The organism is Arthrobacter sp. 01T414 (assembly GCF_056398965.1).
In genome coordinates this window covers 115,344-171,810 of sequence record NZ_JBFTQK010000002.1, presented here as the reverse complement: position 1 = coordinate 171,810, position 56,467 = coordinate 115,344, and the positions used below count along the sequence as shown (strand labels likewise).

At 67.6% G+C, this 56,467-nt stretch carries 54 protein-coding genes and 1 pseudogene (2 of these 55 only partly in view); 15 read left to right on the top strand and 40 right to left on the bottom strand.

What is annotated here, in order from left to right:
• Nucleotides 1-171 carry the start of an aspartate carbamoyltransferase catalytic subunit gene (locus AC1DK9_RS06285; RefSeq protein WP_476915344.1) on the bottom strand. The gene continues 837 nt to the left of window position 1, outside the view, so only the first 171 of its 1,008 coding nucleotides appear in the window; it begins with the start codon at nt 169-171; its stop codon lies beyond the left edge, outside the window.
• On the bottom strand, nt 168-782 hold the full coding sequence (pyrR, locus tag AC1DK9_RS06280; RefSeq protein WP_476915343.1) for a bifunctional pyr operon transcriptional regulator/uracil phosphoribosyltransferase PyrR: 615 nt from the start codon (nt 780-782) through the stop codon (nt 168-170). The genes AC1DK9_RS06285 and pyrR overlap by 4 nt, the downstream gene beginning before the upstream one ends.
• Before the next feature lie 199 nt (nt 783-981).
• Here pyrR and AC1DK9_RS06275 point away from each other — a divergent pair, with 199 nt between their 5' ends.
• On the top strand, nt 982-2,277 hold the full coding sequence (locus tag AC1DK9_RS06275) for a PrsW family intramembrane metalloprotease (RefSeq protein ID WP_476915342.1): 1,296 nt from the start codon (nt 982-984) through the stop codon (nt 2,275-2,277).
• Between the two features lie 101 nt (nt 2,278-2,378).
• Here AC1DK9_RS06275 and nusB read toward each other — a convergent pair whose 3' ends face one another.
• From nusB to AC1DK9_RS06205, 14 genes are all read right to left on the bottom strand, one after another.
• Nucleotides 2,379-2,789 (bottom strand): transcription antitermination factor NusB, encoded by a 411-nt coding sequence (gene nusB, locus AC1DK9_RS06270; protein WP_175321028.1) that lies wholly within the window; start codon nt 2,787-2,789, stop codon nt 2,379-2,381.
• The gene (gene efp / locus AC1DK9_RS06265) at nt 2,789-3,352 is read right to left on the bottom strand and encodes an elongation factor P (protein WP_018773146.1); all 564 of its coding nucleotides are present in this window, start codon (nt 3,350-3,352) and stop codon (nt 2,789-2,791) included. The genes nusB and efp overlap by 1 nt, the downstream gene beginning before the upstream one ends.
• A gap of 205 nt (nt 3,353-3,557) precedes the next feature.
• The gene (locus AC1DK9_RS06260; RefSeq protein ID WP_476915341.1) at nt 3,558-4,076 is read right to left on the bottom strand and encodes a tetratricopeptide repeat protein; all 519 of its coding nucleotides are present in this window, start codon (nt 4,074-4,076) and stop codon (nt 3,558-3,560) included.
• The gene (gene aroB / locus AC1DK9_RS06255) at nt 4,076-5,167 is read right to left on the bottom strand and encodes a 3-dehydroquinate synthase (RefSeq protein WP_476860588.1); all 1,092 of its coding nucleotides are present in this window, start codon (nt 5,165-5,167) and stop codon (nt 4,076-4,078) included. Before aroB ends, AC1DK9_RS06260 begins: the two co-directional genes overlap by 1 nt.
• Nucleotides 5,164-5,718, bottom strand: coding sequence for a shikimate kinase (locus tag AC1DK9_RS06250; protein WP_476860947.1), 555 nt, complete (start codon nt 5,716-5,718; stop codon nt 5,164-5,166). The genes aroB and AC1DK9_RS06250 overlap by 4 nt, the downstream gene beginning before the upstream one ends.
• Before the next feature lie 59 nt (nt 5,719-5,777).
• Nucleotides 5,778-6,977 (bottom strand): chorismate synthase, encoded by a 1,200-nt coding sequence (gene aroC, locus AC1DK9_RS06245; RefSeq protein ID WP_476915340.1) that lies wholly within the window; start codon nt 6,975-6,977, stop codon nt 5,778-5,780.
• Between the two features lie 26 nt (nt 6,978-7,003).
• Nucleotides 7,004-7,882, bottom strand: coding sequence for a shikimate dehydrogenase (locus AC1DK9_RS06240; RefSeq protein WP_476915339.1), 879 nt, complete (start codon nt 7,880-7,882; stop codon nt 7,004-7,006).
• The gene (gene mltG, locus AC1DK9_RS06235; RefSeq protein WP_476915338.1) at nt 7,879-9,585 is read right to left on the bottom strand and encodes an endolytic transglycosylase MltG; all 1,707 of its coding nucleotides are present in this window, start codon (nt 9,583-9,585) and stop codon (nt 7,879-7,881) included. Before mltG ends, AC1DK9_RS06240 begins: the two co-directional genes overlap by 4 nt.
• A complete protein-coding gene (gene ruvX / locus AC1DK9_RS06230) occupies nt 9,566-10,183 on the bottom strand; it encodes a Holliday junction resolvase RuvX (protein ID WP_476860584.1) in 618 nt (205 codons plus the stop codon). Before ruvX ends, mltG begins: the two co-directional genes overlap by 20 nt.
• 15 nt (nt 10,184-10,198) lie before the next feature.
• Entirely contained in the window at nt 10,199-12,877 is a 2,679-nt protein-coding gene (gene alaS, locus AC1DK9_RS06225) for an alanine--tRNA ligase (protein ID WP_476915337.1), read from the bottom strand.
• Between the two features lie 182 nt (nt 12,878-13,059).
• A complete protein-coding gene (locus AC1DK9_RS06220; RefSeq protein WP_476860582.1) occupies nt 13,060-13,314 on the bottom strand; it encodes a hypothetical protein in 255 nt (84 codons plus the stop codon).
• A 22-nt stretch (nt 13,315-13,336) separates the two neighbouring features.
• The gene (locus tag AC1DK9_RS06215) at nt 13,337-13,711 is read right to left on the bottom strand and encodes a DUF948 domain-containing protein (RefSeq protein ID WP_476860581.1); all 375 of its coding nucleotides are present in this window, start codon (nt 13,709-13,711) and stop codon (nt 13,337-13,339) included.
• Nucleotides 13,712-13,857: 146 nt separating this feature from the next.
• The gene (gene rpsD / locus AC1DK9_RS06210; RefSeq protein ID WP_476860580.1) at nt 13,858-14,484 is read right to left on the bottom strand and encodes a 30S ribosomal protein S4; all 627 of its coding nucleotides are present in this window, start codon (nt 14,482-14,484) and stop codon (nt 13,858-13,860) included.
• 229 nt (nt 14,485-14,713) lie between these two features.
• Nucleotides 14,714-16,147 carry a replication-associated recombination protein A gene (locus AC1DK9_RS06205; RefSeq protein WP_476915336.1) on the bottom strand — a complete coding sequence of 478 codons (1,434 nt, stop codon included), beginning with the start codon at nt 16,145-16,147 and terminating at the stop codon, nt 14,714-14,716.
• A 77-nt stretch (nt 16,148-16,224) separates the two neighbouring features.
• Here AC1DK9_RS06205 and AC1DK9_RS06200 point away from each other — a divergent pair, with 77 nt between their 5' ends.
• Nucleotides 16,225-16,875 (top strand): acVLRF1 family peptidyl-tRNA hydrolase, encoded by a 651-nt coding sequence (locus AC1DK9_RS06200; protein WP_476860578.1) that lies wholly within the window; start codon nt 16,225-16,227, stop codon nt 16,873-16,875.
• Between the two features lie 154 nt (nt 16,876-17,029).
• On the opposite strand, the gene AC1DK9_RS06195 is transcribed toward AC1DK9_RS06200, so the two are convergent.
• Nucleotides 17,030-17,818, bottom strand: a complete 789-nt coding sequence (locus AC1DK9_RS06195; protein WP_476915335.1) for a GNAT family N-acetyltransferase — start codon at nt 17,816-17,818, stop codon at nt 17,030-17,032.
• An 87-nt stretch (nt 17,819-17,905) separates the two neighbouring features.
• Entirely contained in the window at nt 17,906-19,687 is a 1,782-nt protein-coding gene (gene aspS / locus AC1DK9_RS06190) for an aspartate--tRNA ligase (RefSeq protein WP_476915334.1), read from the bottom strand.
• 96 nt (nt 19,688-19,783) lie between these two features.
• Here aspS and AC1DK9_RS06185 point away from each other — a divergent pair, with 96 nt between their 5' ends.
• Complete coding sequence (locus AC1DK9_RS06185) at nt 19,784-21,073, top strand: APC family permease (RefSeq protein ID WP_476915333.1); 1,290 nt, start codon at nt 19,784-19,786, stop codon at nt 21,071-21,073.
• A gap of 10 nt (nt 21,074-21,083) precedes the next feature.
• Here AC1DK9_RS06185 and hisS read toward each other — a convergent pair whose 3' ends face one another.
• Nucleotides 21,084-22,442, bottom strand: coding sequence for a histidine--tRNA ligase (hisS, locus tag AC1DK9_RS06180; protein WP_476915332.1), 1,359 nt, complete (start codon nt 22,440-22,442; stop codon nt 21,084-21,086).
• A 222-nt stretch (nt 22,443-22,664) separates the two neighbouring features.
• Here hisS and AC1DK9_RS06175 point away from each other — a divergent pair, with 222 nt between their 5' ends.
• From AC1DK9_RS06175 to AC1DK9_RS06165, 3 genes are all read left to right on the top strand, one after another.
• On the top strand, nt 22,665-23,471 hold the full coding sequence (locus tag AC1DK9_RS06175) for a peptidylprolyl isomerase (RefSeq protein ID WP_476860568.1): 807 nt from the start codon (nt 22,665-22,667) through the stop codon (nt 23,469-23,471).
• A 61-nt stretch (nt 23,472-23,532) separates the two neighbouring features.
• Nucleotides 23,533-25,065 carry a DUF349 domain-containing protein gene (locus tag AC1DK9_RS06170; protein ID WP_476915331.1) on the top strand — a complete coding sequence of 511 codons (1,533 nt, stop codon included), beginning with the start codon at nt 23,533-23,535 and terminating at the stop codon, nt 25,063-25,065.
• 92 nt (nt 25,066-25,157) lie between these two features.
• On the top strand, nt 25,158-25,868 hold the full coding sequence (locus tag AC1DK9_RS06165) for a hypothetical protein (protein WP_476915330.1): 711 nt from the start codon (nt 25,158-25,160) through the stop codon (nt 25,866-25,868).
• 29 nt (nt 25,869-25,897) lie between these two features.
• Here AC1DK9_RS06165 and AC1DK9_RS06160 read toward each other — a convergent pair whose 3' ends face one another.
• The 9 genes from AC1DK9_RS06160 to pdxT all read right to left on the bottom strand — a co-directional run bounded on the left by AC1DK9_RS06160 (nt 25,898) and on the right by pdxT (nt 35,834).
• Nucleotides 25,898-28,291 (bottom strand): RelA/SpoT family protein, encoded by a 2,394-nt coding sequence (locus tag AC1DK9_RS06160; RefSeq protein WP_476860565.1) that lies wholly within the window; start codon nt 28,289-28,291, stop codon nt 25,898-25,900.
• A gap of 143 nt (nt 28,292-28,434) precedes the next feature.
• Entirely contained in the window at nt 28,435-29,442 is a 1,008-nt protein-coding gene (gene secF, locus AC1DK9_RS06155; RefSeq protein WP_476915329.1) for a protein translocase subunit SecF, read from the bottom strand.
• Complete coding sequence (secD, locus tag AC1DK9_RS06150; RefSeq protein WP_476915328.1) at nt 29,443-31,203, bottom strand: protein translocase subunit SecD; 1,761 nt, start codon at nt 31,201-31,203, stop codon at nt 29,443-29,445. It lies immediately after the preceding gene.
• A 106-nt stretch (nt 31,204-31,309) separates the two neighbouring features.
• On the bottom strand, nt 31,310-31,738 hold the full coding sequence (yajC, locus tag AC1DK9_RS06145) for a preprotein translocase subunit YajC (protein WP_476915327.1): 429 nt from the start codon (nt 31,736-31,738) through the stop codon (nt 31,310-31,312).
• A gap of 211 nt (nt 31,739-31,949) precedes the next feature.
• Nucleotides 31,950-33,071, bottom strand: a complete 1,122-nt coding sequence (ruvB, locus tag AC1DK9_RS06140; RefSeq protein ID WP_476915326.1) for a Holliday junction branch migration DNA helicase RuvB — start codon at nt 33,069-33,071, stop codon at nt 31,950-31,952.
• Entirely contained in the window at nt 33,064-33,708 is a 645-nt protein-coding gene (ruvA, locus tag AC1DK9_RS06135) for a Holliday junction branch migration protein RuvA (protein WP_476915325.1), read from the bottom strand. The genes ruvB and ruvA overlap by 8 nt, the downstream gene beginning before the upstream one ends.
• An 81-nt stretch (nt 33,709-33,789) precedes the next feature.
• Complete coding sequence (gene ruvC / locus AC1DK9_RS06130; protein ID WP_476915324.1) at nt 33,790-34,377, bottom strand: crossover junction endodeoxyribonuclease RuvC; 588 nt, start codon at nt 34,375-34,377, stop codon at nt 33,790-33,792.
• Nucleotides 34,374-35,129 carry a YebC/PmpR family DNA-binding transcriptional regulator gene (locus AC1DK9_RS06125; protein ID WP_476860558.1) on the bottom strand — a complete coding sequence of 252 codons (756 nt, stop codon included), beginning with the start codon at nt 35,127-35,129 and terminating at the stop codon, nt 34,374-34,376. The genes ruvC and AC1DK9_RS06125 overlap by 4 nt, the downstream gene beginning before the upstream one ends.
• A gap of 3 nt (nt 35,130-35,132) precedes the next feature.
• On the bottom strand, nt 35,133-35,834 hold the full coding sequence (pdxT, locus tag AC1DK9_RS06120; RefSeq protein WP_476915323.1) for a pyridoxal 5'-phosphate synthase glutaminase subunit PdxT: 702 nt from the start codon (nt 35,832-35,834) through the stop codon (nt 35,133-35,135).
• Between the two features lie 103 nt (nt 35,835-35,937).
• Here pdxT and AC1DK9_RS06115 point away from each other — a divergent pair, with 103 nt between their 5' ends.
• From AC1DK9_RS06115 to AC1DK9_RS06105, 3 genes are read left to right on the top strand one after another with little or no spacing between them, the layout of a single operon-like run.
• Nucleotides 35,938-37,227 carry a MurT ligase domain-containing protein gene (locus AC1DK9_RS06115; protein ID WP_476915322.1) on the top strand — a complete coding sequence of 430 codons (1,290 nt, stop codon included), beginning with the start codon at nt 35,938-35,940 and terminating at the stop codon, nt 37,225-37,227.
• Complete coding sequence (locus AC1DK9_RS06110; protein WP_476915321.1) at nt 37,224-38,039, top strand: type 1 glutamine amidotransferase; 816 nt, start codon at nt 37,224-37,226, stop codon at nt 38,037-38,039. The genes AC1DK9_RS06115 and AC1DK9_RS06110 overlap by 4 nt, the downstream gene beginning before the upstream one ends.
• A gap of 28 nt (nt 38,040-38,067) precedes the next feature.
• Nucleotides 38,068-38,556, top strand: coding sequence for a GNAT family N-acetyltransferase (locus AC1DK9_RS06105; protein ID WP_476915320.1), 489 nt, complete (start codon nt 38,068-38,070; stop codon nt 38,554-38,556).
• On the opposite strand, the gene AC1DK9_RS06100 is transcribed toward AC1DK9_RS06105, so the two are convergent.
• The 3 genes from AC1DK9_RS06100 to AC1DK9_RS06090 are packed head-to-tail and all read right to left on the bottom strand — an operon-like array spanning nt 38,537 to nt 41,183.
• Complete coding sequence (locus tag AC1DK9_RS06100; RefSeq protein WP_476915319.1) at nt 38,537-39,034, bottom strand: P-loop nucleotide/nucleoside kinase family protein; 498 nt, start codon at nt 39,032-39,034, stop codon at nt 38,537-38,539. The genes AC1DK9_RS06105 and AC1DK9_RS06100 overlap by 20 nt on opposite strands.
• The gene (locus AC1DK9_RS06095; protein WP_476915318.1) at nt 39,031-39,882 is read right to left on the bottom strand and encodes an alpha/beta fold hydrolase; all 852 of its coding nucleotides are present in this window, start codon (nt 39,880-39,882) and stop codon (nt 39,031-39,033) included. The genes AC1DK9_RS06100 and AC1DK9_RS06095 overlap by 4 nt, the downstream gene beginning before the upstream one ends.
• A 2-nt stretch (nt 39,883-39,884) precedes the next feature.
• Nucleotides 39,885-41,183 carry a CapA family protein gene (locus AC1DK9_RS06090; RefSeq protein WP_476915317.1) on the bottom strand — a complete coding sequence of 433 codons (1,299 nt, stop codon included), beginning with the start codon at nt 41,181-41,183 and terminating at the stop codon, nt 39,885-39,887.
• Between the two features lie 81 nt (nt 41,184-41,264).
• Between AC1DK9_RS06090 and AC1DK9_RS06085 the strand changes: the two genes are divergently transcribed.
• Nucleotides 41,265-43,277 carry a M3 family metallopeptidase gene (locus AC1DK9_RS06085; RefSeq protein WP_476860550.1) on the top strand — a complete coding sequence of 671 codons (2,013 nt, stop codon included), beginning with the start codon at nt 41,265-41,267 and terminating at the stop codon, nt 43,275-43,277.
• Between the two features lie 72 nt (nt 43,278-43,349).
• On the opposite strand, the pseudogene pdxS reads toward AC1DK9_RS06085, so the two are convergent.
• The 6 genes and pseudogenes from pdxS to AC1DK9_RS06055 form a co-directional block, all read right to left on the bottom strand.
• Nucleotides 43,350-44,150: pseudogene (gene pdxS / locus AC1DK9_RS06080) on the bottom strand (pyridoxal 5'-phosphate synthase lyase subunit PdxS); the annotation flags it as partial.
• Between the two features lie 212 nt (nt 44,151-44,362).
• A complete protein-coding gene (gene pgsA, locus AC1DK9_RS06075) occupies nt 44,363-45,001 on the bottom strand; it encodes a phosphatidylinositol phosphate synthase (protein ID WP_476860549.1) in 639 nt (212 codons plus the stop codon).
• Nucleotides 44,991-45,698 carry an HIT family protein gene (locus AC1DK9_RS06070; RefSeq protein WP_476915316.1) on the bottom strand — a complete coding sequence of 236 codons (708 nt, stop codon included), beginning with the start codon at nt 45,696-45,698 and terminating at the stop codon, nt 44,991-44,993. The genes pgsA and AC1DK9_RS06070 overlap by 11 nt, the downstream gene beginning before the upstream one ends.
• Before the next feature lie 11 nt (nt 45,699-45,709).
• Nucleotides 45,710-47,719 carry a threonine--tRNA ligase gene (gene thrS / locus AC1DK9_RS06065; RefSeq protein ID WP_476915315.1) on the bottom strand — a complete coding sequence of 670 codons (2,010 nt, stop codon included), beginning with the start codon at nt 47,717-47,719 and terminating at the stop codon, nt 45,710-45,712.
• A 136-nt stretch (nt 47,720-47,855) separates the two neighbouring features.
• The gene (locus AC1DK9_RS06060) at nt 47,856-51,443 is read right to left on the bottom strand and encodes a DNA polymerase III subunit alpha (RefSeq protein WP_476915314.1); all 3,588 of its coding nucleotides are present in this window, start codon (nt 51,441-51,443) and stop codon (nt 47,856-47,858) included.
• Nucleotides 51,440-51,769, bottom strand: a complete 330-nt coding sequence (locus AC1DK9_RS06055) for a DUF6504 family protein (protein WP_476915313.1) — start codon at nt 51,767-51,769, stop codon at nt 51,440-51,442. The genes AC1DK9_RS06060 and AC1DK9_RS06055 overlap by 4 nt, the downstream gene beginning before the upstream one ends.
• Nucleotides 51,770-51,914: 145 nt before the next feature.
• On the opposite strand from AC1DK9_RS06055, the gene AC1DK9_RS06050 reads away from it, so the two are divergent.
• Nucleotides 51,915-52,301 carry a hypothetical protein gene (locus tag AC1DK9_RS06050; RefSeq protein ID WP_441417674.1) on the top strand — a complete coding sequence of 129 codons (387 nt, stop codon included), beginning with the start codon at nt 51,915-51,917 and terminating at the stop codon, nt 52,299-52,301.
• A gap of 15 nt (nt 52,302-52,316) precedes the next feature.
• On the opposite strand, the gene AC1DK9_RS06045 is transcribed toward AC1DK9_RS06050, so the two are convergent.
• Nucleotides 52,317-52,643 (bottom strand): chorismate mutase, encoded by a 327-nt coding sequence (locus AC1DK9_RS06045; RefSeq protein ID WP_476860544.1) that lies wholly within the window; start codon nt 52,641-52,643, stop codon nt 52,317-52,319.
• Nucleotides 52,644-52,657: 14 nt separating this feature from the next.
• On the opposite strand from AC1DK9_RS06045, the gene AC1DK9_RS06040 reads away from it, so the two are divergent.
• Complete coding sequence (locus tag AC1DK9_RS06040) at nt 52,658-53,080, top strand: VOC family protein (RefSeq protein ID WP_476915618.1); 423 nt, start codon at nt 52,658-52,660, stop codon at nt 53,078-53,080.
• A 6-nt stretch (nt 53,081-53,086) separates the two neighbouring features.
• Here AC1DK9_RS06040 and AC1DK9_RS06035 read toward each other — a convergent pair whose 3' ends face one another.
• Nucleotides 53,087-53,845, bottom strand: coding sequence for an SOS response-associated peptidase (locus AC1DK9_RS06035; protein ID WP_476915312.1), 759 nt, complete (start codon nt 53,843-53,845; stop codon nt 53,087-53,089).
• A gap of 162 nt (nt 53,846-54,007) precedes the next feature.
• On the opposite strand from AC1DK9_RS06035, the gene AC1DK9_RS06030 reads away from it, so the two are divergent.
• The 3 genes from AC1DK9_RS06030 (at nt 54,008) to AC1DK9_RS06020 (ending at nt 56,131) form a co-directional block, all read left to right on the top strand.
• Complete coding sequence (locus tag AC1DK9_RS06030; RefSeq protein ID WP_476915311.1) at nt 54,008-54,265, top strand: mycoredoxin; 258 nt, start codon at nt 54,008-54,010, stop codon at nt 54,263-54,265.
• 136 nt (nt 54,266-54,401) lie between these two features.
• On the top strand, nt 54,402-55,487 hold the full coding sequence (locus AC1DK9_RS06025; RefSeq protein ID WP_476915310.1) for an S-(hydroxymethyl)mycothiol dehydrogenase: 1,086 nt from the start codon (nt 54,402-54,404) through the stop codon (nt 55,485-55,487).
• Nucleotides 55,484-56,131: an MBL fold metallo-hydrolase gene (locus tag AC1DK9_RS06020; RefSeq protein ID WP_476915309.1), complete on the top strand. Its 648-nt coding sequence runs from the start codon at nt 55,484-55,486 to the stop codon at nt 56,129-56,131. The genes AC1DK9_RS06025 and AC1DK9_RS06020 overlap by 4 nt, the downstream gene beginning before the upstream one ends.
• A gap of 115 nt (nt 56,132-56,246) precedes the next feature.
• Here the strand turns inward: AC1DK9_RS06020 and AC1DK9_RS06015 are convergent, their stop codons facing one another.
• Nucleotides 56,247-56,467: the end of a methylenetetrahydrofolate reductase gene (locus AC1DK9_RS06015; RefSeq protein WP_476915308.1), read on the bottom strand. The gene runs 634 nt beyond the window's last position; the window shows 221 of its 855 coding nt (coding positions 635-855); the start codon falls outside the window, past its right edge — the gene reads right to left on this strand; its stop codon occupies nt 56,247-56,249.

The following is a 56,467-nucleotide window of genomic DNA, read 5'->3' as shown; positions in this document are numbered from 1 at the left end:
GATGCGGGTGCGGGTGGAGTCCTCAAAGAAGAGGTTGACCACGGTGCGGCCGCGCAGTGCCGGGAGCTTCTTGACCTCGCGCTCCCCCACCGCGGACATTTCCTCGGCGGTGTCGAGGATGCGGATCGCGTTGGCGTAGCTGAGGTCTTCGGTCGAGAGCAGGTGCTTCATGCCGTCACCTCGATAACGACTTCGTTCACGGCGCCGCCGCTGTTTTCCCCGCCGCTGGCGGAGTCGGTTTCTTCGAGCCGGACCCTAACCTTCTCCGCGGAAGAGGTGGGGAGGTTCTTGCCGACGTGGTCGGCGCGGATTGGGAGCTCACGGTGGCCCCGGTCGATCAGGACGGCCAAGCGGACGATCCGGGGCCGGCCCAGGTCGATGATCGCGTCCAGGGCGGCGCGGATGGTGCGGCCCGAGTACAGGACGTCGTCGATCAGCACCACTACCTTGTTGTCGATCCCGGTGCGGGGCAACTGGGTAGGGTACGGGGGCCTGGTGGGCTGGTGCGAGAGGTCGTCGCGGAACATGGTCACGTCCAGCTGGCCGACGATTGCGGCGGGATCCACCGCGGGATCGGCGGCGGCAATTTTGGCGGCGAGCCGGACGGCGAGCGGATAGCCGCGCCGCGGGATGCCCAGCAGGACCAGGTCCTGGGAGCCCTTATTGGACTCGAGAATCTCATGGGCGATACGAGTGAGTGCACGGTCGATGTCAGCCTGGTTGAGGACAACCCTGCTGAGCTGGACCTTGGCCGGAACCGGTGCTTCTGGAACAGAAGTCAACGCTCGTCTCCCCTTTCCCCGCCTCACGGGACGGAATTAAAAAAGGATCATTTGCTCTTTCAAATTACCACACGGGCTGCCGCCACCCGGCCCCGGCGGACGCGGCGTCCGTCACACCGGCGCGAGGTCTGCGCGGGTGCGCGCGGGTATGCGCGGGGCGTAATAGGCGGCCGGGCCGCGCGCACCTTAGGCTCGTGGCATGACGAGCTTCGATCCTCCGCCCGCCCGGCAGGCGCCCGGCGGCCCCCGGCAGCCGCAGCAGGCGAACCCCAGTTGGATGGGACACGTCCAGCCGGACAACTACCGTCCGGCGCCGGGCTACCGGCCGACGCCGGGCTCCGGCCAGTTGCGGGGCCAACTGCAGGGCCGGTTGCAGGGTCCTCCGCCGCTTCCGGCAGCGTACGCCGCGCCAACCCGCGCCCGGACCTCGGCCGGCATGGCCGCGCTGGTGCTCGGCGGCGGGGTACTCGCTTTCGTCAGTCTGTTCCTGGTGCTCCCCTTCGTGCTGGAAAACACCGGCGCGGGCGGCTTCGTCGTGGGTTTCATCGCCTCGCTGCTGCCACTCAGTGCCGTCCTGCTGGCCGTCCGCTTCATTGACCGCTGGGAGCCCGAACCGAAGCGGCTGCTGTTCTTCGCTTTCGCGTGGGGCGCACTCGTTTCGATTTCCGTGACGATGCTGATCCAGCCGTTCTTCGCGCTCGCCGCAGGCCCGGCGTCCGGGCTGGACTACCGGACGTTCGCCGTCACGGTGCAGGCACCGGTGGTGGAGGAATTCGCCAAGTCGCTCGGCCTGTTGCTGCTCCTAATTTTTGCCCGCAAGCAGTTCGACGGCCCGGTCGACGGCGTCGTATTCGCGTTCACGATTGCCGGCGGTTTCGCCTTCACCGAGAACATCCTGTACTTCGGCCGGGCAATCGCCGAGTCCAGCACCCCGGGCACGGACCTGGCCATCGTGTTCTTCCTGCGCGGCGTGATGTCCCCGTTCGCTCACGCCATTTTCACCGGGACAACCGGGCTCGTCCTGGGCTTCGCGGCGCGGCGCTGGCATTCCGGCCTGACGTTCCTGGCCTTCCCGGTGGGCCTGGTTCCGGCGATGTTGCTGCACAGCGGCTGGAACTCCATGGGCCAGAATTTCCTGGCCCAGTACATCCTGGTCCAGGTGCCGATCTTCCTCCTGGCGGTCCTGGTCGTGGTGCTGCTGCGCGTTGCCGAACGCCGGCTGACGCGCCAACGGCTCCAGGAGTACGCAGCGGCCGGTTGGTTCAACAGCCATGAGGTGGCGATGCTGGCGACCCCCGGCGGGCGCCGCGCTGCCCTCCGCTGGGCCAGGTCGATTGGGCGGGCCCCGGAGATGAAGGCGTTCCTGCAGGCCGCCACCCGCCTGGCCTTCACCCGTCAGCGGATCCTCAGCGGCCGGGACGTGCCGGCACACCAGCTCGATGAACAGCATCAGCTCGGCGAGGTCGTGGCCGCGCGGGACGCGCTGCTGCGCTAAGCGGCGGGAACCCCTACAGCAAAGGACCGGCCGGCATACGCGAAGGGCMGGTGTCCGCCGTGAGGCGGGCACCGGCCCTTCGAGGAGCGGTCAACGGGCCGTCAGGCCAGCAGGGACGGCTTCAGCTGCTGCAGGCGGCCGAGCAGGCCGTTGATGAACGACGGCGACTCGTCCGTCGACAGCGTCTTGGCCAGCGCCACGGCTTCACTCACGGCGACGCCGTCGGGGACGTCGTCGTTGTAGAGCAGTTCCCAGGTGCCGATCCGCAGGATGATGCGGTCCACCGAGGGCATCCGCTCCAGCGACCAGCCCTGCGAGTAGGTTTCGAGGAATTCGTCGATCGCGGCTTGGTGGGACACGACCCCCTCGACGATTTCCAGGGTGTAGGGGTTGATGATCTGATCCGTCTGTTCACGACGGGAACGCAGCACATCGAATGCGGAGGTGGAGCGCTGCTCCGCCTCGAAGAGAACATCCAGGGCCCGGTTACGGGCCTTACCGCGTGCACTCACTAGTCGTTGACCCGGCCAAGGTAGCTGCCGTCGCGGGTGTCGACCTTGACCTTGGTGTTGTTCTCGACGAACAGCGGCACCTGGATCTCGTAGCCGGTCTCGAGGGTCGCGGGCTTGGTGCCGGCCGAGGAGCGGTCGCCCTGCAGGCCCGGCTCCGTGTAGGTGATTTCCAGCACGACGCTCGGCGGCAGTTCGATGTACAGCGGGTTGCCCTCGTGGATGGCGATGTTCACCATCTGGTTCTCGAGCATGAAGTTGGTCGCGTCGCCGACGGTGGCGGCGGACACGGTGAGCTGGTCGAAGTCCGAGGTGTCCATGAACACGAAGTCGGCGCCGTCCTGGTACAGGTACTGGTAATCGCGGCGGTCAACCGTTGCGGTCTCGATCTTGAGGCCGGCGTTGAAGGTCTTGTCGACGACCTTGCCGGACATCACGTTGCGCATCTTGGTGCGGACGAAGGCGCCGCCCTTGCCGGGCTTGACGTGCTGGAATTCGATGATGTTCCAGAGCTGGCCCTCAAGCTTCAGCACGGTTCCGTTCTTGATGTCGTTAGTGGTTGCCACAGTATCCTCAGGTTTCCTTGTTGACTGGTTCTAGCCGCCAGCCGCTTATGCCAGGCAGGCATGCCGATTCGGCCCGCCAGCGCGTGTTTATCAAAAATCCAAGAACCATTCTACCGGTTTTGCCGGATCGCTGCCGGACGGCCCGTGCAGGCCGCCAGCAGGCGCTGTTGGCGGGCGTCTTTGGCAGGCGCCATAGCCGGCGTCTTTAGCAGGCCAAATCCAGCACGTCCCGGGCGCGCTGCAGCGCCACGGTGGACGAGTAGATCAGCGCAGCGTCCGCGGAGCCTGCCACCCGCAGGTCCAGCGCCTTGGCGAAGGACTCGACGGCGGCGGCGATGTTGCCGGCGGCGAAGTAGGACCGGCCCAAGTGCTGGCGGACCACGGCCTCGTCGGGGGTGCCCTGCGCTTCGGGGAGCAGTTGGCGGTAAAGCTCAACCGCGCGGTCAGAGCGGTGTGATACCCGCAGGACCTCAGCCTCGAACATCCGCAGCCGGAACGAATCGGGATCCTTGTACCGGGCCTCGGCGAGCAACTCGGCGGCCTCGCCCGGGTGGCCCTCCACGAGGCGCACGAAGATCAGGTCCGTGGGGTCGGTCGAGGCCGCCAGCGCTTCGGCGCAGGCTTCCTCGTTAACCACCTGCGGCATGAGGGTTAGCGGGTTGATCCGGATGCCGGGAAACCCGCCGTCCGGCCACTCACTGGTGCCGCCATTGTCGCTGATCATCAGGAAGCGATTTCCTGGTATGCCGCGAAGAGCAGCGAGGTGTCCGGCACGTCCAGGATGCCCGGGCGTCCGACGCCGTCGAGCACCACGAAGCGCAGCAGGTCACCGCGCGCCTTCTTGTCCCGCCGCATGCCGTCCAGCAATGCCTGCCAACGGTCACGGCGGTAGGTGATGGGCAGCCCGAGGCTCTCCAGGATGTCCCGGTGGCGGTCGGCGTCGGCGTCGCTGAGCCGGCCGACGCTGCGCGCCAGTTCGGCAGCGAACATCATGCCCACCGAGACGGCGGCGCCGTGCCGCCATGAGTAACGTTCGGCGAGTTCAATCGCGTGGCCCAGGGTGTGCCCGTAGTTGAGGATTTCCCGCTGCCCGGTTTCCTTCAGGTCCTCGGAGACGACCCGTGCCTTGACGGCGATGGCGCGTTCGATCAGCTCACGCAAGGTTTCGGAGCGGGGATCGGACACCGCGGCGGGGTCCTTTTCAATCAGTTCGAGGATGGCCGGGTCGGCGATGAAACCGCATTTGATGACCTCGGCCATGCCGGAGATGATCTCGTTTTTGGGCAGCGTGTCCAGGGTGTCCAGGTCGGCGAGGACTCCGGCCGGCGGGTGGAAGACGCCCACCAGGTTCTTGCCTTCGGCGGTGTTGATGCCGGTCTTGCCGCCGACGGCCGCGTCCACCATGCCGAGCAGGCTCGTGGGCATGTGGATGACCTTGACGCCGCGCAGCCAGGTCGCGGCGACGAATCCGGCGAGGTCGGTCACCGCTCCCCCGCCGACGGCGACGATCGCGTCCGAGCGGGTGAAGTCGTTCTGGCCCAGCACCTGCCAGCAGAAGGAGGCCACCTCGATGTGCTTGCCTTCTTCGGCGTCCGGGATCTCGGCCGTCAGCGCGGTGAAGCCGGCGCTGGCCAGCTCCTCGCGGACAGCGTCGCCGGTAAGCCGCAGGGCGCGCGGGTGGACGACGAGGACGCGCTTGACGCGCTCCCCCAGCAGCTCAGGCAGCTTTGCCAGCAGCCCGCGGCCGACGACGACGTCGTAGTTGTCCCCCGGAGCCTTGCCGGTGACTTTGATGACGGTTGATTCGGTGCTCACTTTTCAACTTTCCTTGTCGCTGCTGGGGTGCGCGTTGCCTCGTTGTCGAGGGCGGCGTGCTGCTCCAGGGCTTCTTCGAGCCCGCGCGCGAGCTCTTGGACAGAGCCGCTCCGGACGTCGAGCGTCAGGTCGGCGAGCCGTTCGTAGACCGGCTGCCGGGTGGCGAACAGTGTCCGCCAACGTTCCATCGCGTCGCCGGCCAGGAGCGGCCGCCCCGAGTTGCGCGCGATCCGTTCGGACACCGTGGCGGCATCGCATTCCAGGTACACCACGATGCAGTTGGCGAGCAATTGCTGCGTTCCCGAGTCCAGGACAGCCCCGCCGCCGAGCGAGATTACGGTGCTAGAGCCCTTGGCGCTGCTGGCCGCCGCCTCTTCGATGGCCTGCGCCACCGCCCGGGCCTCCAGTTCGCGGAATGCGCATTCGCCCCTTCCCGCGAAAATATCAGCGATGGTGCCGTGCTGGGCAACCACCTCGACGTCGGTGTCGACGAAGCGGGCGCCGAGCTGCAGTGCGAGCTGCTGCCCGATCGCGGACTTGCCGACGGCCATGGGGCCGATCAGGGCGACCGGCCGGTTCAGGGCCTTTTGCGGCGCGTGACGGGCCGCCACTAGTGCCCGATCGAGTCCAGGGACGCCGGAATGTTGTCCAGGTAACCCTTGATGTTGCGGGCGGTCTCCTGCACGGAGTCGCCGCCGAACTTTTCCGTGACTGCTTCGGCGAGGACCAGCGCCACCATGGCCTCGGCCACCACGCCGGCGGCCGGGACGGCACAGACGTCCGAGCGCTGGTGGTGTGCCTTCGCCGCTTCGCCGGTGCTGATGTCGACCGTCTTGAGGGCGCGCGGTACCGTGGCGATCGGCTTCATCGCGGCCCGGACCCGGAGCACGTCACCGATGCTCATGCCGCCTTCGATGCCGCCGGCCCGGTTGGACGTGCGGATGATCCTGCCGTCCTGGTCCTTGACGATTTCGTCGTGGGCTGCGGAGCCGCGGCGCGCGGCGGTGAGGAAACCATCGCCGACTTCCACGCCCTTGATGGCCTGGATGCCCATCAGGGCAGCGGCCAGGCGCGAGTCAAGACGCCGGTCCCAGTGCACGTAGCTGCCCAGCCCCGGGGGAAGTCCGTAGGCTAGGACTTCGACAACGCCGCCGAGGGTTTCGCCTTCCTTGTGCGCCATGTCCACCTCCGCGACCATGGCGTCCGAGGTTTCGCGGTCGAAACAACGCAGCGGGTCGGCGTCGAGGGCCAGCACGTTGTCCGGCACCGGCAGCGGCCGGCCTTCCGGGACGGAAACGCTGGCAATGGACACCGTGTGGGAGACCAGTTCAATGCCGAGCTGCTTGAGGAATGCGGCGGCGACGGCGCCCAAGGCCACGCGGGTGGCGGTTTCCCGGGCGCTGGCGCGCTCCAGGACCGGACGGGCCTCGTCAAAGCCGTACTTCTGCATGCCGGTGAAATCGGCGTGACCCGGCCGGGGCCGGGTAAGCGGCGCGTTACGGGCCTGGTCGGCGAGGGCTTCGGGATCCACCGGATCGGCGGACATGATCTGCTCCCACTTGGGCCACTCGGTGTTGCCGACCTGGATAGCGACCGGACCGCCCTGGGTCAGCCCGTGCCGGACGCCGCCCAGGACCGTCACAGCGTCCTGTTCGAACTTCATCCGGGCACCGCGGCCGTACCCGAGGCGCCGTCGGGCCAGCGCCGCGACGATCTGGTCCCGGGTGAGTTCAACACCTGCGGGGACGCCTTCGATAATTCCGACCAGGGCCGGACCATGGGATTCTCCGGCAGTCAACCAACGCAACATAAAATCCATCCTGCCATGCGAGGCACTTAGAACACCCGTCGGGGTGCCCCGACTGCGTCACACATCACATCTATGACTTCCGCGGGCACGGCGCGCTCCAGGCCGGTGAAATGGCGAACCTGCTCGACCGCCTGGTACAGCAGCATTTCGAGGCCGGGGACCACGCGTCCGCCCGCGTCCGTCCAGGCCGAGGCGAGACGGCTGGGCCAGGGGTCGTAAGCGACGTCAAGCAGCACACCGCCGGCTTGAGCGCCGTGCCGGGCCAGGCCTGCCGCCAGTTCCTCCGCCAAGCCGTCCGCGGCCCGCGGCGGCAAGGTGGAGATCACGACGTCGGCTGCTGCCATCGCAGGCGCCGCTGCGTTCAGCGGCAGCACCTCAAGCGGGAGCCCTACGGCTGCGGCCGCGGCCCGGGCCTCGACGGCACGGCCGATGTCCCGTACGTAGACGGCCGCGGACGGCGCTCCGAGTTCCTTGAGCGCGGCGATGGCGGCTGCTGCTGTCCCGCCGCCACCGAGGACGACGGCGGAGGGTTCTCCGGCCGCGCCGGCGTACCGGAGGGCGTTGACGATCCCGGCGACGTCGGTGTTGTAGCCCACCAGGCGGGTGCCGCCCGCTGCGTCCCCGGGTTCGAATGCCACGGTGTTGATGACGCCCAACTGCTGAGCGATGCCACGGATCTCGTCCACCTCTGCAGCCATGGCGGCCTTGAGCGGCATCGTCACGGACAGCCCGCGCCACCGTTCGTCACCGCGGACGCCGGCCATGAAGGCCGCAAGGGCATCCTCGGTGACGTCGACGGCGTCGTAATCCATGTCGACGCCGAGCTTCGCATAGGCGGCGCGATGCAAGGCCGGTGATTTCGAATGGCTGATGGGATGCCCGAGGACGGCGGCCCGCAGTGTCACACGCAACGTCCGGGGTTGGCCTCGCACCAGGCGTTGTACTTGGCCACGTAGCCGTTGTGCTCGGCCAGGGTCTTGGAGAACTTGGTTTCCTTGGTGTCCAGGTTGATCGTGACCCAGTAGAGGTAGTCGTTCTTCTTCGGCTTGGCGGCCGCGTCGATCGCCCGCTTGCCCGGCGAACCGATCGGGCCGGCCGGCAGGCCTGTATTGGCGTAGGTGTTGTACTTGTTCGACTTATCGGCCTTCTGGGCCTCGTCGATGTGGAAGCTCCGGATTCCCAGCCCGTAGGTCACCGTGGCGTCGGACTGGATCAGCCCGTTCGTCTCGGTGTTGTTGGGCTTGAGCCGGTTGTAGATGGCGCCGGCGACGTCTCCGTATTCGGCCTGGCCGCCTTCGGCCTGCACGATGCTTGCGACCGTCAGCACGTCGTACTGCTTGGCCGGATCCGTCACGCCCTGGGCCTTCAGTTCCTCGAGGGTGCTGCCGACCAGTTTCTGCAGCACGTCCTTGCCGGAGGTGCCGAGCGGGAACCGGTATTCACCCGGGAAGAGGAATCCTTCAAGGTTCTTGGCCTTGGACGGCACGCCGAACTGCTTCGGGGAGTCGCTGAGGGCCTTGAGTTCGCTGACCGGGATCCCGGTGCCTTCGGAGATGGACTGCAGCGATTCGTTGATCCTCATGCCGGCGCTCAGCGCGAAGTACATGACCTTTTCCTGGCCCTTGTTCAACAGCACGTTCACGGCGTCCGCGTTGTTCATTTCGTTGCGCATCGTGAAGGTTCCGGGGCTCAGGGCGCCGCCCGCGGCGACGAACTGCTTGACGAAAGTGTCGGCGTTCGCAATCACCTTCTTGGATTCCATCTCGGCTGCAACGGACCGGGGTCCGGCGCCAGGCGGAACAGTGATGGTCACCGAGCCGGTTCCCGGACCCGGGTAGTCAGCGAGCTTGTCGCCACCAAGCAATGGCTTGATGAACTGAGCTCCCACGACGATCGCGACCACGAAGACGGCAAGCGTCAGGACCAGTGCCAGGAAGCGGCGGCGCCGTCGGACCTTCTTCGAGGGACCCTTGGTGGTGGGAATACGGGGGGCGCCAGCCATCAGGTCGTGGCCGGGCTCGTCGTCGTAGACGTGGTGGGCCTCATCATCGGGGTGGTCCGAGTAGGCCGGGTGGACTTCCGCCTCGTGATGAAGGCTGTGGCCATACTGCAAGGCGTCAGCGCGGCGGAGAGTCTCCTCGCGGGACATCCCGCCAGCGTATTCGTGCACCGGCTCGTCGTGGAGGGGTGCGTCATGGAGGGGAGCTTCGTCGATGGGCTCGTCGTGAACGGGCTCGTCCGGCTGGAACGCCGCATGCTCTGGCTGCTGGTACCCCTCCGCTGCGGGGACGGGCTCCTCGTGCTCGGGTTCCTGGTGCACGGGTTCAGCTGCCGGGACCTCGTCCAGCGGCTCGTGAACGGTCGGCGCGGCGTCCGGGAGCTCCGGGGCGCCGGCGGAGGACTGCCGGGGTGCTTCAGCCGGGGCCGAGGCGTCGGCTTGCGGCGCAGCCGGAGCCTCCCGTCCGGTCTCGAAGGCCTGGGGCGGGATGACGTCGTGACCCTGAGTGGCCAGGAACTTCTCCTGTGCCCTGATTTCTTTGCGCGTCAGCGGACGGCCGGCGCCGCCGTCGGCAACACCAGAGGAGTCGTCATTGTTGACCGGGCTCACTGTAGCCTTCCATTTTGGGCAGAATGCGTTGTGCAGAATGCGTGTGTACTTCCGGGACGGGCAGAGCGCCGTCGCCGGGTGGCCCCGGTTGGAGGTCGTCCGCGCTAACGCGGCTTCCTACATCCGTTCCCCTGGCCTTTTGCATATCGATCGCATGTTGCAGGATACCTGCGGCCGCGACCTGATCAACTACTTTACGATGGTCCCTGCTGCTCATGCCAGCTTGGTGCAGCTCGCGGTGGGCTGTCACCGTGCTCAGTCGCTCGTCGATCAGCCTCACCGGCAGGCAGGATCCGGCCTCCGATAGTTTACTGACCAGTAGCTTCGCATATTCGGTGGCCATTCGGGCGGAAGCGTGCTCCTCGCCCTTCATGGTCCGTGGCAGGCCCACAAAAATTTCGACAGCACCGAGCTCCACGGCAAGGTTGGCGAGGATCCGGACGTCGGTGTTCTTCTTCACGTTCCGGGTCAGCGTCCGCAGCGGCGTGGCCAGGATGCCGTCGCGGTCGCATACCGCGACGCCCACCCGAACGGTGCCGACGTCTACCCCGAGTTTCACGCCCTGGGGGTAGACGCCGGGCACGGCTGCTTCAGTCATTCAGGGTCCCGGGGGTCAGCGCTTGGTGATGGCGTCCACGACCGCGGTCAGGGCAGCGCCGACCTTGGCAGCGTCGGTGCCGCCGCCCTGGGCAACGTCGTCCTTGCCGCCACCGCCGCCGCCGAGGATACCCGCGGCGAGACGCACCAGCGCACCGGCCTTGACGCCGGCGGACCGGGCTGCCTCGTTGGTGGCGATCAGGATGACCGGGCGGTCATTGCTGACGCCGGCGACCGCGACGGCGGCCGGCTCGGAGCCGAGGCGGGTGCGAAGGTCCAGGGCGAGGCCGCGAAGGTCGTCGGCTCCGCTGACCTGGCCGGCGTCGTGCGCGATGACCTTGACCCCGGCAGCGTCCCTGGCAGTGCCCACCAACTGGGCGGCGGCGGCCGTGAGCTGTTCCTTGCGCAGCCGCTCAAGTTCCTTCTCGGCCGTCTTCAGCTTGCTCAGCGTGCTGGCGATGCGTTCGGTGAGCAGGCCGGAGGGAACCTTCAGCATTTCGGTGAGTTCGGTCACCAGGGCGCGTTCAGCGGCGAGGTGCCGGAACGCGTCCATGCCGACGAAGGCCTCCACGCGGCGGTTTCCCGAACCGACGGACTGTTCGCCCAGCAGCGACAGGCTGCCGATCAGCGAAGTGTTCGAAACGTGCGTGCCGCCGCAGAGCTCACGGGACCAGGCGCCGTCGATCTCGACGACGCGGACCTCGTTGCCGTAGTTCTCGCCGAACAGCGCCATGGCGCCGAGGGCCTTCGCCTCGGCAAGGCCCATGACCTTGGTCTGCACCTGGAAGTTGTTCCGGATGGCGATGTTGGAGACTTCCTCGATTTCGGAGCGCGTGGCGGCGCTCAGGCCTTCACCCCAGGCGAAGTCGAAGCGGAGGTAGCCGGCCTTGTTGAAGGAGCCGCGCTGCAGCGCCTCCGGCCCAAGGATCTGGTGCAGCGCCGCGTGCACAATGTGCGTGCCGGTGTGCGCCTGCTCGGCGGCGTGCCGGCGTTCCCGGTCGACGGCGGCGAGGACCTGTGAGTCGGCACCGATTTCGCCTTCGCGGACGATTGCCTTGTGCACGCTCAGGCCCTTGATCGGCCGCTGCACGTCCAGGACCTCGACGACGAAGCCGTCGCCGGTGATGAGGCCGGTATCGGCGGCCTGGCCGCCGGCTTCGGCGTAGAACGGGGTCTCGGCGAGGACGAGTTCGATTTCCTCGCCGGTGGACGCCTGCGAGACCTTGCGGCCGCCGGCAAGGATGCCGCGGACTTTGGACTCGCCGGCGAGTTCGGTGTAGCCGGTGAAGACGGTCTCACCGCCGGCCAGCAGTTCCTGGAAAGCGGACAGGTCGGCGTGGGCGCCCTTCTTGCCCTTGGCATCCGCCTGGGCGCGCTGGCGCTGTTCGAGCATGAGCTTGCGGAACTCGGGCTCGTCGACCTTGAGCCCGGCTTCCTCGGCCATTTCCAGGGTGAGGTCGATCGGGAAGCCGTAGGTGTCGTGCAGGGCGAAGGCGTCGGCGCCGGAGAGCGGCTGTCCGGCGGCCTTGGATTCCTTCACGGCGTCCTCAAGGCGGGCGGTGCCGGAAGCGATGGTGCGCAGGAACGCCTTCTCCTCGGCGTAAGCAATCCGGCTGATCCGGTCGAAGTCGGTCTCCACGATCGGGTAGACACCCTTCATGGCGTCCCGGGACGCGGGCAGCAGCTCGGGCAGGCAGGCCTTTTCGACGCCGAGAAGCCGCATTGAACGCACGGCGCGGCGGATCAGGCGGCGCAGCACGTAGCCCCGGCCTTCGTTTGAGGGGGTGACGCCGTCGGCGATCAGCATCAGGGCCGAACGGATGTGGTCGGCGACGACGCGCATCCGGACGTCGTCCGTGTGGTGCGGGTCTTCCGGGGTCTCGGCGGAGGTGTATTCCTTGCCGGAGAGCGCGGCGGCCTTATCGATCACCGGGCGGACCTGGTCCGTCTCGTACATGTTCTCGACGCCCTGCAGGATCATCGCAAGGCGCTCCATGCCGAGGCCGGTATCGATGTTCTTCTTCGGCAGTTCGCCGGTGATGTCAAAGTCCACCTTGGAGCGCACGTTGTCGATCTGGTACTGCATGAACACGAGGTTCCAGATCTCGATGTAACGGGTCTCGTCGGCCAGCGGGCCGCCCTCGATGCCGTAGGCGGGGCCGCGGTCGTAGTAGATCTCGGAGCACGGGCCTGCGGGGCCGGGCTGGCCGGTGGACCAGTAGTTGTCCGCCTTGCCCATCCGCTGGATCCGCTCGGCCGGAACGCCGGTGTTCTTCAGCCAAAGCTCTTTGGCCTCGTCATCTTCTTCGTAGACGGTGACCCAGAGGCGCTCAGGCGGCAGGCCATAGCCGCCGTCGTCGACGCTCGTGGTAAGCAGTTCCCAGGCAAACTTGATGGCGTCTTCCTTGAAGTAATCGCCAAAGGAGAAGTTGCCGCACATCTGGAAGAAGGTGCCGTGCCGGGCAGTCTTGCCGACTTCCTCGATGTCGCCGGTGCGGATGCACTTCTGCACGCTGGTGGCACGGGAGTAAGGGGCTTCCTCGCGCGCGGTCAGGTACGGGATGAACGGCACCATGCCGGCAACCGTGAACAGCAGGGACGGGTCGCTGGAGACCAAGGAGGCGGAAGGCACCGCCGTGTGGCCCTTGCTGACAAAAAAGTCGATCCAGCGCTTGGTGATCTCCTGCGACTTCATAACCTGGTTACTTACCCTTCAATATGCACTACGTCGTTGGTTCCGGCCGGATTCTTGCCAGCGGTACTCACGGCGGAGTAGACGGCAGACACCTTGCTGCCGGTCTTTCGGAACACTCTGATGTGCCGGCGTGGTTCCGGCAGGCGCCCCGCGGGGCACCCTTGTTTCTAATTCTCTCCCGGCTAACGCCGGACCGCATCCCGACCGGCGATGGCGCCGTCAGCGGCTCCATCGACCCCAAGCGCGGTGCGGAGTTCGGTTTCCCGCTCCCGCATGCCTACTCGGACGGCGTCGGCGAAATCGTAGACGCCGTCGGCGAGCCGGCCGACGGCCCGGTTGAGGCCTTCCGGTCCGAGGGTGGACTGCGCCTCGGTGAGCTTACGGAAGGCGATGACGCCAATCGCGACGCCGATACCCATCCAGATGATTCTGTTCATGTCAGGTCCTCTCAGGGTTGGGTCAGCGGCTGCGGCGGCCGGAAGTGGGCTTCTTGCGCGCCGAGAACGCGGACCGCACGCCGTAGCTGAAGGCGGCAACCTTGATCAACGGCGAACCGACCGTCGCGGCGACCAGCGAGGACAAGGCCGAGATGTTGGCGGAGGCGTCGGAGACGTTGGAGGCGATCCCGTCGACCTTCTTCAGCTGCTGGTTGGTGGTGGAGACGGTGGCGGTGACCTCGTCCATGAGCGGGGTGGCGCCGTCGCTGATCGACCGGATGCTGCTGCGCACCTCGTCGAAGACTCCCCCGAGCTTGAGGATCGGCACGGCGAGCAGCAGGACCAGCAGTGCAAACACACCGGCCGCGATCAGGCCGGCAATATCGCCACCAGACATAGATGTTCATCTCCTTGAAACTACGTGGATTCCTGCGTCGACCTCCGCTGCCGGACACGGCAGGCGGAGAACTCCCCCAAGTACCTTACATACAAAGAAGCCCGTGGCGCTTGCCACGGGCTTCTTCGTAAGGTGTCGCGTTGGATCTAGCGTGCGTAGAATTCCACGACGAGCTGCTCTTCGCAGGTCACGGGGATCTCGGAGCGCTTCGGGCGACGGACCAGGCGGGCCTGCAGGGCGTCAAGCTTGACGTCCAGGTAGGCCGGAACCATCGGCAGGACATCGCGGTGCGCGCCGGCTGCTGCCACCTGGAAGGGAGGCATGGTCTCGCTGCGGCTGTGGACGTGGACCAGCTGGCCCTCACCGACGCGGAAAGACGGGCGGTCAACGCGGATGCCGTCGACGAGGATGTGGCGGTGCACAACCATCTGGCGGGCCTGGGCGATGGTGCGGGCGAAGCCTGCACGCAGCACGAGGGCGTCGAGACGCATTTCGAGCAGTTCGATCAGGTTTTCACCGGTCAGGCCCTTGGTGCGGCGCGCTTCTTCGAAGGCACGGGTCATCTGGGCTTCGCGGATGCCGTACTGGGCGCGCAGACGCTGCTTTTCGCGCAGACGTACGGCGTAGTCGGAGTCCTGCTTCTTGCGGGCACGGCCATGCTCACCGGGACCGTACGGGCGGCGCTCCATGTACTTGGCGGCCTTGGGGGTCAGAGCGATGCCGAGTGCACGCGAGAGGCGTGCGGTACGGCGAGCACGAGTGTTGTTAGCCACTTGTGTCCTTCCAATATCTGCGGTGTGTCAGTGTTACTGGCCTCCACGATGGAGAGCATCGGCCAACCGCTGCCTTTTGCTACTGGGCACAGGGCAAACCCATCAAATCAGCATGAACTGCCGAAAACTGGTGGATTGTGCGTCCGTGCCTTGCCAGACAACGAACCATCCTACCATGGCGATCCCTGGCGCCTGCTTGCCGCTGCTACCCCCCTACTTGCCCCGGGCCCTACTTGCCCCGGATGATCTTCCGCAGCCGCTCCAGCCGGGTGGAGATGTCCCGTTCTGCGCCGTTGGCCGTGGGTTCGTAGTAGTTCCGGCCCACGAGGTCGTCCGGCGGATACTGCTGCTTGGCCACCGCATGCGGCGCGTCGTGGGCATACTTGTAGCCCTTGCCGTGGCCGAGCTGCTTGGATCCCGGGTAGTGCGCGTCCCGCAGGTGGGCCGGGATGCCGTTCCCGAGGCCGGCACGGACGTCGGCGATCGCCTGGTTGATGCCCATGTAGGCGGCGTTGGACTTCGGGGCGGTGGCGAGGTGGACGACTGCCTCGGCCAGGATGATGCGCCCCTCGGGCATGCCGATAAGCTGCACCGCCTGGGCTGCGGCCACCGCTGTCTGCAAGGCGGTGGGGTCGGCCATGCCAACGTCTTCGGCCGCGGAGATTACGATCCGGCGGGCCACAAAGCGGGGGTCCTCGCCCGCCTCCAGCATCCTGGCCAGATAGTGCAGCGCGGCGTCGACGTCGGATCCCCGGATGGACTTGATGAACGCGCTGGCGACGTCGTAGTGCTGGTCGCCGGCACGGTCGTAGCGCACCGAGGCGACGTCGAGCGCCCGTTCGGTGTGTTTGAGTTCGATTTTGACGGGAGCCTCACCGGCGCCGTCGGCGTCGTCTGCGTCTCCGAAGGCGACGCCGGCCGCCGCCTCCAGCGCTGTCAGCGCCCGGCGCGCGTCCCCGCCGGATAGCCGGACCAGGTGGGCGAGGGCTTCCCCGTCGAGCTCCACCTTGCCGTTCAGGCCCCGTGGATCCTCGGCGGCCCGCCGCAGCAGCCCTTCGACGTCGGCGTCGGTAAGCGGCTTGAGCGTCAGCAGCAGCGACCGGGACAGCAGCGGCGACACCACGGAGAAGGACGGGTTCTCGGTGGTGGCCGCGACCAGGACCACCCAGCGGTTCTCGACCCCGGGCAGCAGGGCGTCCTGCTGGGCCTTGTTGAAGCGGTGGATCTCGTCCAGGAAAAGCACAGTCGTCGTTTTGTAAAGGTCCCGCGCGGTGAGGGCCTCGTCCATGACGCGCCGGACGTCTTTCACGCCGGCGGTGATAGCGGAGAGCTCAACGAACTTCCGGCCCGGGCCCTTTGCGATAACGTGCGCCAGGGTGGTCTTGCCGGTGCCCGGGGGTCCCCAGAGAATGAGAGAGCTCGGCCCGGCCGGCCCGGTGGCGTCGCTGCCGGCCGCGAGCTGCCGGAGCGGTGAGCCCTGGCCCAGGAGGTGCTGTTGGCCCACGACATCGTCCAGGCTGCGCGGCCGCATCCGGACTGCCAACGGGCTTCGCGGTGCGGAGCGGGTCGGAGCGGCGCTAAGGGAGCTGCCGCCGGCCTCTTCGACGTCAACGTCGTCGTTAGCGGACGCGTTGTCCTGCCCTGAGCCAAAGAGATCATCCACATAGATAGGCTACTTCTAGTTCCCGGGCCGCCCTGACACGGCAGCCGCCCCTGCTACCCCCGACGGAGATCCCCGCCATGGCCAGCCCCGACACCCGTGTGGCGTTCGTCTCCGGTGACCGGCTGCCCGGCTGGGTGGAGCGCTTCAAGGCGAGCCATGGAGAGTCGCGGGAAGAACCGGAGGAGTCCGGGCTGCGGCTGTTGGCGGCCGACGGCGCCACGGCCCTGCTGCTGCCACCCTGGCCGGACGGCGGGCGCCCGGGGCGCGGCGGCGATTCCGTCGCCCGGCTGGCGTCCCTGGCATCGCAGCCGCGTCGGCTCGGCCTGGTCCTGGTGCGGCGCGGCGGCTATTCGGTAGCGGTGGTGTCCGAGGGGCAGATCCTTGCATCCAAGACCGGGACCCGGCATGTGCAGTCCCGCACGGCGGCCGGAGGCTGGTCCCAGCAGCGCTTTGCCCGGCGCCGCGCCAACCAGGCGGACGCCCTGGTGGAGGCCGTCGCCGAGCACGCCGCAAGGATTTTCGCGGACCAAAGCGTCGAATACCTCGCCCCGGGCGGGGACCGTTCCCTGGCAGAGCAAGTACTCGCCGAACCCGTGCTCAAGGGTTACGCGGCGCATCTCCGGCTCCCGTTCCTGGACGTTCCGGATCCGCGGGCGGCAGTGCTAAAGAAAGCCGCGGCCGACGCGTGTGCAGTGCGGATACTGGTCACGGACCCGCCTGCGTCGTAAGCACGCGCTGCCCCGGCGGGTTGGTCTCCGGCACGCCCCCGGCCGTTTCGACGGTTCCGTGCCCATTCGATGCTGCGCTACGTCTAGCGCGCAGGGAACCGTCTAAACGGCGGGACGGGCGGGGCAGGCAGGCGGGGTCGCGGGCGGGAACGGGTCAGCAGCCGGTCAGGTGCCGCTTCTGCCGTTCCTGCCGGTAAAGGTAGCGGCCCGATTCCTCGAAGCCTGCCCTGGCGTAGAGTTCCTGCGCCCCGATGTTGGCCATCGTAACGAGCAGCCAGTACCCGTCAAGGCCCAGGCGCATTCCCTCACCAAGCAACGCCTGCAACACCCGTCCGGCGTGGCCGCGCCTGCGCGCATCGGGGCGGGTCGCCATGCAGTACAGCCCGCCCCGCCGCGGACCACCGGGTTCCGCGTCGGGCAGCGCAAGGCGCCCGACGGCGGCGGGGGCGCCGTCGTCGTCGCGGACGAGGGCGTACAGCGAGGGGCAGCCGGTCAGGATCCCGCGGGCGACGTCGAGTTCGGCCGGCCCACCGCGGCCGTCGACGCTCCACCACAGTTGCAGCCACTCTGCCGAGGGCTCCGTGGCGATCTCGACGCCACGGCCGGAGCCGGGAACGGAGCTGCGGGCGTCCCGGACCAGGATGAGGGTTTCCGATTGCCGGGTGAAGCCCTCCGCGTCGAGCAGGGTGTTGAGCGGCGCGGACCGCGGGTCGTCGAAGACCTGGAAGATCAGCGGCTGGCGCCGGACGCGGTACCAGAGCCGGGCGTCCCGGAGCGCGGCGGACAGTGCGGGACCGTCCACTCCCGGCTCGCGGGGCCAGACCGAGTTGGCCCGCTGCGTCACTCCCGAGGCAGCCCGGAGGACCCAGCCACCGGACTCCTCGCGTTCGGGGGCAGCCCAGGCGGCGTCCATCAACGTTTCCACTCCGGGTGCTGCTGCCATGTCTGTGACCTCCGCAAGGTGATTGTCCGTCGGCACAGCAACGGCCCCCCGGTTGCCCGGGGAGCCGTTGCCGCAGATCATGCCGGGCTACTTGGCGCCGTCGTCCTTCTTAGCCTCCGGCTTGAAGTCGACGCCGGCTTCCTTGCGCTGCTGCGCCGTGATGGGTGCAGGCGCCTGGGTCAGCGGGTCGTAGCCGCCGCCGGACTTCGGGAACGCGATGACGTCGCGGATGGAGTCAACGCCGGCGAGCAGCGAGACGACGCGGTCCCAGCCGAAGGCGATGCCGCCGTGCGGGGGCGCGCCGAACTTGAAGCCCTCGAGCAGGAAGCCGAACTTCTCCTGGGCGTCCTCGTGCGAAAGGCCCATCACCTTGAAGACGCGCTCCTGGACGTCGCCCTGGTGGATACGGATGGAGCCGCCGCCGATTTCGTTGCCGTTGCAGACGATGTCGTAGGCGTAGGCCAAGGCGGTTTCCGGGTCCGTGTCGAAGCTGTCCATGAACTCCGGCTTGGGCGAGGTGAAGGCGTGGTGCACGGCCGTCCACTTGCCGCCGCCGACCGCGACGTCGCCGGAGGCGACCGCTGCGGCTGCCGGTTCGAACATCGGCGCGTCGACAACCCAGCAGAAAGCCCAGTCGCTCGGGTTGATCAGGCCGGTGCGGTGGCCGATCTCGACGCGAGCGGCGCCGAGCAGCGCCCGGGACGGGGTCTTCTCGCCGGCGGCGAAGAAGATGCAGTCGCCCGGCTTGGCGCCCACGGCGTCGGCGAGGCCGGCACGTTCGGTTTCGGTCAGGTTCTTGGCGACGGGGCCGGCAAGTTCGCCGTCTTCCTTGAAGAGGACATAGGCGAGGCCCTTGGCGCCGCGCTGCTTGGCCCATTCCTGCCAGGCGTCGAGGGCCCGGCGGGCCTGCGAGGCACCGCCCGGCATCACGACGGCACCGACGTAGGGAGCCTTGAAGACGCCGAAGTTGGTGTCCTTGAAGAACTCGGTGAGCTCGGTGAGTTCCTGGCCGAAGCGCAGGTCCGGCTTGTCCGAGCCGTAGCGGGCCATCGCGTCGTTGTAGGTGATGCGCTGGATCGGCGTCGGAATCTCGACGTCGATCAGCTTCCACAGCGCCTTCACGATGCTCTCGCCCAGGTTGATGATGTCATCCTGCTCCACGAAACTGGCTTCGATGTCGAGCTGGGTGAACTCGGGCTGGCGGTCGGCGCGGAAATCCTCGTCACGGTAGCAACGGGCGATCTGGTAGTACTTTTCGAAGCCGCCGACCTGCAGGAGCTGTTTGAAGAGCTGGGGCGACTGCGGCAGCGCATACCAGGAACCCGGCGCGAGGCGGGCGGGGACGACGAAGTCGCGGGCGCCTTCCGGCGTCGAACGCGTCAGCGTGGGCGTCTCGATCTCGACGTAGCCGTCCTGGTGCAGCAGCTCGCGGGCCACCCGGTTGGCCTCGGAGCGCAGGCGCAGGTTGCGGGCGGGGCCGGGGCGGCGCAGGTCCAGGTAGCGGTGCTTGAGGCGGGCTTCCTCGCCCACTTCTACATGCTCATCGATCTGGAACGGCAGCGGATCGGAGGTGTTGAGGATGGTGACCTTCTCGGCCATCACCTCGATCTCGCCGGTGGCCAGCGCGGGGTTCTCGTTGCCCTCCGGACGCTTGGAAACGGTGCCGATCACCTGCAGCACGAACTCGTTGCGGAGGCCGTGGAAGACCTCCTCTTCGCGGACGACCACCTGAGCGACGCCCGAAGCGTCGCGCAGGTCCACGAATGCGACACCACCGTGGTCACGACGCCGGCCGACCCAGCCGGCGAGGGTTACGGTTTGTCCAATGTGCTCGGAGCGAAGGGATCCGAGGTCGTGTGTGCGCAGCACAGCTCGCCTTTCAGAAGGAAAACAGGGTGGTGTTAAATGGGACCGCTACGGGAACGGTCCCGTTCGAGTTTACCCGTTGGAAAGGCCACCACCGCCATGGCAAGCCAACCGACCCCGCCCGGGCAGCTGCAGCGGCGCCTGGGCGTCTTTGATTCCACCGCGATCGGCCTGGGCTCCATGCTGGGGGCCGGGGTGTTCGTGGTCTTCTCCCCCGCCGCCGCCCTCGCCGGCCCGCTGCTGACCGTCGCCGTGGCCCTGGCGGGCGTGGTGGCCTACTGCAACGCGGTGGCGTCGGCACAACTGGCAGCCCGGTATCCGTCCAGCGGCGGCACCTACGTGTACGGCCGGAAGCAACTGGGAGAATGGCCGGGCTTCATCGCCGGCTGGGGTTTCGTGACGGGCAAGACCGCCTCCTGCGCGGCGATGGCGCTGACCTTCGGGCACTATGTGGCGCCCGGCTTCGCCACCCCGCTGGCGGTGGCCGCCGTGGTCGTGCTGACCGGCGTGAACCTGCTTGGCATCACGCGGACGGCGCTGCTGACCAGGATCCTGCTCGCCGCGGTGCTGGCCACCCTGGTGTTCGTCGCCGTGGCCTCGCTGCTCGGCCCGCACCCTGCCGGTGCCGGCGCGGCGCCGGGCGGGTTGCCCGGCACCGGAGTTGCGGGCGGGAACCCGTGGGGCGTGTTGCCCGCGGCCGGGCTGATGTTTTTCGCCTTCGCCGGCTATGCCCGGATCGCCACCCTGGGCGAGGAAGTAAGAGACCCGGCGCGCACCATCCCGCGGGCCATCCTGGCTGCTCTGGCTGGCGCCTTCGTGATCTACCTCGGGCTCGCCGCGCTGCTGCAGTGGCACTTGCCGGCTGAGCAGCTGGCCGGTTCGACGGCGCCGCTGCTGGACGCGGTGTTGGCTTCCCGGCTCAACGCCGGCGTTCCCTTCGTCCAGGCCGGGGCCGCGGCCGCGTGCCTGGGCGCACTGCTGGCCCTCATCACCGGGGTGGCCCGGACCACCCTGGCAATGGCCCGGGAACGCGATCTGCCGGCGCCACTGGCCCGCGTGGGCGGCGCCCACACGGTTCCGTTTGTGGCGGAACTTGCTGTCGCCGCCGTCGTCATCATCCTGCTACTGAGCACCAACGTAATGACCGTGGTCGGATTCTCAAGCTTCGGGGTGCTGATCTATTACGCCGTGACCAACGCCGCGGCCTTCACCCTCACCGGGCCCCGCCGCCTCGCCCCGCGGTGGCTCAACGTGCTGGGTTTCGCCGGCTGCCTGGTCCTGGCTGTGACGCTGCCGCCGGCCTCGGCGCTGGGCATGGCCGCTGTACTGGCCGTCGGTGTCGCCGGTCGCTTACTGGTCCTCCGACACCGGCGGCGCAGCGGGAACTGAGCGTGCGGGCCTAGGCCCGGGTCACGCGGACGTGCAGGTCTTCCTCGGCCGGCGTCCAACTGGCCGGATCGGCGTCGGACTGTTCGCCGGTGCGAATGTCCTTGACCTGGTGCTTGCCGTCGTCGTCGGTGAACCAGACGAACGGGATGCCGCGGCGGTCCGCGAACTTGATCTGCTTGCCGAACTTCTCAGCCTTGGCCGCAACCTCGGTGGCGATCCCCCGGGCCCGCAGCTGCGCGGCGACGTCCTGCGCCGCGCCCCAGCTTTCATCGTTGTTGAGCGCCACCAGCACGGCGGTGGGCACTGCGCGGGACGCCTTGGCCAGCTCCTGGCTGAGGATCCGCGACACCAGGCGGGTGACGCCAATCGACAGTCCGACGCCGGGGAACTTTCGGTTTCCCTTGCTCGCCAGCGCGTCGTAACGTCCGCCGGAGCAGATTGAACCGAGCTGCTCGTGGCCCACCAGGATGGTTTCCACCACGGTGCCGGTGTAGTAGTCGAGCCCCCGGGCGATGCTGAGGTCCGCGACCACCTTGCCCGGGGCACGCTGGACGGCGGCAGCAAGGACCTGTTCCAGCTCGTTCAGGCCTTCCTCGAGCAACTCGTTGTTCACGCCGAGCGCCCGGACCTGCTGCACGAACGAGGTGTCCCCGGTGCGGATCGCGGCGAGTTTGAGCGCTGCCTGCGCCTGCTCCTCGGTGGCGCCGAGCTCGGTCTTGAGCAGCTCCGCCACCTTGGCCGGGCCGATCTTCTCGAGTTTGTCGATGCTGCGCAGCACCCCGGCCGTGTCGGTCAGGCCGATGCCGTTGTAGAAGCCCTCGGCCAGCTTCCGGTTGTTGATCCGGAGCAGGAAGTCCGGAATCGGGAGGGCGCTCAGGGCCTCCGCGATCACCAGCGCGATCTCGACGTCGTAGCGGAACGGGAGCTCGCCGTCGCCGACGACGTCGATGTCCGCCTGGGTGAACTCGCGGGCGCGTCCCTCCTGCGGACGCTCGCCGCGCCAGACCTTCTGGATCTGGTAGCGGCGGAACGGGAACGCCAGGTAGCCGGCATTCTCCACCACGTAGCGCGCGAACGGCACGGTGAGGTCGAAGTGCAGGGCGAGGGCGTGCGGGTCGGCCTTGTGCGCCGCGGCTGCACCGCCCGCGGACTCTCCCTCGTCGTCCTGCAGACGGCTCAGGCCGTAAACCTCTTTGTCGATTTCGCCCTTGCGGAGCAGCTGGCCCACCGTCTCCACGGCACGCGTCTCGATCGAGGAGAAGCCGTGCAGTTCAAAAGTCCGCCGAAGGGTGTCCAGCACATGCAGCTCCACCAGCCGCTCCTCGGGAAGCCACTCGGGGAATCCGGACAGGGAGGCGGTGCGTGCCATGGTGGAATTTTCTCCTCTAATAACGACGGCGGCTGCAACGGCCGCGGCGTCGCGCGCTGACCGGCCGGTCGTGCATAAACTGTGTGCGGCAGTCAGTTTATGCTTTCGGCGCGCGCATCTCTAATGCGGCTGCGGCCGGCGGCGCTGCCGCAGCATGCGCGCTGCACCCCGATCTGCGCCGACGGCGCGGCCAGGGATGCGGCCCTAGAACCAGGAGGACTTTTGGCGGCCAGTTCACGGAGCGCCCGCGAAGCCAAGCGGCGCGTCCAGCAGATGGAGGCGAAGCGCGAGCTTCGCCGGGAGCAGGACAAACGCCGGAAACGCGATAACCTCCTCGCGACCGCCGGCGGTGCCGCCGCGCTCATCCTCGCCGTCGTGCTGCAGCTGACGGTATTTTCCAGCAACCCCAGCGAGGATGAATTCAAGGCAGCGGAGGCAGGACTGGAAAGTCCGTCGGCCTCAGGTTCCCCCTCCCCCGCAGCAAGCAACGGCGCGAACATCCCCAAGCCGGAAACAGCGGCCGGGAAGACCTTCACCGGCACCCTGGCCCTCAACCGCGGCAGCCTGGGCGTTTCGCTCGACGGCCGCAAGGCACCGCAGGCGGCCGCCGTGTTCAAATCGCTCGCGGACAAGAACTTCTACAAGGGCCTCAGCTGCCACCGGCTCACCACCGCCCCCTCTTTCGGCGTGTTGCAGTGCGGTTCCAAGACCGGCGACGGCAATGGCGACCCCGCCTACACCTGGGGTCCGCTGGAGAACACCCCCGCCAACAACAAGTACCCGGCGGGCACCATTGCCGTGGCACGGACCGGCGGCAATGCGTACGGCAACGGTACGCAGTTCTTCATCGTCTACAAGGACACCGAGATCCCTGCCGACGCCGCCGGCGGATACACGGTGGTAGGTAAGGTCACATCCGGCTTGGATGTGGTTAGCAAGATTGCGGCAGCCGGAGTCAAACCCGGCGCCAGCGCCACGGACGGCGCGCCTGTGGAACCAGTCACGATAGACTCGTTCTCTCTGAAGTAACCAGCCGGGGCCCTCGCGGCCGCGGTGCCGGTATTTCCCTCCAAGCGAAAGACTTCTAGCGGTGACAGACAGTCAGAAATCCGACGAAACAGTGGCAGCAGCTGCCAACGAGACCGAAGCCGAGGCGACGGTGACCGACACGGCCAACGAAGCTGGTGCGGTAACCGAGACCGGTGCCAGCCCGGCAGAGGCGCCGGCAGCGCCGGAGTCTGCTCCGGCCGCGGCCCCTGCCCCGGCCCCCGCGCCCCGTCCGGCCCCATCGCCGGCCGCCTTCGCCGCGCGCCCGAAGGCGGCACCCTCGCTGGCAACGCCTGCCGCCACCTCCGCGTCGAGTGCCACTTCGCTGGCCGAGGCTGCACGCTGGGGCCGCGTCGAGGGCGACGGCCACGTGTTCCTGACCATCGATGGCGAGGAGCACCCTGTCGGCCAGTACCCGGGCGTCAGCGATGACGAGGCCCTTGGCTACTTTGCCCGCAAGTACGACGACGTCGTTGCCCAGATCGTGCTGTTGGAACAACGCGTAGCCTCCAAGGCTCCGGCCACGGACATGCAGAAGACCGTCACGCACCTGCGCGAACTGCTGGCTGAGCGCAACATGGTGGGCGATCTGCGCGCCGCGGAGGCCCGCTTGGACACGCTGTCCGGCCAGATCACCGAACTCGAAAAGACCGAGAAGGCGGAGCATGACGCCGTCCGCGCCGCCGAGCTCGCAGCCCGTGAAGCCATCGTGGCCGAAGCCGAGGAAATCGCCGGCCACGACCCGGCGCAGATCCAGTGGAAGACCTCCAGCGCCCGGATGAACGAGCTCTTCGAGAGCTGGAAGACGGCCCAGAAGAGCGGCGTCCGGCTCGGCCGCAGCAACGAAGACGCCCTCTGGAAGCGGTTCCGCGCCGCCCGCACCGTCTTCGACCGTCACCGCCGTGCGTACTTCTCCCAGCTGGACAGCAACAACTCGGCAGCCAAGGCCGCCAAGGAAAAGCTGATCACCGAGGCTGAGGCGCTCTCCTCCTCGACCGACTGGGGCTTCGCCGCCGGCGAGTACCGCCGCCTGATGGACCAGTGGAAGGCCTCCCCGCGCGCCAGCCGCAAGGATGACGACGCCCTGTGGGCCCGTTTCCGCGCTGCGCAGGACGTCTTCTTCACGAATCGCCAGGCCGCCAACGAGGAGATCGACCAGGAGTACGGCGCCAACCTCAAGGTGAAGGAAGCCCTGCTGGTGGAGGCCAACGAGCTGCTGCCCATTAAGGACCTCGCATCGGCCAAGAAGGCGCTGCAGTCCATCCGTGACCGGTGGGAGGAAGCCGGCAAGGTTCCCCGCGCCGACATGGGACGGATTGAAGCCGGCCTGCGGAAGGTGGAGGACGCCGTCCGCCACGCCGAGGACGAGAACTGGAAGCGCTCCAACCCGGAGACCAAGGCCCGCACCAACAGCGCCCTGTCCCAGCTCGAGTCAGCCATCGCAGGGCTCAAGGAGGACCTGGCCAAGGCCGAGAAGGCCGGTGACGAGCGCAAGATCAAGGCTGCCCAGGAAGCCCTGGACGCACGCCAGGCCTGGCTTGAGCAGCTCGAGCGCTCCGCCAGCGAACTGTCCTAGGACCCGCTGACAGCAGCAGGCCCCGCTCCGGTTATCCACATGACCGGGACGGGGCCTGTCTCATGTCCGGGGCCGGGCGCAACGATGGCTAGATGACGCTGCACCCCGGCTACCCCGCCGCGAGTCTCCCCGACGCCGGCCCCGCACCGCCCACCACTGCCCGCGCGGCCGCGCCCGCGGGTTCGAACCAGCCCGCGGGTTCGAACCAGCCCGGCGGCGCCGGGGTGCTCTATTCCCCGGGGACGCTCTTCTCCTGGGCCGAACTGCAGGCCATGGCATCCGACGGCGTGCTGACGCGGCTCTCGCAGCACGGCTACCTGCCGCCCGGCGCCGCCTCCACCCCGCAGTTGCGCGCACGGGCGGCCGCCTGCACGATTCCGGCGTCCATCCGCCAACGGGTAGTCGCCGGACGGATGACCGCTGCATGGATCTACGGCTGCACCGGGGAGCCGGACCGCACCGCGCTGCTCGTCGACGCCAACCGCCGCGTTTCGAGCCTCCGGGGTGCCCGCGGCTGCACTTTCCATGAAGTCCGGCTGGGGCCGTTCGACGTCGTCAGCATGGGCGGGCTCATGGTGTCCAGCCCGCTGCGGACGGCGGTGGACATCGCCCTGCACGTGGAAGCGGAGCGGGCCCTCCCGGCCCTCAGCGCCTTCCTGGCCGCACCCGCCCTCGGGGTGCGGCTGCGGCTGCTCATCCGGGCGGTGGAGGCCGTCCCCCGGGTGCCGTACCGGAAGTCGGCCCTGGCAAAGCTCGCGACACTGCTGGCTGAGCGGGATGGCACGGCTGGCCCGGACCCCTAGCTGTCCGGAGCCCTCGCCGGGCCGGGCCGCTAGCTGCGGCGGCGGTTGCCCGTGGTGCGATAGACGTCGAAGACACCGTCGATGCGCCGGACAGCGCTGAGGACGTGGCTCAGGTACTTCGGATCGCCCATCTCGAAGGCGAACTTGGAGATCGCCACCCGGTCGGTGGAGGTGTGCACGCTTGCGGCCAGGATATTGACGTGGTTCTCGGAGAGGATCCGGGTGACGTCGGAGAGCAGCGACTTGCGGTCCAGGGCTTCAACCTGGATTTCCACCAGGAACACGCTGGACTGGGTCGGCGCCCACTCGACTTCGACGATCCGGTCCGGCTGGTCCATCAGGCCGGACACATTGGTGCAGTCGGTCCGGTGCACGGAGACGCCGGAGCCGCGCGTGACGAAGCCCAGGATCGGGTCCGGTGGCACCGGCGTGCAGCAGCGTGCCAGCTTCACCCAGACATCGTCAACGCCGCGGACCACCACGCCGGAGTCCGAGTACCGGGCCTTGGTGACCTGCGTGGGAATCGAAACCTCGGTGAGGTCGTCCTCGGGAGTCTCGTTGCCGCCGAGGCTTTCGACGAGCCGCTCCATCACGGACTGGGCCGAGGTGTGGCCGTCGCCGACGCCAGCGTAGAGCCCGGAAATGTCGGTGTACTTGAAGTCCTCGGCGATCGCGGCCAGGGCGTCGTGCGTCATCAGGCGCTGCAGCGGCAGGTTCTGCTTGCGCATCGCCTTGGTGAGCAGGTCCTTGCCCCGGTCAATGGCCTCTTCGCGGCGTTCCTTGCTGAACCACTGCCGGATCTTGTTCCGGGCGCGGGCGCTCTTGACGAAGTGCTGCCAGTCCTGGCTGGGGCCGGCGCCTTCGGCCTTGGAGGTGAAGATCTCGACCCAGTCGCCGTGGTTGAGTTCGCTGTTGAGCGGCACCAGTTTGCCGTTGACGCGCGCGCCGATGGTCCGGTGCCCCACCTCGGTGTGGACCGCATAGGCGAAGTCCACCGGCGTCGAACCGGCAGGGAGGGCCATGACCTCGCCCTTGGGGGTGAAGACGAACACCTCGCGGGCGTTGATCTCGAAGCGCAGCGAATCGAGGAACTCGCCGGGGTCGGAGGTTTCCTGCTGCCAGTCCACGAGGGAGCGCAGCCAGCCCATGTCGCCGTCGCGAGGGCTCCCCGGACCGGCGGCCGTGCGGTTGGGCTGGTCCTTGTATTTCCAGTGCGCCGCGACGCCGTATTCGGCGCGGCGGTGCATCTCGTGGGTCCTGATCTGGATTTCCACGGGCTTGCCGCCAGGGCCAATCACCGTAGTGTGCAGCGATTGGTACATGTTGAACTTGGGCATCGCGATGTAGTCCTTGAACCGGCCCGGAAGCGGGTTCCAGCGCGAGTGCATCGCACCCAGGGCGGCGTAGCAGTCCCGCACCGAGTCGACGAGCACCCGGACACCCATCAGGTCGTTGATGTCGTCGAAGTCCTTATCGCGGACGATCATCTTCTGGTAGATGGAGTAGTAGTGCTTGGGCCGGCCGGTGATCGTGGCCTTGATCTTGGCTGCGCGCAGGTCCTCGGTGATCTGGCTGCGGATGACGGCGAGGTTCTTCTCCCGCTCAGGGGTGCGGTCCCCCACCATGCGCACGATTTCCTCGTACACCTTGGGGTAAAGCGCAGCGAAGGAGAGGTCCTCGAGTTCCCACTTGATGGTGTTCATGCCGAGCCGGTGGGCCAGCGGCGCGAAGATCTCCAGGGTCTCCCGGGCCTTGCGGGCAGAGGATTCCGCCGAGACGAAACGCCAGGTGCGGGCGTTGTGCAGCCGGTCGGCGAGCTTGATCATAAGCACGCGGATGTCCTTGGCCATGGCCACGACCATTTTGCGGACGGTCTCGGACTGGGCGGCCTCGCCGAAGCTGACCTTGTCCAGCTTGGTCACGCCGTCAACCAGCATGGCGACCTCGGGACCGAACTCGCCCTTGAGGTCGTCCAGGGTGTACGAGGTGTCTTCAACCGTGTCATGCAGCAGCGCGGCGGCCAGCGTCGTTCCGCTCAATCCAAGCTCGGCCAGGATCGTGGCGACGGCCACCGGATGGGTGATGTACGGGTCGCCGCTCTTGCGCTTTTGTCCGCGGTGGCAGCGTTCGGCGACGACGAAGGCGCGCTGGATGAGCTCGAAGTCGTCCTTGGGGTTGTTGGCGCGCACGGTGCGCAGCAGGGGTTCCAGAATGGGCGAGTACGACGGCGTCCCGCGGCCGGTCAGGCGCGCGAGCCGGGAGCGGGTGCGTTCGCGGCGACCGGGGAAGGTGGGACGGGTTCCGGAGTTGTCGACGGGCACGGCCGTGTCCGGGCGTCCGGCAGCAACCACGCCAGTCTGGGGCCCCTGGCCGGTAGCCTTATCCGCCGGGGCTGCAGGCACCGGCGTCGAACGTTCTTCCAATGAAGCACCTCTCACAACCCGTTAATTATTCAAGTCTATTCCCGCAGCTGGATACTTCGATAACCGGGACCAACGGCGACGGGCCGGACAACGTCGCGGGGACGTTCTCCGGCCCGTCGGGCGGTCTGCTGCGGTGCCTGCGGCTAGGCCGTGGCGGGTGCCGCCTTGGCGGCATTCTCGGTGCGGCGCTGCTCRACGCGCCGGGCCTGCTTGATCAGGTCCGGCTCCCCCTGGCGCAGCCAGGCGTACAGCGGTGCGGCGACGAAAATGGTCGCCGCGGTGCCGATCAGGATGCCCACGAACAGGGCCAGCGAGAGATCCCGGAGGGTTCCCGCGCCCAGCAGGCCGGCGCCGATGAAGAGGATCGCACCGACCGGCAGGATGGCCACCATCATGGTGTTGATGGACCGCACCAGCGTCTGGTTCACGGCGAGGTTGACCTCTTCGGCGAACGTGCGCCGGGTGGACGCCTGCAGATCCGAGGTGTTTTCCCGGATCTTGTCGAAGACCACCACGGTGTCGTAGAGCGAGTAGCTCAGCACGGTCAGGAAGCCGATGATGGCCGAGGGGGTAACTTCGAAGTCGCTCAGCGAGTAGACCCCGGCTGTGATGAACATCGTCACGACCATGCCGGCGAGGGCGGACAGCGACATTTTCCAGGTTCGGAAGTACAGCGCCATCAGGACGGCGGCGAGGCCCACGAAGATCGCCAGGCCGATCAGCGCCTGCTTGGTGACGTCCGCGCCCCAGGTCGGGCCCACGAAGGTGGACGTGACCTCGTTGTCGGTCACGCCGTAGGCCTTGGTGAGGCCTTCCTTGACTTTGATGACCTCGTCGTCGCTGAGCTTGTCCGTCTGGATGCGCATGGTGTTGCCGGCCACGTTGGCAACACGCGGCAGGCTGCCGGAAACGACCTCCTGGACGGCTTTCTCGCCAAGCGTGGCGTCGCGATCCTTGACGTTGGACACCGTGAACTCCGAACCGCCGCGGAATTCGATGCCCAGGTTGAACCCGCCCTTGGCGATCGGCAGCAGGATCGAGAGCACGACGGCGGCCGCGGCGATCAGGAACCAGATCTTCTTGGAACCGACAAAGTCGTACGAACGCTTGCCCGTGTAAAGCTCGTTACCGAAAGTAGCGAAGCTGGCCATTTACTTGCCCTCCTTGGACGCGCTCTTGGAGGAACCAGCAAGCTGTTCCTGCTTTTCCGCGAGGCGTCGTTCTGCAATGGTCATCCGGCGTTCGGCCTCGGCCACGGCACCGGTGTTCTTGGCGCGCGGGGCCGCAACCGGCTTGTCCTCCGGTGTACGGATCCGTCCGGCACCCCGGTAGAGGGGCACGGCGCCGAGCCGCTTGGGGTCCAGGCCGGAGAACTTGTGGCCTTCGCCGAAGAACTTGGTCCGGGCAAGGACCTGGAGGGTCGGATGGGTGAACATAAAGACGACGATCAGGTCGGCGATCGCGGTCAGGCCCAGCGTGAACGCGAAGCCGCGAACGTTGCCGACCGCCACGAAGTAGAGCACGAGGGCTGCCAGCAGGTTGACGGCCTTGGAGGCCAGCACGGTCCGCTTGGCGCGCTTCCAGCCGTTCTCCACGGCTGAGATCAGGCCGCGGCCCTCACGGAGCTCGTCACGGATACGTTCGAAGTAGACGATGAAGGAGTCCGCGGTCTGGCCGATTGCCACGATGATGCCGGCCACACCGGCCAGGGACAGGCGGTAGTTCTCCGTCCAGCCCAGGATGGCGATGGCCAGGTAGGTCAGTGCACCGGCCACGACGAGCGAGGCGACGGTGACGAAGCCGAGTGCCCGGTACTGGAACAGCGAGTAGACCACCACGAGCAGCAGGCCGATCAGGCCGGCGAGCATGCCCATGCGGAGCTGCTCCCCGCCGAGCGTGGCCGAGATCTGCTGGTCGCTCTGGATCTCGAAGCTGATCGGCAGCGCGCCGAAGCGGAGCTGGTCGGAGAGCGCCTTGGCGGACTCCTCGGTGAAGCCGCCGGTGATCTGGGGACGGCCATCGGTGATGACGGCCTGGGACCTCGGCGCGGAGATGACCTGGTCGTCCAGCACGATGGCGAACTGCGACTTCGGATCCGATCCGGTCTCGCCGCCGGCGTCGACGTAGAACTTGTTCAGCCGCTCGGTGACGGTCTTGAACTTGGCGGTGCCTTCGTCGTCGAACTGGATGTCGACGGCCCACTGGTTGGTGACCGCACCCTGCGCGCCGCGCTGCAGCTGGAAGGAGGAGGTCTTGATGTTGGATCCCTTGACCTCGACCGGTCCGAGGATGTACTTGACCGCGGGCCGGCCGTCGGCGGCGGGCTCGCAGGTGACCAGTGGCTTGGCGGGATCGGAGCGCTCCTGCTTGTCCTGGGACGGGTTGTCGCAGTCAAGCGCCTCGAACTTCTTGTAGACGTCCGCGGTGACCCAGTTCTCGTCGCTGCTGTTCTTCGGCGCGGCGGTGGGCTTGGGCAGCTTCGCTTCCGGAGTCCGGGACGCGGCGGGAACCGCCGCGCCGGCACCGGCCTGGATGACCGGGCGGAAGTTCATGTCGGCGGAGGCCTGAATCAGCTTGCGCGTCTCCTTGGAAGGAGTGCCGGGCAGGCTGACGACCACGTTGCGGCCGGACTGCGTGCTGATTTCTGCTTCCGCGACGCCGGAGCCGTCCACGCGCTGGCGGATGATCGCCACGGCCTGGTTTAGCTGCTCTTCGTTAATGTCCGAACCGCCCGCAACCTTGGGCGCCAGAATCATCTGGGTGCCGCCTTCAAGGTCCAGGGCCAGCTTCGGAGCCCAGCTCGCCTGCCCGGCCATGGTGCCGCCCGCCAGGACGGCCGTCAAGACGGCGAGAATAACGCCAAGCCAGACCAGCACCCTGAGGGCTGAGTTTTTAGGGCCAGTTCGTGCCATTGTCGATCTTTCTATTGTTTACGGAGGAACCGCCGGTGCGGCCTGTCAGGCCTGCACCGGCGGATGCCCGCGCACCGTAGCTTCGCGGGATAGCTCAGGAGGCAGACTAGCTGTTGTTCTTGCCTTCGTCGTTCAGGCGGCGCAGGGTTTCGTCCGGCGTTTCGCTGCGGGGCGTCTCGCTGGCGGCAGCAGCGGTGTCGACGCCGGTGACGGTCTCGTCGGTCTTGCCCAGGGTGAGAGAGGACGCGTCGTCGGGAACCACGGGGGCCTCCTCGGCGGCAACGACCGGCTCCACGACCTTGGTGACGGCCTGGCGGTGCACGGTGGCGGTGTTACCCGGGGAGAGTTCCAGCACAACCTTGTTTTCGGCCTCGTCGATCTCGACGATCCGGCCGAACAGGCCGAAGCTGGTCATGACGTCGACACCGGGGGCGAACTTCGACTGGAGTTCCGCCTGCTGCTGCTGCGTCTTCTTGTTGCGGCGGAACATCATGAAGACGAACACGCCGAGCATGACGAACAGGAGAATTGTCATTGGATCCAAGGGGAAAGTTCCGTTCTGTACTTGCAAGCTGGTTTCACAGCAACGTCCGTTCCGTTCCGGGGGCTGCCGGGTAGACCCGGCAGTAAACCTGGCAGAAAATCATGCCCGGCCAGCAACGGCTAGCGGTAGCCGCACACGGAAACAAAAGCCCGAACGTGCCGAGCGTCATACCAGTCTAAAGGGAAAAGGTCACTAGCGAGTGCTATTGACTATTACGGATCCATTCCGGATCGGCTTCTTCCGCGCCCTCCGGGCCGAAGCCGGCAGCTTCAGCATCGGCCGCGCCGGCCTGGAACAGGTCCAAAGGATCCTGCCCGAAGGCGCCGGCGGGTACCGCGAAACCAAGGTGGGTCCATGCCGGGGCAAGGGCAATCCGGCCGCGGGGCGTCCTGCCCAGCAGGCCTTCCCTGACCAGGTACGGTTCTGCGACGGTTTCCACCGTTTCGGTTTCCTCGCCGACGGCGATCGCCAGGGTGGAAAGGCCAACCGGGCCGCCGCCGAACTTGGTGATCAACGCCTCGAGGACGGCACGGTCCAGGCGGTCCAGGCCGCGTTTGTCCACTTCGTACATGTCCAGGGCGGCCGACGCTGCCCGGGCGTCGATCTGGTCCACGCCGTGCACCAGGGCCCAGTCACGGACGCGGCGGAGCAGGCGATTGGCGATGCGGGGCGTGCCGCGTGAACGGCCGGCGATCTCGCTGAACCCGGCGGAGTTGACCTTCAGGTCCAGCAGGCCGGCGGACCGGCGCAGCACCAGCTCGAGTTCCTCGACGGAGTAGAACTCCAGGTGCCCGGTGAAGCCGAACCTGTCCCGCAACGGCCCCGGCAGCAGGCCCGCGCGGGTGGTGGCGCCGACCAGGGTGAAGGGCGGCAGCTCGAGCGGGATCGCTGTGGCCCCGGCGCCCTTGCCGACGACAATGTCGACGCGGAAGTCCTCCATCGCCATGTAGAGCATCTCTTCGGCCGGCCGGGACATCCGGTGGATCTCGTCGAGGAACAGGACTTCGCCCTCGGACAGCGAGGAGAGAATGGCGGCCAGGTCCCCGGCGTGCTGAATGGCCGGGCCGCTGCTGATCCGCAACGGGGCGTTCATCTCGGCGGCGATAATCATGGACAGCGTGGTCTTGCCCAGGCCGGGCGGACCGGACAGCAGCACGTGGTCGGCGCTGCGGCCGCGCATCCGGGAAGCCTCCAGGACGAGCGAGAGTTGTTTGCGGACCCGGTGCTGGCCCACGAAATCGTGCAGGTTCTTGGGCCGGAGGGCGGCCTCGATTGCGCGCTCTTCCGGTTCCTCTCCCCCGGCGGTGAGCGACGGCTCAGCCACGGGCGCCTACCCGGTTCCCGGCGCGGGCGCCATCCTGGCCGAGCCAGCGCAGCGTGGCGCGGAGGATTTCCGCGACGTTGCCCTGCGCGGCGAGCTCCGGGGAATCTTCCAGCGACTTGTCGATGCTGGCGGTGGCGTCCTTCTCGGACCAGCCCAGGCTCGTCATCGCGGCAACCACCTGCGGCTTCCACACGGCCTCTGCGGACTTGACCGGCGCGGTCCCGCCGGGGGTGCCATGCGGCACCAGCTTCCCGGCGAGTTCCAGCACGATCCGGCCGGCGACCTTGGGCCCGATGCCCGGCACCTTGGTGAAGGCCTTGCCGTCGCCGGAATGCGCGGCAACGCGAATGGCTTCGGGTTCGTGGACAGCCAGGACGGCCAGCGCCAGCCGAGGTCCGACGCCGCTGACACTGAGCAGCACGTCGAAGACCTCGCGTTCGTCGTCGCTCGAGAAGCCAAAGAGGGTCAGTGAATCCTCGCGCACGATCAGGGAGGTGAAGAGTTTGCCCTCCTCCCCGACACGGAGCTTGCTGAGGGTCTGCGGCGTCGCATTGACGCTCATGCCGGCGCCGTTGAGGTCGATCACTGCCGAGGACAGGCCGACGTGCGCTACGGTTCCGCGGAGAAAACTGATCAAGGCCTGGCTCCTGGTCTACGGCTGGGCTGCAGCCGACTATCCGAACATATCTACGAATACCCTAGCAAGCGCCCCGGACATTCAGCGCGCGCGGCGCGCCTTGGCCTCCGCGTCGGCCCAGGCGCGTTGCGCGGGCGTGAGCGACTGGCCGGCCACCCCCGCGGCGGTAGTCCCTGTGGTCGCCGTGCCGCCGCCGGACCGCCACGCGTGCGTGATGGCCAGCGCCAGGGCATCGGCGGCGTCGGCGGGCCGCGGCGGGGCATCCAACCGCAGGATCTTGGTGACGAGCTTGGTGACGGCGTCCTTGTTGGAGGTGCCGCTGCCGGTCACGGCGGCCTTGACCTCGGAAGGCGTATGCAACGCCACCGGAATGCTGCGGCGCGCGGCGGCCGCGATCACGACGCCGGAAGCCTGGGCCACGCCCATCACGGTGCTGACGTTGAGCTGGGAGAAAACACGTTCGACGGCGAGGACATGCGGCTCGTACTTGTCCAGCCAGTCATCGATCGCGGTGGCAATGACAAGCAGCCGCTGGTCAAGGCTTTCCTCCGGGGAGGTACCAACGACGCCGAAAGCCACCATCGTGGCGCGGCGGTTCCGCTCGACGTCCACGACGCCGATTCCGCAGCGGGTGAGGCCCGGATCGACGCCGAGGACGCGCAGGGTCACTCGGCTTCCAGTGCGGCCTGCACTTCGTCGCTGAGGTCTGCGTTGCTGTAGACGTTCTGCACGTCGTCGAGCTCTTCCAGGGCGTCCACGAGCTTCATGAACTTCTTGGCGGCGTCGAGGTCCAGCGGCACCTGCATGGAGGGCACGAACTCGGCCTCGTCGGTGTCGTAGTCGATGCCGGCTTCCTTGAGCGCATCGCGGATGGCCTGCAGGTCCGTCGGTTCGGAGTGGATCTCAAACGTCTCGCCGTTGTCCTTGACTTCCTCCGCGCCGGCGTCGAGGACGGCCATCAGGACGTCGTCTTCGGTCAAGCCGTTCTTGGGCAGCGAGACGACGCCCTTGCGGGAGAACAGGTAGCTGACCGAACCGGGATCGGCGATGGTGCCGCCGTTGCGGGAAATGGCGAGCCGGACCTCGGAGGCCGCGCGGTTCTTGTTGTCCGTGAGGCACTCGATCAGCAGGGCCGAGCCCTGCGGGCCGCGGCATTCGTACATGATCTCGGTGTAGTCGACGACCTCACCGGTGAGGCCGGCGCCGCGCTTGATGGCGCGGTCGATGTTGTCAGCGGGTACCGAGGTCTTCTTGGCCTTGGTGACGGCGAGTTCCAGGCTCGGGTTGCCCGCGAGGTCGGGTCCGCCCATGCGTGCGGCAACTTCGATGTTCTTGATCAGCTTGGCGAACGACTTGGCCCGGCGGCTGTCCAGGATAGCCTTCTTGTGCTTGGTCGTCGCCCATTTGGAGTGGCCTGACATGCTTTACGCTTCTCCTCTGATCATTCGAATAAACAATTCGTGCACGCGCTTCTCCCCCGTCACTTCCGGGTGGAAGGAGGTGGCCAGCAGCTTGCCGGAACGCACTGCAACAATTCTAGCTGTCCCGCCGAGGGATTCCGGGTGGCCCGCCCTGGACGGTTCCACCTGAGCCAGGACTTCCACGCCCGCGCCGACGCGTTCCACCCAGGGCCCGCGGATGAACACGGCGTGCACCGGGGCCACGTCGGACTCATCCGCGCTGAACTCGAGTCCCTTGAACTCCAGGTCTGTCTCGAATGATTCGCGCTGCCGGCCGAAGGCGTTGCGCCGGACTGTGATGTCCAGGCCGCCGAAGGTCTGCTGCGGGTTGCCCGCAAGGTCCGTGGCGGGGTCGGCGATGTCCTCGGCCAGCAGGATCATCCCGGCGCAGGACCCGTAGACCGGCAGCCCGGCCCGGATGCGTTCGCGCAGCGGCTCCCGCAGTTCGAAGATCCGGGCCAGCTTGTCGATCGTCGTGGATTCCCCGCCGGGAATGATGAGGCCGTCCAGGCCGTCCAGCTCGGCGGGGCGGCGCACGCCGATGCCCGTGGCGCCGGCGGCTTCCACAGCGTGCAAGTGTTCGCGGAAGTCGCCCTGGAGCGCCAGGACGCCGATCCGCAGGCCTGAACCCGCACGGGAGCCAGGCAGGGAATGGGGGGTGGTCATGTTGCCAGCATAGTGCGCGGTGTCCCAAGTAGGTGCACTGCAGCCGCACCGGGCTGGGCGGCCGGACCGGGTTCCATGCCGCCGCTGGGATATATTACAAAGCATGCTCTACTTCAGCGTTCCGCTCGGCAAGCTCGTCCGCCGGGTCTCCCGGCTCCGGGGTGGAGGCTCGGCCCTTCCCGGTCTGGTGGTCGAAAAAATCGATCCCGGCTTCATGCAACGGACACTCTCGACGCTGCCACTGGGCGTCGCCGTCGTCAGCGGCACGAACGGGAAGACCACCACCACCAAGATGGTGGTGGAGCTGCTGGAAAGCCAGGGCCTGAAGGTCTTCACCAACCGCACCGGCAGCAACTTCACCCGGGGCGTGGCCGCCGCGCTGCTCGGCGAAGTGGACTGGCGCGGACGGCTCGACGCCGACGTCGCCGTCCTGGAGTTGGACGAGGCCCACGCTGTGCACTTCGTCAACAAGGTCCCGCCGCGGTACTGCCTGCTGCTGAACGTTCTGCGCGACCAGCTGGACCGCTTCGGCGAGATCGACAAGACTGCCGAGCTGCTGCAGCATATCGCTGCCAAAACCACCGGGACCGTCGTCCTGAACCGTGAGGACCCCCGGGTCGCCCGGATCGCAGGGACGGTGGACGGCCCCGAGGTCCGCTACTTCGGCCTCGATGACTCGCTGCTGAGCACCTTCCCCAACGACGACGAAATGCGGGCGGCCCCGGGCAGCCCGGTGCCGCCGGCCCCCGCCAAGCCGGCAGCCGACGTCGTCCTCCGCCGGGTCGGAGCGGACGACGCCGACTTCGAGTACGACGGCGCCTCGGTCAGCACCGGTATGAAGCTCCGCGGCGTGTACAACATCTTCAATGCGGCGGCGGCCCTGACCTTGGCCCGGGCCATCACGGGCGCCCGCGGCACGGGCACCGACCACCCCGGCCTGCTCAAGGCCCTGGCCAACGTGGCGCCTGCCTTCGGCCGCGGCGAGAGCCTGGTGGTTGACGGCCTGCCGCTGGAGCTGGTCCTGGTTAAGAACCCGAGCGGCTTCCGGCTGGGCCTGAAGTCCTTCCCGGCCGCCGGCTACGCCACCATGATCGCCATCAATGACAACTACGCGGACGGGCGGGACATGTCCTGGCTGTGGGACGTGGAATTCGACACCCTGCGCGACGGCGGCGTGGACCAGCTCTCCGGCTCGCGCGCCTACGACATGGCGCTGCGGCTGCAGTACGACGACGTGGCGATCGGCGCGGTCGACACGGACATCGCCGCCGCCCTTGCCGCCTTCATCCGCGGCTCGGCGGACAAGCCGAAACGGATTTTCTGCACCTACACTGCCATGCTGGCCATCCGGCGCGAGCTGTCCAAAATCACCACAGTGGAGGTGGTCTCATGACCCCCGAGTCCCCCGAAACTCCTGAAACCCCTGAAGCCCCGCACGGACTCTCCTTCGGGCATGAGCTCCCGCCCGAAGACGCCGGAACCCCCAGCAAAGGCACGATCCGCGTGCTGCAGCTCTACCCCCGGGATATGAACATCTACGGCGACTGGGGCAACGCCCTCGTTCTGGCCCAACGGCTGCGGTGGCACGGCTACTCTCCGGAGCTGCTTGAGTACAACGTGGGGGACGAATTCCCTGCCGGAGTCGACCTGATCGTCGGCGGCGGCGGCCAGGACAGCGGCCAGCTGGTAATCCAGGACGACCTGCTCTCCCGCGAGAGTGTCCTCAAGGAGCTCGCCGAGGACGGTACGCCGATGCTGGTCATCTGCGGTCTGTACCAGCTGTTCGGGAAGTTCTTCAAGACCAGGACCGGCTCCGTCATCCCGGGCATCGGCATCCTGGACGTGGAGACGCACGGCACCGATGAACGGCTGATCGGTAACGTCTCGGTGGCCTCCCCCGAGTTCGGCACGGTGTTGGGCTACGAGAACCACAGTGGCCAGACCACGCTGGGCCCCGGCGTCGAGCCGCTGGGTACGACGGCCAAGGGCACCGGCAACAACAGCAGCGACGGCCAGGAAGGCGCCCGCTACCGCAACATCGTCGCGAGCTACCTGCACGGTTCCCTGCTGCCCAAGAACCCCGCACTGGCGGACTTCCTGATCAAGACCGCCGTCGAACGCAAGTACGGCAGCTTCTCGCCGGGCACCCCCGACGACTCGTACGCCGTGCTGGCCCGCGAGCACGCTGCCCGCCGGCCGCGCTGAGGCCCAGCAAGCGGTGCAGGCGGATTCCGTGATCGTCATTGCCCAGGACGACCCTGCGCGGGCGGACGTCCGGCTGCTGCTCGACGAACACCTCGCCGACATGTTTGCGACCTCGCCGGCCGAGAGCGTGCACGCCCTGGACCCGGCCGCCCTGACAGTCCCGGAAATCACCTTCTGGACCGCGCGGGCCGGTTATGGGACGGGCAGTCACGGGACGGGCCCCGGGCAGCTTCTCGGCTGCGGCGCGCTCAAGGACCTCGGCTCGGGTGAGGGCGAAATCAAATCCATGCGGACGGCCGGGCACGCGCGCGGCCGGGGCGTCGCCGCACTCCTGCTAACCAGGATCCTGGACGAGGCACGGCATCGCGGCTACGGACGGGTTTGCCTGGAGACCGGTTCGCAGGAATATTTCGCTCCTGCCCGGCGACTCTACGCACGGCATGGCTTTGAGCTCTGCCCGCCCTTTGCCGGCTATGTTGAGGACCCGCACAGCGTCTTCATGGCCCGGCAACCCTAAGGATCCGCAACCCCTCCGAGCTGGCCGGCTCCTCGAAGATTCCCGCCAGGTGGCGGACACCTTCCTCCGTCAACGGATGCGTGCCAGGTTCTGCGGCCAGGGTCCGACGGCGAACGCGCTCGATAGCGACGTCCAGAGGCGTCTGGACGTAGTGCAGCACTGCGTCGAACCCGGCCTCCGCGGCCTTTTCCCGCCATTGTGCCCGCCGGGCACGGCTCCATTGGTTCCAGTCCAGCACGACGTCGATACCTGCCCGCAGGACCTGGACAGCGGTGTCCCAGATCAGCAGCTTGCAGTCTTCCGCGAGCCTTCCATAGTCCTCGGAGGCGTAGTGCAGTCCCGGGTATAGCCGCAGCATCCAGTCATCCAGGCTGAAGCGGACGGCCGGCAGGGAGGTTTCGAGATCCCTGGCCAACGTGGACTTGCCGGCACCGTTGAGCCCGCACAGAAGATGGACGACTGGCTCCGCCGTCGTCATTGCCCTGCTTGGCTGTTTCTGAGCAGCGCCGCGAATTCCGCCGGCCGGGTTGCCGGCCACCAGTGGCCGCTGTCCACCCGGATCACGGTCAGGTCCGCCACCCAGTGCTCCAGCCCCTCCACCAGGTCCGGGGACAGGAATGGGTCACGTGTCGGCACCACCACCTGCACCGGAATGGTCACCCGGGCGGCAGCGGGCCAGTGCCGGGCTGATGGGATATTGCTGCGGTAGAGCGCCAGCCCGCGGACCGGGTCATTGCCGACGCTGCGTTTGACCGCCCGTTCGTAGCGCCGCGTCAGGAAGAGCCGCCAGGCGGCCTCGGGCAGCACCGGGACGAGAAAGCCGGCGATGTACCAGCTGCGCAGTAACTGCCCGGCCAGCTGCCGCCAGGAGCGCGGGTTCCGGAACCGTGAGCGGACCCAACGCGAGAAGTGGCGCAGGTCCGGTCCCGAGATGCTCGTGTACCGGCTGATCCGTGTGGCGGCACGCGGGTCCTGCACGGCAGCCCAGCCCTGGATCGACCCCCAGTCGTGGCCCACCAGGTGCACACCGGCGGCCCCGACGGCGTCGATGACCGTAAACAGGTCATCAGACAGGGTGGCCAATGCGAAGTCTCCGGGCCTCCCGGGCACGGTGGATGCGCCGGCGTTTCGCGTGTCGTAGGCGACCACGTGGTAAGTCGAGCCCAGTTCGCGGATGGCAGGCAGGAACACCCGGTGATCGTCGGGATAGCCGTGGACCAGCACCAGTGTCGGCACCTCCGGGCCAGGTTCGAGGCCGTATTCGTAGACGGCCAGCTCGGCGCCGTGTGAGGCCACGGTCCGCCGTCGTTCCATCAGTGTGTCCACGGTCAGCGTTCCTTGGTGATCAGCAGTTCGTGGGCGCCGGCCGCGGCAGCGCCCATCGATTCCACCACCGTCCGGGTCCGCAGCCGGGTCGCGGCGTCCGCGGCGGCACCCGCGCAGGGGCCCTGCGGGGCGTCCGTGGCGACGGAGCACCACCGGTAAGGGTCACGGACAATCACGGAAGGCGCCCAGGCGAGGTCCGAGGCGGACCACTTGCCCGCGGCGTCCTGGCTGAATTGGGCGCGTACCAGCAGTCCCTCGTTGTTGACCACATACCAGGGCGAGAGTTCGGTAACGCCGTTGCCGAGCCCGTACACGATCCAGGTTCCCTTGTAGCGCTCGATCGGGAGCACCGAGTGGGTGTGGTGGCCGTAGATCATGGTGAACTGGCCGCTGTCCACCAGCGCGTGGGCCACCCTGCGCTGCTCCTCGTTCGGCACACTGGCGTACTCGTCCCCGGCATGCATGACGCCCAGCACAATGTCGGCGCCGAGCGCCCTCGCCTTGCGGGCCTTGGCGATCATCGCGGCGGGATCCAGCATGTCCACTTGCCAGGCGTGCTCCGGGGTCTGGCCGTTCAGCCCGTATGCGGCCTCGATCACGGCGACCTTCGCCGCCGCCGTCGGCAGGATCAGCACGCTGCGGGAGTCCGCCTCACTGCGGTAGGAACCGGTATGCTGCAGCCCGGACGCGTCGAGGGCGTCCAGGGTGCGGACCAGGCCCGCGGTGCCCTGGTCGATGGTGTGGTTGCTGGCGGTGGTGCAGGCCTGGTAACCCACCTGCTTGGCAGCGTGGATGATCTGCGGCGGAACGTTGAACGAGGGGTAGGCAGAGAACGGCCCGGTTGGTCCGGCCACCGGTGTTTCCTGGTGGCAGATGGCGAGGTCGCTCTTTTCGATGTACCTGCGCTGGCCCGCCAGGAGAGGTTCGAAGTCCAGGCCCTTGGCGCCTGCGGAGAGGGCGTCGGCGCGGGCCTGATCCCAGAGTTGGGCGTGGACCAGCATGTCCCCGGTGACCAGGACGGTGGTGCAACGGACGGCGGCGCAGGCCGGACCCTTCCCGGGCGTCGGCGTCGGGGTCGGCGTAGGCGTCTCGGACGAGGACGCCTCCGGCGTGGATCCCGGGGTTCCCGCCGCAGTGGCGCCGGCAGTGGCGCCGCCAGTGGGCCCAGCGGCGGCCGAGCTCGGCCCCGCGTTAGCGTCGGGGCGGGCAACGAGGCCGCAGGAGGCCAGGGAGACCGCCATGAGCGCCACGGCGGACCCGGCCAGGAGGCGTCCGCGCAGCGTGGGGAAATTTGTTCGCATTCCGCCATCGTACGGTGGCGCCGGTCACAACACGCCTAGCGATCCATTGAGAACCGGCCCCCGGCATGAAAGAGTTATTTCATGACCAATCCCCTGCTGAGCCCCAGCCCCCTGCCGTACGGACTGCCGCCTTTCGCGGACATCGAAGTCCAGCACTACGCCGAAGCCGTCGAGGCCGGTCTCGCCGTGCATCTGGCGGAAATCCAGGCGATCGTAGACGATCCGGAGCCGGCGACCTTTGAGAACACTGCGCTGGCGATGGAGCGCTCCGGGCAGTTGCTGCAGCGTGCAGCGGCGTCCTTCTTCACGCTTGTGTCCGCGGACGCCTCCGAGGCCATCCGGGAGCTGGAGACGCGCCTCTCCCCCAGTTTTTCGGCCCACCAGGACGCCGTCTACTTGAACCGTGGCCTGTTCGAGCGCTTCGCCGCCATCAACACGGACCGGCTGGACCCGGAATCAAACCGCCTCGTGGAGGAGTACCTCAAAGAGTTCCGCCAGACCGGCATCCAGCTCGACGCGGCCGGCCAGGATCGGCTCAAGGCCATCAACGCCGAGCTCTCCACCCTCGGCACCGAGTTCGGCCAGCGGGTCAAGGAGGGCATGAAGTCAGCCTCGCTGCTGCTTGACGATGCCACCGAACTTGCCGGCCTGCCCGCGGACGACGTCGCCAGTGCCGCCGAGGCGGCACGCACCGCCGGTCACTCCGGAAAGTACCTTCTCACCCTGATCCAGCCCAGCAACCAGCCCGCCATGGCTGCGCTGGAAAACCGGGAGGTGCGGCGCCGATTGTACGGTGCGTCGATCGGTCGCGGCAGCGGCGGCGGCAGCCTCGACGTACTGGGCCTGGTCAAGGACATGGTCCGGCTCCGCGCCGAGAAGGCAGCGCTGCTGGGCTTCGCCAACTTCGCCGAGCTCAGCGTGGACCAGCAGACCGCCCCCGATTTCGAAGCCGTGCAGGCCATGATGAACCGCCTCGCTCCGGCCGCCGTCCGGAACGCCGACGCCGAGGCGGAAGCCCTGGCCGAGGTCGCCGGCCACCCGCTCGAGGCATGGGACTGGGCCTACTACTCGGCGCAGGTGAAGCGCGAGCGGTACTCCGTGGACGAGCAGGCCCTGCGGCCGTACTTCGAACTGGACCGGGTGCTGAAGGACGGCGTGTTCTTCGCCGCCACGGCCCTGTACGGCATCACCTTCCACGAACGCACCGACCTGGCGGGATACCACCCGGACGTCCGGGTTTGGGAGGTCAAGAACTCCGACGGTACCGATCTGGGCCTGTTCCTCGGCGACTACTACACCAGGGATTCAAAGCGCGGCGGAGCCTGGATGAACTCGCTCGTCGAGCAGTCCGGGCTGTTGAACACCCGGCCGGTGGTTATCAACAACCTCAACATCTCCAAGCCGCCCGCCGGTGAGCCCACCCTGCTGACCCTGGACGAATTGCGTACCACCTTCCACGAGTTCGGCCACGCCCTGCACGGCCTGTTCTCCTCCGTCACCTACCCGCGCTTCGCCGGCACCTCCGTGCCGCGTGACTTCGTCGAATACCCCTCACAGGTCAACGAAATGTGGATCATGTGGCCGGAGGTGCTCGCCAACTACGCGCGGCACCACGCCACCGGCGAGCCACTGCCGCAGGAAGCAGTGAACAAGCTCAACGAGGCCGCCCTGTGGGGCGAGGGCTTCGGCACCACCGAGTACCTTGGCGCCGCCCTTCTGGACCTTGCCTGGCACGTGCTCGACGGTAACGAGATCCCGGATGACGCCCTGGAGTTCGAGGCCAAGGCCCTGGCCGCAGCCGGAGTCGCGCACAGCCTGATCCCGCCGCGCTACCGGACCGGCTACTTCCAGCACATCTTCGCCGGCGGCTGGTACGCCGCCGGCTACTACTCCTACATTTGGAGCGAAGTGCTCGACGCCGAGACGGTCGAATGGTTCAAGGACAACGGCGGCCTGACCCGGACGAACGGCGACTTCTTCCGGGCCGAGCTGCTCTCCCGGGGCAACAGCCGCGACCCGCTGGAGTCCTTCCGCGCCTTCCGCGGCCGCGACGCCCGGCTCGAACCGCTGCTCAAGCGCCGCGGCCTCGACTGACCCTCATCGATTGCTCCGTAGACGCCGTTTAGAACCCTCTAAAGGGCATCTACGGAGCAATCGATGGACTTAACGCACGACGGCGGCGGCACGCTGGGCCGGGTTGCCGGACTTGAAGATGCCGGAGCCGACGAAGACGCCGTCGGCGCCGAGCTGCATCATCATGGCTGCGTCGGCCGGGGTGGCGATGCCGCCGGCGGTGAACAGCACCACCGGAAGCTTGCCGGTGGAGGCAACTTCCTTGACCAGTTCGTACGGGGCCTGGAGTTCCTTGGCGGCGACGTAGAGCTCGTCCTCGGGCAGCGCGGCCAGCTTCAGGATTTCGGCGCGGATCTGGCGCATGTGCGTGGTGGCGTTGGAGACGTCTCCGGTGCCGGCCTCGCCCTTGGAGCGGATCATGGCCGCGCCTTCGTTGATGCGGCGCAGCGCTTCGCCGAGGTTCGTGGCACCGCAGACGAAGGGAACGGTGAAGTTCCACTTGTCGATGTGGTTGGTGTAGTCGGCCGGGGTCAGGACCTCGGACTCGTCGATGTAGTCGACGCCGAGGGACTGCAGGACCTGGGCCTCGACGAAGTGGCCGATCCGCGCCTTCGCCATGACCGGCACGGAGACGGCGTCGATGATCTTGTCGATCATGTCCGGATCGCTCATCCGGGACACGCCGCCCTGGGCGCGGATGTCGGCGGGAACGCGTTCCAGCGCCATGACGGCCACGGCACCGGCATCCTCGGCGATGCGGGCCTGCTCGACGTTGACGACGTCCATGATGACGCCGCCCTTGAGCATCTCCGCCATGCCGCGCTTGACGCGGCTGCTGCCCGTAACGTTCTTCGCGGACGCGCCGGCTTCGTTGCTTACATCAGGTGTAGACACAAAAACCCCTATGGGTAGATAGATGACCTCGCCGGGGCGCGGACGGCACGCGGATGACAATCTCGCATACACCGGCTCGCACACACCGGATTACCGGGAACCATTGGCCGGTACGCCTAATACTAGTCCCCCGCCCCGGCCGGGTTGAATTCCGATTACAGCCCTCTCGCCGGGACTGGAAACACGGGTGGACCGGCCTGCCGGAACCGCGGTTAGGCGGCCTGTTCGCTGGCACTCCCGGTGGTTTCTTCCAGCGACTGTCGGCGAACCGAACCGATGCGCTGCACCACGGTCACGAAGCTGGCCACGGCCAGCAGGCACAGGGTGGCAAACAGGACCACGGTGGGGAGGCCGATGCCGGTGAAGCCGGTGACCACCAGCACCGACACCAGCCTTTCGGCGCGCTCGGCGATGCCGACGTTCGCGTGGTAGCCGAGCGCCTCGGCTTTGGCCCGCGCGTAGGACACCACCATGCCCAGGACCAGGCAGACGACGGCGGCGATGGCGATGGGCGTGTCGGCGCCGCCGGTGAAGAACCAGATGGCGACGCCGGCGAAGAGGGCTCCGTCGGCAACGCGGTCCAGGGTGGAGTCCAGGAAGTTCCCCCATCGCCCGCCGCGTTCCTGCATCCGGGCCATGATGCCGTCGATGACGTCGGAGAAGATGAACGCGGTAATGAACAGCGTTCCCCACCAGAGCTGGCCCAGCGGGTAAAACACGAGCGCGCCGACGACGACGCCGGCGGTGCCGACGATCGTGACGGCGTCGGGCGAGACACCCATCCGCAGCAGCCAGCGGGCCAGCGGCGTGAACAGCGCGGTGAAGAAGCCGCGGGCGTGCTTATTCAGCATTCGACGCCCCGGAGGGCATCTGCCCAGTCTTTCCGGCCTGGTCGCCACCGTGGTCGCCGCCCCGGGCGGTGTCCTGTCCCAGGTTCCGGCCAGGTCCCCGGCCGAGGTCCTGGTCAGGATCCTGCGGCCACGCCTCGGCGACCTGCTGGCGGACTTCGCCGAGGGTCTGGGTGATCGCCTTGGTCTGCGCGATGATCGGGAAGAAGTTACCGTCCCCGCCCCAACGCGGCACAACGTGCTGGTGCAGGTGGCCGGCGATGCCGGCACCGCCGGTCACGCCCTGGTTCATGCCCAAGTTGAAACCGGTGGGGTTCGCGACCTTGCGCAGCACCCGCATGGCGGTCTGGGTCAGCTCGGCGAACTCCGCGGTCTCCTCCACGGTCAGGTCCGTGTAATCCGGGATATGACGGTAGGGGCAGACGAGCAAGTGGCCCGGGTTATAGGGAAAGAGATTCAGCACCACGTAGCAGGACCGGCCGCGGTACACGATCAGGGAATCGTCGTCCTCGCGCTCGGGGGCGACGCAGAACGGGCAGTCATCCGGGTTCTTGAACTGGTGCTGTCCGCCCTTGATGTAGGCCATGCGGTGCGGAGTCCACAGGCGCTGGAAGGCGTCCGGAACCCCGGCCAGGCCAAAGTCGTCGGTCACGCCGTCATCGCCCGGGTATCCCGGGCCGGCGCCTGTGGTCTCCTGCACGCGCGGCTCCCCTAGCTGGTCCGGTTACGGACGGCGTCGACGATCCGCCGGACGGCCTCGGCAACGGGCACGCCGTTATCCTGGCTGCCGTCACGGAAGCGGAAGGACACGGCGCCGGCCTCGGCGTCGTCCCCGCCGGCGATCAGCACGAACGGGATCTTGTCCTTGCTGGCGGTGCGGATCTTCTTCGGGAACCGGTCCGAGGAGATGTCCACCTCGGCCCGGATGCCGGCGGCCTTGAGCTGGTCGACGACGTCGAACATGTAGTCGTTGAAGGCTTCGGCCACGGGGATGCCGACCACCTGCACGGGGGCCAGCCACGCCGGGAAGGCGCCGGCGTAGTGCTCGGTCAGGACCCCCATGAAGCGCTCCACCGAGCCGAACAGGGCGCGGTGGATCATCACGGGCCGCTGGCGGGTGCCGTCGGCGGCCTGGAACTCCAGTTCGAAGCGTTCGGGCAGGTTGAAGTCCAGCTGGATGGTGGACATCTGCCAGGTACGGCCGAGCGCGTCCCTGGCCTGGACCGAAATCTTCGGCCCGTAGAACGCTGCTCCACCCGGATCCGGGATGAGCTCGAGCCCGGAAGCTTCGGCCACTTCGGCGAGGGTGCGGGTGGCTTCCTCCCAGGTGGCGTCGTCGCCGACAAACTTCTCCTCGTTCTTGGTGGAGAGCTCGAGGTAGAAGTCGTCCAGGCCGTAGTCCTTGAGCAGCCCGAGGACGAAGTTCAGCGTCGAGGTGAGCTCGTCCTTCATCTGCTCGCGGGTGCAGTAAATGTGGGCGTCGTCCTGGGTCATGCCCCGGACGCGGGTCAGCCCGTGTACCACGCCGGACTTCTCGTAGCGGTAGACCGAGCCGAATTCGAAGAGACGCAGCGGGAGTTCGCGGTAGGAACGTCCACGGGACCTGAAGATCAGGTTGTGCATGGGGCAGTTCATCGGCTTCAGGTAGTAGTCCTGGCCGGGCTTGCGGACCGTGCCGTCCTCGTTCAGTTCAGCGTCGATGTGCATCGCCGGGAACATGCCGTCGCGGTACCAGTCCAGGTGGCCGGAGACCTCGTACAGGTGGCCCTTGGTGATGTGCGGGGTGTAGACGAACTCGTAGCCGGCATCGACGTGGCGCTGCCGGGAGTAGTCCTCCATGGCCTTGCGGATGATGCCGCCCTTGGGGTGGAACACCGGCAGGCCGGAGCCGAGTTCGTCCGGGAAGGAGAACAGGTCCAGCTCGGCGCCGAGCTTGCGGTGGTCGCGTCGCTCAGCCTCGGCAATTCGCTCCTGGTAGGCCTTGAGCGCGTCCTTGGTGGGCCAGGCGGTGCCGTAGATGCGCTGCAACTGCTGGTTGTTCTGGTTGCCCAGCCAGTAGGCCGCCGAGGAGCGGGTCAGCGCGAAAGCGTTGGAGATCAGCTTGGTGTTGGGCAGGTGCGGGCCGCGGCATAGATCGCACCAGACGCTGTCCCCGCTCTTGCGGTCCACGTTGTCGTAGATGGTGATGTCACCGGCGCCGACCTCGACGTTGACGCCCTCGCCGGCCTCGGCCGCTTCGTTCTTCTTGCCCAGGAGCTCGAGCTTGTAGGGCTCGTTCTTCATGGCCTCGCGCGCCTCGTCCTCGGAGACCACGCGGCGGACAAATTTCTGGTTCTGGTTGATGATCTTCTGCATCATCTTTTCCAGCTGGCGCAAGTCCTCCGGGGTGAAGGGCTCCGCGACGTCGAAGTCGAAGTAGAAACCGTCGGTGATGTACGGGCCAATGCCGAGCTTGGCATCGGGGCGCAGCTGCTGCACGGCCTGTGCCATCACGTGGGCGGTGGAGTGGCGCAGCACGTTGAGGCCGTCCGGGGAATCAATGGTGACACCTTCAATGGTGGCGCCTTCAGGCAGCGGCTGGTCCAGATCCTTGAGCTCGCCGTTGACGCGGGCCACAACGACGTCGCGGCGCTCAAAAAAGAGTTCCGCGCCGGTGGTCCCGGTAGTCACCTTGGTCTCTTCGCCGTCGACGAGAAGGGTGATCTGCTGGGCATCTGACACGGGTGTCTCCTATTCAAAGTTAAGGCTTCGTAGCTTGTGGCGTACGGGGACCACAGCCAGCCTCGTCCATGCTATCGGGTTCCGGATAGGCCAACCAACGCAGCTTGCGGCGGGTGAGCCGCCCGTCAGCGGTGGTTCAGCCGCCAAACCCGGTAATGGCAAGGGTCCGGCGGATTCCGTCCAGCGGCCCGGGCACCGCGACGTCGGGCTGGTTCCCGGCGCCGGCGCCGGCTGAAGCGGACCCCTCTTCCGCCGCGGTTCCAGGTACGGTTCCTGGTACGGCTCCGGGCGCGTCCCCGGGTATGGTTCCGGGCCCGGGGGTGGGGAACGGGAGGGTCTCGGTGCGGCTGAGGTCCCAGGCCATCGAGGCGCTGATGCTGATGCCCCGCGGTCCGGTCCGCCGGGTGGTTCCCCGGATCAGCAGCAGCCGCGTGCTGAACAGCAGCGGCCCGGCCTGTTCCTGGGCTTCATGGAAGAAGACCGAGTCGACGCAGCCGGTGCCGTCATCGATGCTGATGAACACCACCCGCCGGCCGCCGCGCATCGGCGGGGTCTGGGTGGCCACGCGCACCCCGGCCACCAGCACCTCGGTGCCGTTGCGCAACCCCAGCAGCTTGTCTGCCGTCGTTACGCCCAGCCGCTCCAGCAGGGGCCGGTGGCTGGCCATCAGGTGTCCGCTAACATCCAGCGCCATCAGGTCCAGTTCGGCGCGGACGGTTTCCACCAGCGTGGGGGCGGGCAGCCCGCCCTTCAGGTTCTTGAGCTCGACGTCGCCCAGCGGCAGCGCCAGCTGCCCCTCGATGATCTCGACGCCCTTGCGTTGCGGTCGGCCCTGCAGCTGCTGCAGGTGCTGGACCAGGTCTGCCCGGTTGGCGGTGCCGCCGGAGGAACGGTGCAGCGAGTCGAAGGCGCCAAGCTGTGCCAGCCGCTGGATGCTCGGTTTGCTGATCCGGGAGCGGGCCCGCAGGTCCGCGAGGGAATCATAGGGCTGGCCTGCCACGATCCGCTTCAGCTCGGCCCCGGACAGCCCGAAAATGCCGTTCAGGCTGAGCCGGATGCCGAGCTTGCCGCGGTCCGGGCCGGCCTCCACGCGTTCCACCCGGTATTCGGCCTGACTGCGGTTGATGTCCAGCGGAAGGATGGGAATCCCCAGCCGCCGGGCTTCGGCCACCAGCAGCCGCTTGGGATACATGCCCGGGTCGTGTTCCCAGAGCCCGGCCAAGAAGGCTTCCGGGTGGTGGGTCTTTAGCCACGCCGACTGGTAGGTAGGCACGGCGAAGGCGGCGCCGTGGGCCTTGCAGAAGCCGAAGCTGCCAAACGCCTTCAAGGTCCCCCAGACCTTGTCCACTACCTCGGGCGTGTAGTTCCGGGCCCGGGCTTCCCGGCGGAAAAATTCCTCCACCTTGGCCTCCAGCACCTCGTTGCCGAGCGCCCGCCGGAATTCGTCGGCCCGGGCCAGTCCGCAGCCGGTCATGACATGGAACGTCTTGAGGATCTGCTCGTGGAAGACGGTGACCCCGTGGGTCTCCTGGAGCACCGGCTTGAGGTCCGGGTGCGGGTAGACCTCCGGCGCGAAGCCATGCCGGTGTTCCAGGAATGGCCGGACCATGTCCGACTTCATCGGCCCCGGCCGGAACAACGAGATGTCGATGATGAGGTCGTTAAATTCCCGCGGCGCCAGCTTTCCGATCAGCTCCCGCTGGCCAGGGGACTCGATCTGGAAGCAGCCCAGGGTGTGGGTGCTGCGGATCAGCTCAAAGGTGGGTTCGTCGTCGAGCGGGACGGCGTTGAGGTCGATGTGGCCGTCGGCGGAGATGTAATCCGGGCCGTTTCCATCCGGCCCTGCCGGGTGGCGGCCTGCTGCCACCACCTCGGCCTTCGACGGGTGCAGTCGGACCACCTCCCGGACCGCGAACGCCATGGCGCTTTGCATGCGGACGCCGAGGACGTCGAGTTTGAGCATGCCCATCGGATCCATGTCGTGCTTGTCGAACTGGCTCATCGGCAGGCCCAGGCCGCTGGGCTGCACGGGGGTACGGTCCAGCAGGGTCGCGTCGCCGAGGATGACACCGCAGGGATGCATGGAAATGTGGCGCGGCAGCCGGTCCAACCGTTCGGTGAGGTCCACCAGCAGGTCCAGCTGTTGGTTTTCGGTGAAGTCCCGTTGTTCCACCCGGCCGGCGAATTCCTTCAGCTCCGGCTTCTCCACCAGGGCTTCGCGGAAGTTCCGGGCCGAAAACCGCCAGAGCTGCTTGGCGATCTCGTCGATGTCGCCGCCGTCCATGCCCAGGGCCAGGCCGGCGTCGCGGACGGCGCCGCGGGCGCGGTAACCGTTCTGCATGCTCATCAGCGTGACGCGCTCGGAGCCGAAGCGCTCAAAGATCTTCCGGTAGACGTTGTGCCGCTCGGCGCTTTCGACGTCGATGTCAATGTCCGGCAGGGTGGCGCGGTCCCGGGAGAGGAAGCGTTCGAAGATGAGGTCGTGCTGCAGCGGGTTGACCTGGCTGACCTCGATCAGGAAGTTGACCAGGCTGGATGCTCCCGAGCCGCGGGCGGCCGCCCTGACCCCCATGTCCAGGATCATCCGGGAAACTTCGGCGACCGTCAGGAAATACGAGGCGAAGCCCAAGCTGTCGATGATCCGCAGTTCGTGCTCCAGCCGGGCTCGCAGCTCTTCGGCGGGTTTGCCGGAGATCCCAGTGAAACGCCGGCTGATGCCCGCCTCACAGCGCTGCGTGAGCTCAACCAGCGGATCCCCCGCGATCCCGATGACCGAGGCTTCCGGGACCACTGGCTGCTTCCATCCCATGTCCGCGCCCGGGTCCATCCGGCAGCGGTCCGCGAGCGCCTCGGTATGGGCCAGCAGGCTCTTCAGGTCCGCGGCACCATAGCCCGCGGCGTGCATGATTTCCTGGCCCAGCCGCAGCATCTGCGCGGAGGACTTCAGCCAGCCCTGCCCGTTGGGTTGCAGCAGCGGCGCGGCGGAGAGCTCGGGCAGCGATTTCAGTGCCCGGGCGGAGTCCAGTACGTCCGCCGTGGCGGCGCCGTCCTCGGCGCAGTACCGTACGGCATTGCTCAGCACCGCGGGAACGGCGTGTTCCGCGGCAAGCTTGAGCATCCGCACGGCATGGGCGGTGCTCAGCGGTTCGCCGGGAGGGCTGAGCTGCGAGACGACCTCTGCGGCGAGGGTTCCTGCCGGCATGGCATCCAGCCAGCGCTTGAAGAGCGTCCGGGGGCGCAGGTACCGCCGGCCTCCCATGGCACGGCCGACATCCGAGTCCGGGCCGATCAGTACCGTTAGCACCGGTTTGAGGGTCTGCGGGTCCAGGGCGCGCGAGGCCAGTTCCGCCCTGGTCACGGCGACCGGCACAGTTCCCCCGGCCTTGCCCGTGGTTCGGGCGTGGGCATCGGAAACCAGCCTGCACAGCGCACGGTAGCCGGCACCGTCGTTTTGTCCGTGCGCCAGGACGACGACCCGTCCGCCCAGCTGGGTGCGGAGGTCCCCGTCGTCGTCGAAGACTGCCAGATCCACCCCGACGATCGCGTCCAGGCCCGCGGCCATGCACGCCTTCAGGTGCTTGACCGTGCCGTAGAGGCCGTCGCGGTCCGTGCAGGCGAGCGCTGTGGCACCGTCAGCGGCAGCAGCGGCTGCGAGTTCCTCCGGCCAGGACACCCCGTAGTGGGCGCTGAAGGCGGTGGCAACGTGCAGATGGGTGAAACTCATGCCGACTCGGTCTTCCTGAGTGGGTGAAGGGCATCATGGATCCGCAGCAACCGCCAGCGGCCGCTGCCAAGGTGCCGGCTCAGGTCCAGGGTGAGGGTCTGTTCCGGTGTGCCGGCCTCCCTGACCTGGATCCGCCAAATCTCGTGGTCCACCAGCCCCGGCCCGCTGCCCAATGGCGCGCGTTGCTCCTCGGCCCACCATTGCCGCCGCTCGAACCAGCGGACGGGTTCGGCGCAGACCTCGTAATGCCGCCCGGCCCAGTCAAGGGACAACGGCTGGCCGGCCGGGGTGCAGGCGACATCCACCGACTGACTGAATGTCCCCATGATGCCTCCCGGAAGCGCAGCCCTCTGGCAAGAATTTTGAGAGGGTATTCGAATATATTTTCGAACACTTCAAGTCTACGCCGGGCCCGGGACAAAACCTAGATGGGGGGTGGACGGACGCAGGCGCAGGTAGCAGGATTGAGCTATGAGCTCCCATAGCGCACTCCTGAAGCACGTAAGCATCGCCGCCAAGGATTCAACCTTGGTGGCGAAGTTCGATATAGACGGGAATATCCCGAGTTCCGGGGCCTATGTGGTGGGGCTCGTGGCGGCCACTCCGGACCATTCGCACCAGCGCCGGATGGAAATCGAGTTCATGAACGGCGAGGCCGTTTCTTTTTTCTGCTTCAGCCATGACGGCACGGAAGAGAACTTCGACCTCAAGGGCGTAGAGCACTCCGGCAACACCATTACCGGCAACTTTCCGCTCAGTACGGTGATGGGTCTGGCCAAGGGCCACCTGATGACGGCTTACAGCGATTGCGAGGGCCGCGAATACCAGGCCAACGTCCCGGTCGAAGAGTCGCTCTAACCGGTTCGACCAGCCTTAGCTGGAGGCTTTGTAGACATCCAGCTCGAGCCGGATGAAGGCATCGATCATGGCCCGGTAGGTCTGTTCGACAATCTCGGTGTCGATGTCCTTTTGCTCCGCCGTGGCCTTGACGTGCTCCAGGACCCGCTCCACGCGGCCTGGCGCCCTCACCTCGGCACTGTCCGCCTTCAGGGTGCCGGCAATCCGGATCAGCCGTTCGCGGCGGCCGATCAGCGCGACGATCTGCTCGTCCACCTCATCCACGGCCACCCGCACGGCGGCGAGCTGTTCCTTATCGGCCTGGGCTTCTTTGGCGTCACGGTGATGTGTGGACATGTGCATGACAGTATCGAATGATGCAACCACGAGTCGACTTCATCTCATTGGGTGTCCGCAGCGTTGACGCCTCACGCCGCTTCTACGTGGCAGGCCTCGGGTGGCCAGTCCACCGGGAGGTTCCCGGCGAAGTGGTCTTCCTCCAGGTCAACCACGGCCTTATCCTCTCGCTCTGGGACGCCGGGCAGATGCAGGCCGAGGCGGGCACCGACGCTCCGGCCGGCATCCCCTGCATCACGCTGAGCCACAACGTGGGCAGCGCCGACGAGGTGGACAAGGTGATGCGCCAGGCGGAGGCCGCCGGCGCCGTCGTCGTCGCCGCGCCGAAGACCCAGCCGTGGGGCGGCTACACGGGCTACTTCGCGGATCCGGACGGGTTCCGCTGGGAGGTCGCCTTCAACCCCACCTGGACGGTCGACGCCGGCGGCAAGGTCACCGTCTAGGGACTCCTAGAAGAGGCTGCCCACCGGTTCGATCAGCTCCGGGGAATCATTCTTCACGTTCCCGACGGCGGTGCCGACGGCGTCGATCCGCCAGCCCTCCGCGACGTCGTGCGCGCCGGCCCGGACCAGCCCCACGAGGGCGGCTGCGTCGTCGGCGTGCGGGTCCAGCCAGGCCTCCATCGTCCGGCGGTCCATCGGCAGCGGGACCCGGTCGTGCAGCGCCGTCAATTCCGCGAGCATGCCGCCCGCGTAACCCTCCGGCGGAGAATCCGTGGTCAGGATCGAGGTCGAGAGCAACCAGCGCTCCGGATCCCCCTCGGCCTTCGTCGGGTCCTTCCACCATTCATAGAGTCCCGCAAAAACTACCGGGCTGCCGTCCTTCGGGTGGACGTAGTAGGGCTGCTTGGCCTTGCCCTCGTCCTTCCACTCGTAATAGCCATCTGCCGGAACGGCACAGCGCCGGGTGCGGGTGGCCTTGCGGAACGCCGGCTTCTCCAAAACGCTCTCGCTGCGCGCGTTGATCATCTTCGAGCCGATGCCGGGGTCTTTGGCCCAGGACGGCACGAGTCCCCAGCGGGCCATGTGCAGCTGCCGCACCGGCTTTGGCGCGGCCCCGTCCTCGACGAGCCGCTCCAGCAGGATCGGCACGTCCGCGGTCGGCGCCACGTTCCACGAGGGCGGAATCACGATCTCTTCTTCCAGTTCGGCGTCGAATTCGGCGAGCAGGTCCCCGACGGCCCGGGCCATCACGTAGCGTCCACACACGGCACCAGCATGCCACCGCGGGCCGCCTACCGGGAATAGATCCAGGGAATAGCGCACTTCGGGTTACGGTTATTGGTAGTGACGTACGACTTTTGTCGGCAACCGGCGCTGCCACGCAGTACCTGCAACCAGCGCCGCCAACCCAGCTTTGAGGAGAACTTCGTGGACTTCATCCCCGATTCCGGCACCATCACCATGTTTTCGACCACCTGGTGCGGCTACTGCAACCGGCTGAAGAAGCAGCTGGACGCGCAGGGCATCGGGTACACCGAGATCAACATCGAGGAAGTCGAAGGCACCGCCGAACTCGTCGAGCAGCTCAACGGAGGCAACCGCACGGTCCCCACCGTGCTCTTCCCGGACGGCACCGCCGCCACCAACCCGTCCGCGGCCGAGGTCAAGAGCCGCCTCGCGGCCTAGGCCCCACTTTTTAGCGATATGTAGCGCTCACGACACGGCGCGGCCCCCTCAGGGCCGCGCCGTGTCCAGTTGTGCGACAGAGTAGTAAGACAGAGTTTCACGGCAACATCAGCGACACGAGCAAAGGAGCCAGCCCATGGTCCACGAAGTCAAAGGCGCAGTCGTCCGTTCCAAGAACGCACCCGTCACCCTGGAAACCATCCTGGTCCCGGATCCCGGACCCGGCGAAGCCCTGGTGGACATCCTCACCTGCGGCGTCTGCCACACCGACCTGCACTACAAGCAGGGCGCCATCAACGACGATTTCCCGTTCCTGCTCGGCCACGAGGCAACGGGCGTGGTGAACGCGGTCGGCCCCGACGTCACCGAGGTGGCCCCCGGCGACCGGGTGGTGCTGAACTGGCGCGCGGTCTGCGGCGAGTGCCGCGCCTGCCGCCGCGGCGAGCCGCAGTACTGCTTCAACACACACAACGCCACGCAGAAGATGACGCTGGCGGACGGCACCGAGCTCACCGCCGCGCTGGGCATCGGCGCCTTCGCCGAGAAGACCCTGGTCGCCGCCGGCCAGTGCACCAAGGTGGACCCCGACGCCGACCCCGCCGCGATCGGCCTGCTCGGCTGCGGCGTCATGGCCGGCCTCGGAGCCGCGATCAACACCGGTGACGTCCAGCGCGGCGATTCCGTCGCCGTGATCGGTTGCGGCGGCGTGGGCGTAGCGGCCGTGGCCGGTGCCGCGCTCGCCGGCGCCACCACCGTGATCGCGGTGGACGTCGACGCCAAGAAGCTCGAACTCGCCAAGGAACTCGGCGCCACCCACACCGTGGACTCCTCCGCCGTCGACCCGGTGGAGGCGATCCGCGAACTGACCGGCGGCTTCGGCGCCGACGTCGTGATCGATGCCGTGGGACGGCCGGAGACATACAAGCAGGCCTTCTACGCCCGCGACCTCGCCGGAACAGTGGTTCTGGTCGGCGTCCCCAGCCCGGAGATGACCCTGGAGCTGCCGCTGCTGGACGTCTTTGGCCGCGGCGGCTCGCTGAAGTCCTCCTGGTACGGCGACTGCCTGCCCTCCCGCGACTTCCCCATGCTGATCGACCTCTACCGGCAGGGCCGGCTGGATCTGGACGCCTTCGTCACGGAGCGGATCACGATCGAGCAGATCGAGGAAGCGTTCGAGAAGATGCACTCCGGGTCCGTGCTCCGCTCGGTGGTTGAGCTGTGAGCGGCGGTTCCGGTAACGGCCTCAGGATCGACCAGCTCGTCACTTCGGGCACGTTCTCGCTGGACGGCGGCACGTGGGACGTCGACAACAACGTCTGGATCGTCGGAGACGAGCAGGAATGCGTCGTGATCGATCCGGCCCACGACGCCGACGCCATCGCGTCCGCCGTCGCCGGGCGCACTGTTAAGGCCATCCTGCTCACCCACGGCCACGACGACCACATCGCCGCCGTGGGCGCGTTCCGCGGCCTGGTCAACGCACCGGTCTACCTGCACCGGGACGACTGGATGCTCTGGGACCGGGTCTTCCCGGGAACCAAGCCGGACCACGGCATCGACGACGGCGAGACCTTCGACGTCGCCGGCGCCCGACTGGTGGCGCTGCACACGCCGGGCCACTCCCCCGGCTCCGTGAGCTTCCGGCTGGAGAGCGAAGGCACGGTCTTCACCGGCGACACCCTGTTCCAGGGCGGTCCCGGAGCCACCGGCCGGTCCTTTAGCGATTTCCCCACCATCATCGAATCCATCAAGTCCCGGCTCCTGGCCCTGCCGGCGGACACCGTGGTGCGGACCGGGCACGGAGCTTCGACAACGGTCGGCGCCGAGGCGCCGCAGCTTGAGGAATGGATCGCGCGCGGCCACTAAGCGGCTACTTCCACAGTGCGGCCACTAAGCGGCTGGCACTGCCGGGGCCCCGTCAGGATTCAGGGCGGGGCCCCTGCTGTGCCCGGGATTATCGGCCGCCCTTAACCGCCTCGGCTCAGGGGACAGCCACGCTTTCGGCCCTGCGGGCGGCCAGGTACGGTTCCAGATTGTTGAAGGTGTACAGGTGCACGCCGGCCAGGGAGGGCTGGACGGCCGACAACTCGGATACGAGCCGTTGCGGCGAATAGTTGCCGCCGTCCATGAGCCGCCGGGCCAGCGGACCCTTGCGGCCGATGAACCGGAGCGAGGGTCCCACGCCGATCTTGGTGGCCAGCG

Coding starts and splice junctions, on each gene's coding strand:
- AC1DK9_RS06050 (WP_441417674.1), top strand. CDS start 51,915: ATGAGCTCCCATAGCGCACTCCTGAAGCACGTAAGCATCGCCGCCAAG.
- AC1DK9_RS06220 (WP_476860582.1), bottom strand. CDS start 13,314: ATGAACAGAATCATCTGGATGGGTATCGGCGTCGCGATTGGCGTCATC.
- AC1DK9_RS06215 (WP_476860581.1), bottom strand. CDS start 13,711: ATGTCTGGTGGCGATATTGCCGGCCTGATCGCGGCCGGTGTGTTTGCA.
- AC1DK9_RS06085 (WP_476860550.1), top strand. CDS start 41,265: ATGACCAATCCCCTGCTGAGCCCCAGCCCCCTGCCGTACGGACTGCCG.
- AC1DK9_RS06260 (WP_476915341.1), bottom strand. CDS start 4,076: ATGATCAGCGACAATGGCGGCACCAGTGAGTGGCCGGACGGCGGGTTT.
- AC1DK9_RS06100 (WP_476915319.1), bottom strand. CDS start 39,034: ATGACGACGGCGGAGCCAGTCGTCCATCTTCTGTGCGGGCTCAACGGT.
- AC1DK9_RS06275 (WP_476915342.1), top strand. CDS start 982: ATGACGAGCTTCGATCCTCCGCCCGCCCGGCAGGCGCCCGGCGGCCCC.
- AC1DK9_RS06200 (WP_476860578.1), top strand. CDS start 16,225: ATGGCCAGCCCCGACACCCGTGTGGCGTTCGTCTCCGGTGACCGGCTG.
- hisS (WP_476915332.1), bottom strand. CDS start 22,442: ATGGCACGCACCGCCTCCCTGTCCGGATTCCCCGAGTGGCTTCCCGAG.
- yajC (WP_476915327.1), bottom strand. CDS start 31,738: ATGACAATTCTCCTGTTCGTCATGCTCGGCGTGTTCGTCTTCATGATG.
- pgsA (WP_476860549.1), bottom strand. CDS start 45,001: ATGCTGAATAAGCACGCCCGCGGCTTCTTCACCGCGCTGTTCACGCCG.
- AC1DK9_RS06025 (WP_476915310.1), top strand. CDS start 54,402: ATGGTCCACGAAGTCAAAGGCGCAGTCGTCCGTTCCAAGAACGCACCC.
- AC1DK9_RS06110 (WP_476915321.1), top strand. CDS start 37,224: ATGACCCCCGAGTCCCCCGAAACTCCTGAAACCCCTGAAGCCCCGCAC.
- AC1DK9_RS06040 (WP_476915618.1), top strand. CDS start 52,658: ATGCAACCACGAGTCGACTTCATCTCATTGGGTGTCCGCAGCGTTGAC.
- AC1DK9_RS06250 (WP_476860947.1), bottom strand. CDS start 5,718: ATGGCCGTCGGCAAGTCCGCGATCGGGCAGCAGCTCGCACTGCAGCTC.
- AC1DK9_RS06115 (WP_476915322.1), top strand. CDS start 35,938: ATGCTCTACTTCAGCGTTCCGCTCGGCAAGCTCGTCCGCCGGGTCTCC.
- AC1DK9_RS06060 (WP_476915314.1), bottom strand. CDS start 51,443: ATGAGTTTCACCCATCTGCACGTTGCCACCGCCTTCAGCGCCCACTAC.
- AC1DK9_RS06125 (WP_476860558.1), bottom strand. CDS start 35,129: ATGTCAGGCCACTCCAAATGGGCGACGACCAAGCACAAGAAGGCTATC.
- AC1DK9_RS06045 (WP_476860544.1), bottom strand. CDS start 52,643: ATGCACATGTCCACACATCACCGTGACGCCAAAGAAGCCCAGGCCGAT.
- pdxT (WP_476915323.1), bottom strand. CDS start 35,834: ATGACCACCCCCCATTCCCTGCCTGGCTCCCGTGCGGGTTCAGGCCTG.
- AC1DK9_RS06185 (WP_476915333.1), top strand. CDS start 19,784: ATGGCAAGCCAACCGACCCCGCCCGGGCAGCTGCAGCGGCGCCTGGGC.
- AC1DK9_RS06165 (WP_476915330.1), top strand. CDS start 25,158: ATGACGCTGCACCCCGGCTACCCCGCCGCGAGTCTCCCCGACGCCGGC.
- secD (WP_476915328.1), bottom strand. CDS start 31,203: ATGGCACGAACTGGCCCTAAAAACTCAGCCCTCAGGGTGCTGGTCTGG.
- aroC (WP_476915340.1), bottom strand. CDS start 6,977: ATGTTGCGTTGGTTGACTGCCGGAGAATCCCATGGTCCGGCCCTGGTC.
- alaS (WP_476915337.1), bottom strand. CDS start 12,877: ATGAAGTCGCAGGAGATCACCAAGCGCTGGATCGACTTTTTTGTCAGC.
- AC1DK9_RS06055 (WP_476915313.1), bottom strand. CDS start 51,769: ATGGGGACATTCAGTCAGTCGGTGGATGTCGCCTGCACCCCGGCCGGC.
- AC1DK9_RS06090 (WP_476915317.1), bottom strand. CDS start 41,183: ATGCGAACAAATTTCCCCACGCTGCGCGGACGCCTCCTGGCCGGGTCC.
- AC1DK9_RS06195 (WP_476915335.1), bottom strand. CDS start 17,818: ATGGCAGCAGCACCCGGAGTGGAAACGTTGATGGACGCCGCCTGGGCT.
- ruvX (WP_476860584.1), bottom strand. CDS start 10,183: ATGACTGAAGCAGCCGTGCCCGGCGTCTACCCCCAGGGCGTGAAACTC.